This is a genomic window from Bifidobacterium sp. LH_389 (genome assembly GCF_056357235.1).
In genome coordinates this window covers 1-41,865 of the sequence record NZ_JBKEVR010000015.1, presented here as the reverse complement: position 1 = coordinate 41,865, position 41,865 = coordinate 1, and the positions used below count along the sequence as shown (strand labels likewise).

Below are 41,865 nucleotides of genomic sequence, written 5' to 3'. Positions count from 1 at the left end.
TACCCATCGTTACCATAGCGGTCTTCTGCTTCAAACTGGGAAGGCGCCAATCCCAAGCGGGAGCAGGCCTTTTCGGTCGGGACAGCGGGATTTGAACCCGCGACATCCTGCTCCCAAAGCAGGCGCGCTACCAAGCTGCGCTATGTCCCGTGCGCCTTGGTCGCAGCGGTCTGCGGCTTAAGGCACAAACAGTCAGTATAACGCATGGTGCGACCGGAACGCGCGGCTCGGTCGCACCATGCGTTCCGGTCGGAACGCGCGCGGCACAGGGCTCGGCGGAGCTCGGTACAGCTCAGTGCGTCTCGGCATCGCTTTGCCGCAGCGCTATGCCGTTCGCAGCCATCTCGGCGCGGGCGGCGATGCCGAGTTCCTCGCTCACCGGCACGGTCAGATCCTCGAACACGGTGACCGAGAACCCGAGCTTCGCCGCGTCGATCGCGGTTTCCTTGACGCAGTGCGATTCGGCGATGCCGACCACGTCCACCTGGGTGACGCCCGCCGCCTTGAGCGCGCACGCCAGCGTATGCCTGCCGTCCAGCGCGGAGGCCACCTCGCTGCGCGACTGGATGCGGTCCGAGTTGTCCTCAATGCCTTCGAACCCCGAATATGCGGCCGAGTACTGGCCCTTCTTGAAGTGGTGCGCTATGCCGAGCGCGGCGACGGCCGGATGCAGTTCGGCATTCGGCGTGCCCGCCTTGCCGTGCACGGGCCACGTGTCCACGTAGTCGGGGGAGTCGGACCAGTGCGCGCCCGGTTCGATGTGCCAGTCCTGCGTCGTTGCCATGTATGCGTATTCGCCGCGGTGCGCATCCACGTATGCGGCGATCCGTTGCGCGACCGCATTGCCGCCGGCCACGCCGAGTTCGCCGCCCTCGCAGAACGTCGGCTGCACGTCCACCACGATGAGCGCCCTGCGCTTCGCCCGCTCCTCGCTGTAGTTGACCATTTCGAGCTCGGGGCCGAAGTCCTCGGTCTGGGTGCGTCCGGTCTCATGGAAGCCGACGTGACGGTAGAATCCCTGGGCGTTCGCGTTGAACCCCGCGACCCACAGGGCGAGCCGGTCGTTGCCGATGGCCCGCTTGCCGGCCTCGACCAGCGCGCGTCCCACGCCCTGCCGGTGGCTGTCCGAGGCCACGTACAGCGAGGCGAGTTCCGCGGCTCCCGGCCGGTCGATGGGCGGGCGCGGCGTGCGCAGCAGCTCCGCGAAACCGATCACCCGGTCGCCGTCCAACGCGACCAGCGTGACCTGATTCGGATCGTCGGCGAACCTGTGCGTCAGTTCGAGGGCGAATTCGGGCGTGATCGCGTCCACGATCCCCTGCGGAATGTTGCCCTGATTGAGGTCGTGCCATGCGCGGGACTGCACCTGCGCCTTCTGCTCGAACCATTGCGGCGCTATCGGGACAATGCGAACTGTCATGAGGCTCATGATAGGAAGGGTGCGACTGCCGTGCAACGGAATCGCCACGCATAGCGTTGCAGCAGCCGGATTCGCTGCCTACTGCCGCGTCGGGAACGCGGTGGATTCACGGGCGACGAGCGTGCAGTCGACGGTGGTTTGCAGTGGCTCCGACCGGTCCTCGGGATGCTCGATGCGTCGGATCAGCGTTTCCACCGCCAGCCGTGCCTGCTCGGCGTTGCTGGTGTCGATGCTGCTCAGCGTGGGTGTGTAATGCCGGCCGGCTTCGGTGGCGTCGAACCCGATGACCGGGATGCGGGGAAGTGGCGTTGGCGCCGACGTTTCCCCGTGCAAATCCGCCTCGTGCAGGGCGTGCAGTGCGCCGAACGCCATATCGTCGGACAGGCAGTACACGCCGTCGAACCGCAGTCCGCGCTCCAACGCCTGAGTCACGGCACGGTAGCCGCCGTCGGCGCTCCAGTCGTCGTTGACGAACAGGTACGGGTCAAGAGGCAGCCCGGCCTGCTCCAACGCGCTTACGACGCCTTCGATGTGGCGGAACCGGCTGCGGATGCGTTCCTCGTCGGTCTCGGCGCGCCGGTAGGTGGTGCCGACCACCAGAATGCGCGTGCACCCGCATCCGATGAGGTGCTCGACGGCCATGCGTGCGCCGCGCTCGCAGGGGGTGAAGATCGTGTCGAACGTGGAATCGACGGAGTGGCCGTCCAGCATGACGATCGGCTTGTTGTGGCTCAGCGTACGCAGCTCCTCGGTGGACAGCATGCCGGCGCTCATGATCATGCCGTCGCAGAACTGGTTCATCATGGACGTGATGATGGCGCGTTCCACGTCCGGCTTGTTGCGGGCCAGCAGGGTCTGCTGAACCAGTGCCTGATAGCCGTGCTGCAGCGCTTCGAGCGAGATGGCGCGCGCCAGTTCCGCCTGATGCGAGATGTTCAGGTCGTGCACGGCCACGCCGATGATGCCGTTGCGTCCCAATCGCAGACCCACGGCGGACAGGTTCTTGGTGTAGTGCAGTTTTTCCACTGCGTCCATGACGCGCTTGCGCGTCGCCTCGCTGATCGTGTCCGCGCCTTTGAGCACGTATGACACGGTGGCGGCGGAGACGCCCGCCTCCCGTGCCACGTCCTGTTGGGTAACCATGCCTTCCATACTATCGGTGAATGGAACGGTTCCGGTGCGGATGCCGCGCGACACGCCTATGGGGATGTCCCGGGTGGCAAGTTCAAGAGTGCACTGATAGTATTTTAACGTGTAAATACTTATGAATCACTCAATCGAAGAAGATTGATTCACACGAATAAGGAGATGCATGGCTATGACAGGCAGCGCGCGGAACGAGATCGTCCTCATGCAGGATTGGCGCTTTGCCCTGACCGGATCCGTGGACGAACGTCCCGCGGCCGACGCATGGCGAACCGTCGATCTGCCCCACGACTGGGTGATCGGCCGACCGGTGAGTCCCGATGTTCCGTGGGGCGTGTGCATGGCGTTCCGTCAATGGGAGGGCGTGGGCTGGTATGCGAATACGGTCACACTCACCGCGGAGCAATTGCGGCCCGGCCGTCGGCACTGGCTGGACTTCGACGGAGTTCAGGAATGCGCCACCGTCTACGTGAATGGCCGACGCGTAGGCTATCAGGGCTACGGCTACACGCCGTTCCGTCTGGACGTGACCGACGCGCTGCGCGAGGGCGTCAACGAGATTCTGGTGCGGGCCGACTTCACGCAGGCGCCCACCGACCGCTGGTATTCCGGCGCGGGCATCGTGCGTACGGTCCGGTGGATCGAAACGCCGGAACGTTTTCTTGACGAGCGGCTCGTGACGGTTCGCCAGCATGTGGACGTGCAGGCCCGCCGGGTGACTCTGACGATCGACCCCGGACTGGTCGGACCGGTCGAGGCGCGGCTTGCGGACGCCGACGGACTGGAGATCGCCGCGACGGCCCGGCCCGGCGGTGACGCCGCGCTGGAGCTGACCGTGGGTGACGCCAACCTGTGGAGTGCGGAAACTCCGTATCTCTATACGCTCACGCTGTCGCTGCCCGATTCCGGTGACGCAGTGTCCATGCGCATCGGGTTGCGCGACGTGACGTTCGATGCGAACGAGGGCATGCTAGTCAACGGCGTGAGGACCGTGTTCAAGGGCGTGTGCCTGCATCAGGACATCGCCCCCGTGGGGGCCGCCGCAACGCCCGAACTGTGGCGGGCACGACTCGAGCGGCTCAAGCTTATGGGCTGCAACGGCCTGCGGCTGGCGCACCACATGTTTGCGCGCGAATTTCTGGATCTGGCCGACGCCATGGGCTTCTACGTGTACGCCGAACCGTTCGACAAGTGGCGCTCGGGACACTACCTGCGGTTCTTCGAGAACGACTGGAAGCGTGACCTCGACGCAATGTTCCTGCGCGACCGCAACCGGCCGAGCGTGGTGATGTGGGGCGTGGGCAACGAGGTGGAGGATCAGGGCAAGTGGCCCATGGTGGATACGTTGCGCCAACTGGTGGCAGAGGCGCACCGCATGGATCCGACCCGGCCCGTCGGCTGTGCGATGAACCCGCATTTCCAGTACGACGAAGCGGAATACGGCGACCGCGAGGACATGGACACCGTGTTCAACGAGGCGCCGAAGACCGGGGAGATCACCGACCCGGCAGAGCGCGTGGAACGCGTCAAGCGCATCGCGGACGTAACCGACATCGTGGTGATGAACTACGCGGAGCAATGGTACGGCCGCGTGCGCGAAGCGGTGCCCGGCAAGCCGATCTTCGGCTCCGAAACCTACCAGTGGTTCATGGGTCACGACGAACAGCTGCAGAACTTCACGCAAAGCAACCCGCAGCTCGTCCCATGGCGTGCTGATCGCCGGTGGGTGATCGGCGGGGCGATCTGGAGCGGCTATGACTATCTGGGCGAATCCATGGGCTGGCCCTCCAAGGGGTGGAGCGCCGCGCCGCTCAGGACAAACGGGGTGAGACGCTTCAGCTACGATCTGCTGCGATCGTACTGGACCGACGAGCCCATGGTGAGCTTCGCAGTGCTGGACTATTCGCTTCCGGACGAGATGGTCAAGGAGCATTGGGACATGCCGCCCTATGTGAGGCACTGGGACTTTCCGCAGTTCCGCAAGGCGCTGATCCCGTACGCCATCGCTTCCAACTGCGAGGAGGTGCGCGTGTTCGTCAACGGCAAGCGCTTCTACGTGCCGCGTCCTGCGGAGTGCCCGAATCGTCTGATCACCGGGTACCTACCGTGGACGCCCGGCGAGGTGGTCGTCGAAGGCGTCAACGGGGGAGCGGTGGCGTGCCGTGATGTGGTGCGCACCCCGGGCGCCGCCGACCGCCTGGAATGGGAGGCGGATGCGCCCGTCGAACTGCCGGCCAGACGGGGGTATTGCGTGGGGCTGACGGTGCATGTAGCCGACGCGGACGGCAACGACGTGTTCCGTGCCGAGCCGGAGGTGACGTTTGCCGTTTCCGGCCCGGCGGACATCGTTGCAGTGGATAACGGGGACCTCACCAACGACGAACCGTATATCGGTAGCCCAGTGGCTTCGCGTCAGGGCAAAGCGAGTGTATTTTTACGATTAAATGGACAGTTCGGGCGTGTTGAGATCACTGCAAAAGCCAATGAAATCAAGGAAACTAGGTGGGTTATTAATGTTGAAGAGAGAAGTTGACAGGAGGACAGTTTAAACGTAAAATCAAACCATGTTCAGCAAGCGGCCCGCAGTGATGCGGTCACGGTTGCAAACACAACATCAAGGACAACAGGAAACTTCACGGCCGGGCGCCAACGTTGCCGACGTCCGGCGAGCCGAACAAAGGAGTCAGGAATGAAGTGGACATCGATGCTGAGGAAGGCCACGGCGGCCGCCGCCGGCATGGCGATGCTGGTTGGCGTTGCCGCTTGCGGGTCGGAATCGAACGAGGGTACGGCCTCGCCGGACGCGAATGCGACCATCCGCGTGGCGTGGTGGGGATCCGACAGCCGCCTGAAGATCACGCAGGAGGTGATTTCCAAGTTCGAGGCCTCCCATCCGAACATCAAGATCGAAGCTGAATACGGCGACTACACCGCCTACTTCGACAAGCTCAACGTGCAGCTGGCCGGCGGCGAGGCGCCCGACCTGATCCAGATCGGCGAGGACTTCCGCACCTACTCCGACCAAGGCCAGTTCCTCGATCTGGCGCAGGTGTCCGATCAGCTTGACCTGAGCGGCCTCAAGGATTCCGTCAAGAAGATGGGCCAGTCGAACGGCACGCAGTATCTGGCGCCCATGACCACCGGCATGCTCGCCGTATTGGTCAACACCGATCTGCTCAAGCAGTACGGCGTGGAGATCCCCTCCAACGCCGACACCTGGTCGTGGTCCGACTTCGAGGACTGGAACAAGGAGATCATCGCCAAGTCCGGCAATACGCTCATCGGCCCCGGTTTCCTCAGCAACGGTCTGGGACTCGGCGTGTGGGCCAGCCAGCACGGTGAACCTGCGCAGTGGGACGATACGGGCGTGAAGGTCTCCGAGCCGGTGCTCACCGCATTCTTCCAGAAGTTCAAGGATTGGACGAGCAATGGCGGCGTCTCCGGATCCGTCGACGCCTGGAGCGAGGGTGCGCACGCCACCACCGACCAGAGCCCGTTCGCCACCAAGAAGGCCGCGGTGACCATAGCCATGGCCAATCAGGTCGACACGTTCGCCAAGAGCACCGGCCAGAACGTCGAACCGCTGCCCCTGCCGAGCGACGACCAGAGCATCAACTGGATGACCCAGCAGCTGTCCATCGGCTGGACCATCAACGCCAAGACCAAGTACCCCGCGCAGACCGCCGAATTCCTCAACTACATGCTCAACGATCCCGAGGCCACGGAGCTCATCGGTGCCGAACGAGGCATCCCCGCGAACGACAAGGTCCGTCAGAGCATCAAGGATAAGGTCAACGACAACAACAAGAAGGCTCTGGCCTACACGTCCAAGATGGAGCCGCGCCTGGCGGCCGAGCCCAACCCGCTCACGCCCGCCGGTGCGCGCGACGCCAACAACATGGTTCTGCGCTACGGCGAGGACGTGGCCTTCGGACGCCTCAGCCCGCAGGATGCCGCGAAGAACTTCACGGCGGAGCTCAACGCGGCCATCCAGTCGGCCTGACGGTCGGCGTTCGCACGGGAAACATGATGGTCAGAACATGAAAGGAGCGGCCATAGGACGATATTGACGGTTTTCTCCTTTTCCTCCCGGGGCGGCGCCTCGCGGTGCGATGATGATTCGCACGGCGAGGCGCTGCCCTTTCTCGTGTTCCGCGTGCCGCGGCAGCGGGATCCATGCGATGCGCCGGCAGCGTAAATCGGACACCGGAGGCGGAACCGCGGGGTATGGGCTGCGGCGTGGCGGTATAGAATCGGGGTGCGCGCGGGCCGACCGGTCGCGTCGCAAGGAAGTCGCAGGAACATCGCGAGGGAGGAGCGGGCCATGGGACGTCATCAGCGTGCGGAGACCTCCGGGCTGATCTCCTTCCTTATCTGCGCGGCCGTATGCGCCGTGGCCATGAAGCTGTACGTGGACCTCGCGCCCGCCATCTGGCAGGTCTCGCGGCGCCTGTTCACCGTCTCCGCCGGCATGATCACCGCATGCGGCGTGATCTCGTTCGCCATCGGCTACGCCCGTCATTCGCGCTCGTGGAATCTGGACCACGGCTGGTTCGCGCCCGTGCGCCGCGCGTTCGAGGTGCTGGCCCTGTCCGTGGTGTATGCGTCCACGATCTTCCTGTGCGCGTTCGCCATCCTGGGCGTCATCAGCTCCATGATGGGCTCCTTCCTTGTCTACCTGCCGTGGATCACCGCCGGATTCGCCGGCGTGGTCGGCTACCTCACCTTCGTACAGGCCGACCTCATGAACGCCAAGACCATCGCCTCGCTGCTGCCGTTCTTCGTGCTCTCCGGCGTCACCACCGCGGGCCTCACCACCGACGACCCGTACTGGTGCAACAACAACTTCTCGCAGCTCGGCGACCGCACCACCTTCGCGGCCCGCATGTTCAACTCCACGCTCATCCTCGCCGGCGTCTGCATCATCATCGTGAGCTACTTCGCCGTCTCCGAGCTCATCACCACGCACCGGCTGCGCGTGCGCTGGCAGAGCGACCACGCGGACGCCACGGCCGGGCGCGCGGTGGGGGAGATCAGCCACTTCCGGTTGCGCGCCATGCTGCTCATGGGATTCCTCACGCTCGCGGGCGTGTTCTTCATCGGCATCGGCACGTTCCGCTACACGCCCCACCCGCACGTGCACGACTTCTTCGCGCGCGGGTTGCCGGTCATCATGGGCGTGCTGCTCATCATCCTGCCGTGGCTCGCCCCGCAGCTGTCCAAGGCGACGTTCGTGATCGGCGACCTGGCCATAGGCGTGTGCGGCGTGGCCACGCTCATCTGGCTCAAGGGCGACAACACGCTCACCAACGTGGAGGCGCTCTCCGGACTCGTGTTCCTCGGATGGTTCATCGTGTTCGCGCGGCAGATCGCCGCCATCGAGGCCGACCGCGTGGCCGCGCAGCTCGTTTACGCGCAATTGTATGCCCGGGCGCTTGCCGGTGCCGGTGCGAAGGCGGGCGACGTTGCGGCGGCCGCATCCGCCATGCCTGCCGCCGTGAGTGCGACCGCCGGCATGGCCGCCACGGACGTGGTTGCGGATGTTGCTGACGTTGCCGGAAGTGGGTCGGATGCGCGCGGGGGAGACGTGACCGGTCTCGAATCCCGGTTGGCCTCGGATAGGTGATTCGTGTCCGGTGTAGCCGCCGTTTTCGAGTTTGGGGGCTACTTCTGACGCATGCGAGCGGGAAGGGTCGGTTGGAGCGTGCGGTCCGTTTGCTTGACGGAGTGCCCGACCGCATGTCTGGTTGCTCCGTTCGCCTGTTCGGTCCATCCGATTCGTACGTACCTTCGGGCGCGCCGGACGGGTATGTCGCCGGGGGCGAAGTCGGCAGGGGCCGGGCACTCGGAAGCAGTGCCGCAATATGGTATTCGTCACATTTTCCCGATGAATTCGTCAAGATCAAACGATTGACGTCGGCGAGAGGCCAAAAGGAGGCGTATAGTTGCACCTTGCGATGTTTGCGCAAACATTTTTGTTTGCGCAAACATGGGTGCAGTCGAGTACTGCCAACGCATCACGATCAGCGCATTGCAACGAGGAAAGGAACCGCAATGAGCGCCAATGAACAACATACCGGCAACGGCGTCACGGGCGACGCCGCAACGCCGGCAACCAACGAACCGCAGAACTACGGCGTGCGGGACGCCGACCAGCCCACGCTTCCGCTGCGCCTCGGCTTCGGCCTGCTCGTCGGGCCCGCCTGCTGGATGCTCGCCTACGTGGGCGTGTCCGCCACGCTGCTGCCCGCCAAGCTCCAGTTCTTCGCGCCGGACCAGAAGGTGGCGCTCATCCCGCTGTTCTCCACCATCGCCATGGTGGCCGCAACCATCTCCAACATCATCGCCGGTGCCCTCTCGGACGTCACGCGCACCCGCTTCGGCAGCCGCAGCCCGTGGATCGTGGCCGCATCCCTCGCGTGCGCGCTCATGTTCGTCTGGTTCGCATTCTCGTCCACCTGGCCCATGCTGCTGCTCACCTGGACGCTGTACAACGTGGCGCTCAACTGCGTGACCGCCCCGATGATCGCCCAGCTGTCCGACCGCATCGCCCCGCGCTGGCGCGGCACCATCTCCTCGTTCTGGGGCATCGGCATGGCCATCGGCAACTACGGTTCCGGCCTCATCGCCTCCCACTTCATCGCGGACAACGCGGCAGCCACCACCGGCGTGCTCATCTTCGCCGTCATCGCGGCCGTGGGTGGCGTCATCTCGCCCATCATCATGCACGAGCAGAGCAACAAGGACGTGGCTCGCACCAAGTTCGACCACGACGCCATCCGCCAGTACTTCATGTTCCCCACGCGCAACTGCCGCGACTACTACCTCGCCCTCGCCGGCAAGATGCTCATGGTCACCGGCCAGTACGTGATCGTGGGCTACCAGCTGTACATCTTCTCCGACTACATGAAGCTCGACTCCGACAGCCAGACCTCCGCCATCTCCACCATGTCGCTCATCCTTATGGTCACCGGCATCGTGTTCTGCGTGATCGCCGGCCCGCTGTCTGACCGGTTCCACCGCATCAAGGCACCCGTCGCCATCACCACCATCATGCTCGGCGTGGGCGCGTTCTTCCCGTTCTTCGCTGCCGAACCGTGGACCATGTTCGCGTACGCGGTGATCGCCGGCATTGGCATGGGCGCCTACAATGCCGTCGATCAGGCGCTCAACGTGGCCGTGCTGCCCGACCCGAAGACCGCAGCCAAGGATCTGGGCATCATCAACATGGCCAACACGCTCGGTCAGGTGTTCGGCCCGGCCATCGCCGGTCTGGTGATCACCACGCTCGGCTACCGTGCCATGTTCCCGGTCGAAACCGTGATCTGCGTGATCGGCGGCCTGCTCATCCTCGCCGTCAAGCGCGTGAAGTAGCGCACTCCAGCGGTCTCCTGACACGAGCGGCCCGACCGGTTCCGACGCCGGCCGGGCCGCTCATTGTTGTCCTGGTCAGGCGATCACGCCGGCCAACTCGAGCGCCGTACGCACGAACAGCACCGCCAGCACGCCCACGATGACCGGCCGTACGATGCGCGTGCCGTCCTTGAGCACCAGGCCGGCGCCCAGATAATGCCCCACCATGCCGAACAGGCCCGCCACCAGACCGACCGTCCACCACATCTGGCCGCTGAACGCGAACGTGACGATCGAGGCGACGTTCGCGGACAGGTTCCAGATCTTCATGTCCCCGGAGGCGTCGTGCAACCCCATGCCCGCGACCGCCGTGAACGCGAGCAGAGTGAACGTGCCGGAACCCGGGCCGTAGAATCCGTTGTACAGGCCGCACACAAGGGAGCATGCAGCCACGAGCAGCCAGCGGCGGCGCTGCGGCATGGGACGGTCCTTCGCCGCGAAGCTCTTGCGACGCAGCACAATGGCGGCAATGACCGGCAGCAGGGCGATCAGCACGTAACGCAGCACGCCCTCCGGCACCAGCAGGGTGATCCGTGCGCCGCCCACGCTGCCGAGAAAGCCGAACAGGGCCGCGGGCACCGCCAGTCGCGCGTTGACGAACCCGTTGCGGCACAGGCGCACCGTGGACGTGGTGGACCCCAACCCCGCGGACAGCTGATTCGTGGCGACTGCCAGATGCGGAGGCAGGCCAGCGATGAGATACGCGGGCATGGTGATGAGCCCGCCGCCGCCCGCCACGGCATCCACCATGCCGCCGAGCAGCACCAGAGGGCAGACGATGAGCAGGGTGATCCACAGCGAGGGGAATGTAGTCAAATCCATGGGCACCTAGGGTATGAAGTCCGTGTTACATGCGCCGTCCGAGTCCGCATGGCGAGGCGCCTTGTCGGTAGACGCGGTCAGACCTGCTCCCCGCGCGCCGCCCAGTGCCGTTCCTGCGCGGCATGCGGATCCTTGCGCATGAGCTTCGCCGGGTACTTGCGCTTGGTCTTCTCCAGCTTGGCGAGAATGATGTCGTCCATGTCCACGCCGAGCCGGTCCGCCATCATGATGCAATAGGTGAGCACGTCCGCCAGCTCCTCGTGCACATGCTCGTCGCTCAGGGCCGGCGACTGCGGCGTCCACTGGTAGCATTCCAGCAGTTCCGCACCCTCGATCATGATGGACTTGGCCAGATTCTCCGGCGTGTGGAATCGGTCCCAGTCCCGTTCCGCGCTGAAATCCCGCACCGCCTGAATCGTGGACTCGCTGATCATCGGTTTCCCCTCCGTGGCGCTGCCGCAGGCGTACGGGTTCGTGCGCGTACGCCGTCTGCGGCTCGTTTGCCCGCGTCTGCCTGTCTGCCGCTTGCTGTCTGGCTGCTATTTGGCTGCTATCTGCATAGTGTGCAGCACATTTTGGACTTTGCAAGGGTCTATCTGCATAGTGTGCAGCAGCCATGCCCGGTGCAGCTGCCTCACGCGACTCATTTCCGATCTCTTTTTGCCCTTAATGGCCTTGTGACCTGCTGCACAGAACGCAGATAGACGTCTGCACATGGCCGAATGTGCTGCACACTATGCAGATAGGCGTTCAGCCGTGGCCGAGCATGCGCTGCCAGGCATCCAGCCAAGCATCCAGCCGAGCATGCAGCGCGGAGAGCCGAACCGTCCTCACCGCGCATGAGCCTTGCGGAGGCGGCTTGGTCGGCTCATGCGTGTTCAGCATGGCAACCAATCGCCGCGCGCGGCGGCCGGGCACGGTACCATGCTGACTATGACTACAACGAGCAATGCCTCCGCCGAGGCGCTGTGGGATGCGCCGATCGCAGCCGGCCCTCTACACGCCACAGTGACGATTCCCGGCAGCAAATCATTGTCGAACCGTTACCTCATCCTTGCCGCTCTCGGCTCGAAGCCCGTCACGCTGGTGGGACTGTTGCGCTCGCGCGACACGGAACTCATGATGGGTGCGCTGGCCGCGCTGGGCGTGCGTTGCGAGGAGGATCCAGCCAAGCCCACCACGGTCACGGTGACGCCGCCGGCGAGTGGCCGCTTCCACGGCGGCACCGACGTGTACTGCGGTCTGGCCGGCACGGTAATGCGCTTTGTACCCGGTCTGGCATTGCTCGCCGACGGCCCCGTGCGCTTCGACGGCGACGAACAGGCCTATGCCCGTCCCATGAAGCCCGTGCTCGACGGCTTGGAGCAGCTGGGCGCAACGGTGGAATACCACGGGGACATCGGCCGTCTGCCGTTCACGGTTACACCGCCGACGAACACGGCGAAGCCTACGTTCGCCGGCAAGACTGCCGTGGTGTCCATCGACTCGTCCGGTTCCTCGCAGTTCATCTCCGGACTGCTGCTCGTCGGCGCGCGTCTGCCGCATGGCCTCGAGCTGCATCATACGGGGGAGAAGACGCCGAGCCTGCCGCACATCCGCATGACCGTGGCGGACCTCAATGCCGCCGGAGTCCGGGCGGAAGCCGACGAAGCCGCCCGCACATGGCGGGTGAAGGCCGGCGCCGTGCAGTTGCCCGACCGCGTGACGGTGGAGCCCGACCTGTCCAATGCGGCTCCGTTCCTGGGCGCCGCGCTCATTGCCGGGGGAACGGTACGCGTGCCGCACTGGCCGGCCTCCACCACCCAGCCCGGCGGCCTGCTGCCCGGATATCTGGAACGCATGGGGGCTGCGGTGAGCTTCCCGGAAGAGAATGGCATTCGCTACTGCGAGGTGCGCTCGGACGGGCGGATTCACGGCCTTGGCGACTTCGACCTGACTGCGGCGGGGGAGATCGCCCCGTCACTCGCCGCCGTGCTGGTCTTTGCGGATGCGCCCACGTCCATGGTGGGCATCGGGCATCTGCGCGGGCACGAGACCAACCGTCTGGCCGCGCTTGCGGCCGAGATCACGCGCGTGGGAGGCAGCGCCGAGGAGCTGTCGGACGGTCTGCGCATCAGCCCTGTTCCCGCCGGGCAGCTGCACGGCGCGGACATGGAAACCTACGCCGACCATCGTATGGCCACGTTCGCCGCGATGCTGGGGCTCAGAATTCTCGGTATTCGCGTGCGCAACGTCGCCACCACGCGCAAGACCCTGCCTGACTTCACTGGCATGTGGGCCACGCTGCTGGGCCGGTAGTGCCGAAGCGGAAAACAGACTGGAAGACGAGAAAAGGAGTGCGAATTATCATGAGTGCGCACACACTGTACGAAACCCGTTCATACGCCGGCGAACTGGCCGGCAACCCTCATCTGGAGGACCTGGAGCTCACGCTGCGCCTCGCGGATGCGGCCGACGAGATCACCACCGCCCGCTTCGGCGCGCTGGATCTGCACGTGGAAACCAAGCCGGACAACACCCCGGTGAGCGACGCCGACCGGGCCACCGAACGCGCCATCCGGGAGATCCTCGCCAAGGAACGACCCGACGACGCGATCTATGGCGAGGAACTCGGCCGCGAGGCATCCACCGGTCGGCGTTGGATCATCGACCCGATTGACGGCACCAAGAACTATGTGCGCGGCGTGCCGGTGTGGGCCACGCTGATCGGCCTGCAAGAAGGCGACGATCTGGTGGTCGGCGTGGTGTCCGCTCCCTGGCTGCACACCCGCTGGTTCGCCCTCAAGGACGGTGGCGCCTACATGGGCCGCGGCCCCGAGGCCGCCACGCGCATCCACGTTTCGCACGTGGCCCGTGTGGAGGACGCCTCGATGAGCCTGTCGTCGTTGAGCGGATGGAAGGAACGCGGCGACCGTGACAAGGTGATCGCGCTGACCGACCGCATGTGGCGTCTGCGCGGGTTCGGCGACTTCTGGAACTACATGCTCGTGGCGCAGGGTGCAGTGGATGCGGCCGCCGAGCCCGAACTCGATTTGTACGACATGGCCGCGCTCGTGCCGATCGTCACCGAGGCGGGCGGCACGTTCACCGATCTGGACGGCAACCCCGGCCCGTGGGGCGGTTGTGCGCTGGCCAGCAACGGTCTGCTCCACGAGCAGATCCTCAAGGCTCTGTAGATCGGCCGCCGCAGACGATCCGAAACGGGAATCCCCCCGGAACGCTTCATGCATTCCGGGGGGATTCCCGCTATATGACCCTGCGTCAGACCGCCGAATCAGGCCTCGTCAACGGGCTCGACCACGTTGCCGTAGGAGTCCTTGCCGGCCACGGCGATGGCGGCGGACTTGCGGGCGATGGCCAGCTCCTCGTTGGTCGGGTAGACGGCGATGATCACGGAGGAATCCGGGGCGGAGATGATGCGCGGCTCCTTGGAGCGGGTGGCGTTCTTCTCCTCGTCCAGCTTGACGCCGAACGGAGCGAGCTTGTCGCACACCATCTTGCGCACGATGTCGTCGTTCTCGCCCACACCAGCGGTGAAGGTGATCACGTCCACGCCGCCCATCTGAGCGGTGTAGTTGCCGATGTAGCCGACGATGCGGTGCACGTAGACGTCCAGCGCGAGCTTGGCGTCCTCGTTGCCCTCGGCGATCAGGCGGTGGACCTCGCGCATGTCGCCATAGCCGGTCATGCCGGCCAGACCGGACTTCTTGTTGAAGAGGGTGTCCAGCTCGTCCACGTTCATGTGGGCGTTGCGGATCAGGTGGAAGACCACGGCCGGGTCGATGTCGCCGGTGCGGCCGCCCATGACCAGACCCTCGAGCGGGGTGAGGCCCATGGAGGTGTCGACGGGCTTGCCGGAGACCTGCGCGGAGGCGGAGGCGCCGTTGCCGATGTGCAGCACGATCTGCTTGAGGCCCTCGGCCGGCTTGCCGATGAGCTCCGGAACCACGGAGCCGACGAACTCGTGGGAGGTGCCGTGGGCGCCGTAGCGGCGGATGTGGTACTGCTCGGCGATCTGCTTGTTCAGCGCGTAGGTGCTGGCCTCGGCCGGCAGCTGGAAGAAGAAGGAGGAGTCGAAGACGAAGATCTGCGGCACGTCGGGCAGCAGGGCGGTCATGACCTCGGCGCCCTTGGCCTCCGGGCCGTTGTGCAGCGGGGCGAGCACGGCGAGGTCCTTGACCTGACCGATGGTCTTGGCGTTCACCAGAGCCGGCTTCGGGAAGATGGAGCCGCCCTGCACCACGCGGTGGCCGACGGCGACGATGCCAGCCTCGTCCAGGTTCGGGCCGTACTCCTTGAAGAAGCCGAGGACGCGCTTGAGACCCTGCTCGTGATCGTGGATCGGCTCGGTGAGCTCGTGCTTCTCACCCTTGTACTCGTGCTTGTAGTGACCGTCGATCGGTTCGCCGATCTTCTCGACGAGGCCGGAGGCGAGGCCTTCGCCGGACTCGAGGTCCACCAGCTGGTACTTGATCGAGCTGGAACCGGAATTGATGACAAGGACGGTTTTCGCCATTTGGGCTTCCTCCATATGTTGTCTGTTGACGCCGCACAGAGCGGCTTACCAAAATCTAGATTACTCGCTGCTTGCTACAAACGTTGGGAAATGAAGCAAAACAAGGCGCCTCCCGATCGGGGGAAGCGCCTTGTTTCACAGGCTCACTGGGCTTCGATGGCGGTCAGGGCCACGGTGTTGATGATGTCCTGCACGAGGGCGCCACGGGACAGGTCGTTCACCGGCTTGTTGAGGCCCTGCAGCACCGGGCCGACGGCCACGGCGCCGGAGGAGCGCTGGACGGCCTTGTAGCCGATGTTGCCGGCGCACAGGTCCGGGAACACGAACACGTTGACGTGGCCGGCCACGTCGTTGCCCTTGGCCTTGGTGGCGGCTACGACCGGGGACCAGGCGGCGTCGAACTGGATGGAGCCGACGACGGCAAGCTCCGGATCCTGCTCCTTGACGAGCTTGGTGGCCTCCTCGACCAGATCCACGTCCGGGCCCTTGCCGGAGCCGAGGGTGGAGTAGGAGAGCATGCCGACCTTCGGGTCGATGCCGAAGGCCTTTGCCGTCTCGGCGGACTGGATGGCGATCTCGGCGAGCTGCTCGGCGTTCGGGTTGAGGTTGATCGCGCAGTCGGCGAACACGGCCACGTGGTCCTTGAAGCACATGAGGAACGCGCCGGAGACGAGCTTCTGGCCGGGCTTGGTCTTGATGACCTGCAGGGCCGGGCGCACGGTGTTGGCGGTGGAGTGGATGGAGCCGGAGACCAGACCGTCGGCCTTGCCGAGCACCACGAGCATGGTGCCGAAGTAGGACGGATCCTCCAGCTGCTTGCGGGCCTGCTCCGGGGTCATGCCCTTCTTGGCGCGCAGCTCGCACAGCTTCTCGGTCATCGGGGCGAGGACTTCCTCGTCGTCCATGGCCTGGAAGGTAGCCTTGCCGAGGTTCTCGAGGCCCAGCTCCTTGCCGCGGGCCAGGATCTCGTCCTTGTTGCCCACGATGATCAGGTCGACGATGTCACGGGCCAGCAGGTAGTCGGCCGCCTTGATGATGCGGTCCTCGTTGCCTTCCGGCAACACGATGGTCTTCTTGTTGGCCTTGGCCTTGCCCAGCAGGCCGTACTGGAAGGCGTACGGGGTGACGGGCGCAGTGAATTCGGCGTCGAGGGTGTTGAGCACTTCCTCGGCGGGCACGTTCTCCACGAACGCTTCGGCGGCGGCTTCGGCACCGCCCTCGGCGGCCACGTCCACCTTCGGCAGCACCCACACCGGCACGCCGGCGTCGGCCAGCGCTTCCTTGTCCGGGGCGAACTGATCGGCTTCGGCGCCGGTGACGAACACGCCGATCACCTTGGTGCCGGCGGCTTCCACGACGGCGGTGGAGGCCTTGACGGTGGCGGCGACCTGCTCGGGCGTGCGGTCGATGGTGCACACGGCCAGGAACACGGGGGAGGCGAGGTCGGCGGCCACGTCGGCGTTGAAGGCGAAGGCGGCCGGATCGTTCACGGAGGAGCGATCGGTGCCTACCACGACCATGGCCTCGGCGCCGGAGGCGGCGACGGCCTCATGGTACGCGGCGACGATGTCCGCACGGGCACCGGCCTTGTCTTCGCGGGCGCGCTTGGGGCACACGCCCACGGACTGCTCGCGGGTCAGGCCGGCGTTGGCGGCGTCGACGAGCACGTCGGTGAAGGTATCCTTCTTGCACACGGCCGGACGGAACACGCCGGTCTTCTTGGCGGTGGCGAGGGCGTTGACGACGCCAAGGGCGACGACGTTGCGGCCGTTGGCGGCTTCGGGGCTGATGATGGTGACACTGGTAAGACTCACGGGTCTCTCCTGTTCGTAACTATCCAATGACGTGACTGCCTTGTTCACATCCATGTCACATTCTAGTGGGAAATGTGAGAATCGGGAGACGTTTGCCCCGAATTGCCGTACGAGCGAATGTGATGTAGCACACATTACAAAGAGGTCCCCTCCGGGATGATTCCCGAAGGGGACCTCTTGGCACGGAAGCGATCAGATGATCGGCTTCAGACTAGGCGTCAGCGAGCGAAATCACTCGTTGTCGCCGCCGGTCGCGGCGGTGGCGTCGACGGAAGCGGCGTCCTCGCCCTTGACCTCCGGCCACACCCAGTCGGTGTAGTCCGGGTGATCGTAGCCGTTGTCGACCGCGAACTGGAAGGCTTCCAGACGGAAGTCGTTCAGCTTCTTGATCTCGTCGGCGTACTTGGCGGCGTCGATGATCTCAAGCGCGGAGGCGGTCAGGCAGTAGCGGTCCATGTCGTTGACGCGAACCATGTCGAACGGCGTGGTGGTGGAGCCCTGCTCCTTGTAGCCGTGGACACGGAAGTTGTCGTGGTTCGGACGGCCGTGGATCAGGCGGTAGATGGAGCCCGGGTACGCGTGGAAGGCGAACAGGACCGGCTTGTCGGCGGAGAAGAGCTTGGTGAACTCCTCGTCGGACAGCGCCTCGTCGTTCTCCTCGGCGTCCTGGATCTTCAGCAGGTCAACGACGTTGACGAACTGGACCTTGAGGCCCATCTTCTGCAGCTTGTCGTTGGCGGCAAGGGCTTCCATGGTCGGCACGTCGCCGCAGGAGGCGATGACGATGTCGGCGTCCTCGGCGTCCTTCGCGTTGGAGGCCCAATCCCAGCGGGCGGCACCCTTCTCGAGCTCGGCGGCGGCCTCGTCGATGGTCTGGTACGTCGCGGCCGGCTGCTTGCCGGAGAAGATGGCGTTGATGCAGTTCTTGGACTTGTAGCAACGCTCGGCGACGGTCAGCAGGGAGTTGGCGTCGGCCGGGAAGTAGATGTTGACCACGTGGTCGTTGTTGAAGTTCTTGTTGAGCAGAATGTCAACGAAGCCCGGGTCCTGGTGCGAGAAGCCGTTGTGGTCCTGGCGCCACACGTGGGAGGAGATCAGGACGTTCAGGCCGGCGATCGGCTTGCGCCACGGGATCTCGCGGACGGTGGCCTCGAGCCACTTGGCGTGCTGGTTGATCATGGAGTCGATCACGTGAGCGAAGGACTCGTAAGTGCTCCAGATGCCGTGGCGGCCGGTGAGCAGGTAGCCCTCGAGGAAGCCTTCCATCTGGTGCTCGGAAAGCTGCTCGACGACCTGGCCGGTGACGGCCATGTGCTCATCGGTGAGCTCGGACAGGTAGCCCGCATCCCACTGCTTGTTGGTGACCTCGTAGGCGGCGGCGAGACGGTTGGAAGCGGTCTCGTCCGGTCCGAAGATGCGGAAGTCGGTGGGGTTCTTGCGGATGATGTCGCGGGTGTAGTAGCCGAGCACGCGGGTGGCCTCGGTGGCGCCCCAGCCGTGGCCGTGATCCTTGATGTCGATCTCGTAGTCACGGATGTCCGGCAGCTCCAGCTCCTTGAGCAGACGGCCGCCGTTGGCGTTCGGGTTCTCGCCGATGCGCAGCTCGCCGGTCGGCATGAAGGCGGTGACCTCGGGGCGGACGGCGCCGTTCTCGTCGAACAGCTCCTCCGGCTTGTAGGACTCCAGCCAGTTCTTGAGGACCTCGAAGTGGGCCTCGGTGTCGCGGGCGGAGGCCAGCGGCACCTGGTGGGCGCGCCAGGAGCCCTCGGTCTTCTTGCCGTCGATGAACTTCGGGCAGGTCCAGCCCTTCGGGGTGCGGAAGATGATCATCGGGTAGAACGGACGGTGCACGTCGTCGGTCTGAGCGGAGGCCTTGATGTCGCAGATCTCGTCGAAGACGGTCTCGAACAGCTCGGCGAAGCGACGGTGGATGGACATGTGGTCCTCATCGTCGAAGCCGGCGACGAACTCGTACGGCTCGTAGCCCATGCCGTGGAAGAACTCGTGGAGCTCTTCGTCGGAGATGCGGGACAGGATGGTCGGGTTGGCGATCTTGTAGCCGTTGAGGTGCAGGATCGGCAGCACGATGCCGTCGGTGCGCGGGTTGACGAGCTTGTTGGACTGCCAGCCGGTGGCCAGCGGGCCGGTCTCGGCCTCGCCGTCGCCGACGATGCAGGGCACGAACAGGCTCGGGTTGTTCATCACGGCGCCGTAGGCGTGGGACAGGGCGTAGCCCAGCTCGCCACCCTCGTGGATGGAGCCCGGGGTCTCCGGAGCGAAGTGGGACGGGATGCCGCCCGGGTAGGAGAACTGGCGGAAGAACTTCTGCAGGCCAGCCTCATCCTTGGTGATGTTCGGGAAGTACTCGGTGTAGGTGCCGTCCAGGTAGGACTGGGAGGTGCCGGCGGGGCCGCCGTGGCCCGGGCCCATGATGAACACGGTGTTCTGGCCGTGGTCCGCGATGAGGCGGTTGATGTGGCCGATCAGGAAGTTCAGGCCGGGGGTGGTGCCCCAGTGGCCGACCAGACGATGCTTGACGTCGTCGCGGGTGAAGGGCTCCTTCATCAGCGGGTTGCTGCGAAGGTAGATCTGACCGATGGAGAGGTAGTTCGCGGCGCGCCAGTACTTATCGACGCCTTCGAGCGCTTCCTCGGAAACCGGAGCGTTGAGCTTCTTCCAAGGGGTGCCAATAACAGGATTCGTCATGTGTACTCCTGTACTCCTGCACATAATGTGCGATTGATTATTTCCGTGTGGCCATGAGTGCTCCGCAGGCTCGGTTGAATCCGCGGTTTTCCCACGTCCAGTCGAGTCTCATGGTAAGGGAAGCTTGCGACTTCTTGGACGGTATTGTTACCGGATGTTAGGTTTTGTGCGTTTCGATTGGAGAGAAAGATTGCCACCGTTTGCCTTGAATTCACTTTCAAATTCGGCTACGTAGTCTGCAAAACGTTGGTATTTGGCCGATTGTTCTGTGTTAGCGCTCACGGTTGCGGAGTCGAAGCGGTTCGATGTCGCAAAAGCGTCCCATCGGCGTGTTGTGCGCTTTTTCATCGGCCTGTCGCTTGTCTGATTGACCGGCCATAATCGACCTATTCCTCAAAAACACCGATATAACCGAACAACCGTAAGGGAGATCATGGCACAGGGACCCGTTCTCGTCGTTGATTTCGGCGCGCAGTACGCCCAACTCATCGCACGCAGGGTGCGTGAGGCGAACGTCTATTCCGAACTCGTACCGCATTCCATGCCGGTCGAGGAAATCCTCGCCAAGGACCCCAAGGCGATCATCCTGTCCGGCGGCCCTGCCTCCGTATTCGAGCCCGGCGCCCCGCGCGTCGACCCGAAGCTGTTCGACGCCGGCGTCCCCGTGCTCGGCATCTGCTACGGCTTCCAAGCCATGGCCTATGCGCTCGGCGCGGACGTGGACAAGGCCGCCCTCGGCGAATACGGCAAGACCGAAACCGTCATCGACCGCGCGGACGGCCTGCTCGCCGGTTCCCCGGCCGAACAGAGCACGTGGATGAGCCACGGCGTGGCCGTCAAGACCGCGCCCGCCGGCTTCGAAATTCTCGCCCACACCGAAGGCGCCCCCGTCGCCGCCATGCAGGACACGTCCCGCAGACTCTACGGCGTGCAGTGGCACCCCGAAGTCAAGCACACCCCGCTCGGCCAGAAGCTCATCGAAACCTTCCTCCACGACTGCGCCGGGCTACCCGACGACTGGAACGCCTCCGGCATCATCGAAGATCAGGTCGCCAAGATCCGCGAGAAGGTCGGCGACGCCGAAGTGATCTGCGGCCTGTCCGGCGGCGTGGACTCCGCCGTCGCCGCCGCCCTCGTGCACCGCGCCATCGGCGACCAGCTCACCTGCGTATTCGTCGACCACGGCCTGCTCAGGAAGGGCGAGGTCGAACAGGTCAAGCACGACTTCGTCAAGGCCACCGGCATCCGCCTCATCACCGTCGACGCGGCCGACGACTTCCTCGACGCTCTCAAGGGCGTCTCCGAACCCGAACGCAAGCGCAAGATCATCGGCGAAAAGTTCATCCGCACCTTCGAAAAGGCCCAGCGTCAGGTCCTCGAGGAAGCCGGCGCCCGCGGCAAGGAAGTCAAGTTCCTCGTGCAGGGCACCCTCTACCCGGATGTCGTCGAATCCGGTGGCGGCGACGGCGCGGCCAACATCAAGAGCCACCACAACGTCGGCGGCCTGCCCAAGGACATCAAGTTCCAGCTCATCGAGCCGCTGCGCACCCTCTTCAAGGATGAGGTCCGCGCCATCGGCACCGAACTCGGCCTTCCCGACGAGATCGTCTGGCGCCAGCCGTTCCCCGGCCCCGGCCTCGGTATCCGCATCGTCGGTGAAATCACCCGCGAACGCCTCGACGTCCTTCGTGAAGCCGACGCCATCGCCCGCGAGGAACTCTCCAAAGCCGGCCTCGACCGCGATATTTGGCAGTGCCCCGTCGTCCTCCTCGCCGACGTCCACTCCGTCGGCGTCCAAGGCGACGAACGCACCTACGGTTCCCCCATCGTCCTTCGCCCCGTCTCCTCCGAAGACGCCATGACCGCCGACTGGTCCCGCGTCCCCTACGACGTCCTCGCCACCATCTCGACGCGCATCACCAATGAGTGCCGCCAGATCAACCGCGTGGTGCTGGATTGCACTTCCAAGCCCCCGGCAACCATCGAATGGGAGTGAATTGAACCGACGGAGCGCCTTCTGCGTTGCGACGGGTTCGACGTACTGTTGTACGCCTTCGCCCGCCGCGCCTTGAAGTCGCACGCGTCGGTTCAATTCACGTGAAATTCGCCTGATGGCGCGTTGGCGGCGTTGCTCCTCGGTCGACGTGCCTTCCGTGAAAATGGATGCGATTCGGGACACGGGAGGGCCTTCCTGCGTCTCAAATCGCATCCATTTTGCGAAGTGGTGGCGATCCGGGACAGAATGGACCTGATTCGTGTCTCGAATCGCCACCAAATGTGCGAGGGATCGGTGCACAGGGGGCCGGGGACGGGCGGCTACGCGGTCTTGAGTCGGTAGCGTTGCGTCGGGTCGTCGTGGAACCGTACCGTGGCCACGCGGCCTTCCTTCAGCAGTTCGCGCAGACCGGACGTGGCGGCCAGCGGCGTCAACTGCAGCTCGCGGATGATCTCCTTGACGCTCATGGCCGAATGCCGCTCCAGCAACGTCATGATCGACTTCGACACATCGCTCGGCGAACTCTTGGCGGCCGTGCGGTGCCGGGTGATCGTCATGGTGAACGTGTTGATGTCGTTGCGCGTGGTCGCCGGCTCTATGCCGTACTCACGCAGGCTTGCCGCAATGCGCTGGTAGCCGTCGCCGCCCTCCGGATTCACGAACCCGCCGCCCGGGTACGGGGTGGATTCGAGCAGGGTGAACAGGAACTGGTTGCGGGTCGAATTGAGCGGAGCGCCGCGCACGGCCTTCGGATTCGCCAGCACGTCATGCGTGACCGTACCGTACAGGCCGCCGGGGTTCACGATCTCGATGCGGTTGGTGAACACGCTCACATGCACCTGCGTACCGCGTGCGTCGGGGGAGTAATCCCGGTGGGTGAGCGCGTTCGCGATCGCCTCGCGCAGCGCCGACGGCGGGTAGTCCGGATGCTTCGCCCCGGTCCATCGCATGAGCGCATTCACCGCGTCGTCGATCATCACCGGAATGGAACCGACCACCGTCTGCGAGGACACCAGCCGTTCGTCGCCGCGGAACACCTCGTCGCGGCCGGTGCCGGGAAACACCGCGATGGCCACGTTGAGCCGCGGATAGTACTTCTGCGGGTAGCGGCCCAACGCCATGAGACCGGCCAGTGTGGGACGCAGCACGCCGCCCACGCCGTCCATCTCGGCATGCGAATCGTCGTGACGCAGCACCTGCAGGTCGAGCAGCGCGTCCGTATCGGTCCGGTCCGCGAACACGTGCGGATGCTGGCCTCGCACCCGTTCCAGCAGTCCGGCAACGAGCTGCGGGTCCAGATCGTCCGGCGTGGCGTCGGGCACGATGTCCAGGTCGTACGTGGGCTGCAGATGCTCCTCGGTCAGGCGATCCACCTCGTAGGAGGTCATATGCCGGTCGCCGTCGCCGGTGCGGATGTACGAACCGCCGTAGGGGCCACGCTCGGTGATGAAGCAGGGCTTGTCGCGCGGAAGCATCTCGTCCACGCGGGCGAACACCAGATTCGCGCCCTCGAACGGGCACGTCACGATCACCGGCCGCACCACCGGCGTCATCTTTTCGCACGCCTGGCTCAGCGCCTCCTGCATGGCGCGCGCGTCGAACTCCGGTACCGGCGTGAAGCCGTTCTTCTCGGAAAGCCCCAGAATGATCCATCCGCCCGAGCCGTTGGAGAACGCAGATAGCGTATCCGTGATGGTGGAGGAGATGCGACGCTTGCATTCCTTGACCTCGCACTGCTGCGTGTCGTTGCCGATCATCCGCATGAGCTCGATGAGCTCGGTCATCTTCGCGGTGTAATCATCGACCATGGCGCCTCCTTAACGACCATCATGCCCTGAAACAACGTTGCGAAGACGTTGCGAGGCATGCAGTTCATCAAGAATTCATGATCGGAGGCGTCCGCGTCACAGGATGCGGTAGGAATTGTCCCGCTGCGTGACGAAGAACCCCAGGCGCCTGAGCTTGCGAGTCAACGAATACAGCACATTGTTCATGATGTCGTGGTAGCCGAAGAACCCCGTGCCGCAGACCGCCTTGCCCAGTTCGTCGAAGGAGAGGAACCGGCCGTCCGCTTCGATGAGTGTTTTCAGCGTGGAGAATTCCCGCGGCGAAAGCGGCAGAGGCTTGCGATTCTCGCCGTAGTAGGCGTGGCCGTCCGCAAGGTTCAGCGTCAGATCACCGTGGATGAGCAGACGGGAGGCATCGACGTTCGACCCCAGCGACGCCACATGGGCGAGCAGTTCCGCATTGGAGAACGGCATGCGCAACGTGGCATCCGGTTTGAGGCCGTCCTCGTCGGAGGGACTCGACTTGCCGTCGGACGAGGATTGGGTGAGCAGCAGAGAGCGGGCCTGCGGGTACTGTGCCATGAGCGTGTCGAACCGTTCGGAGGTCCATCCGCGTGTTGCATCGTCCACGATGACGAGCTCCGGCTCGGTCTCTAATGCCTGCCGTCTCGCCGGTTCCGCGTGTTCGGGATCGGCATCGAGCGCACGCCCGTCCCCGGTCATGAGTGCACAGCCGTATCCGCTCGATTCCAGCGTGCGGCGCACGGCTTGCGACAGCGGGAGATCGTCGGATACGAAGAGCACTTCCATCATGCCCTCCACGCTAGTGCGCCCAGCAGACGCAGCTGCGGATGCCGGCCATGTTGCGCCGAATCAGCGGCACCATGCAGCCGCGCGGGATGGTGCGACCTACGGCAACGGGGTCGCAGCCCGATGTTCGTCGGATTGCGACCCCGTTGGCATGCCGTATGCTCAGTCGGCGTCCGTCACTCGGCGTGCTCGTCGTTCTCTGTCGCATCGGACTGGGAGGCGGCGGCGAGGAAATGCTCTTCGCCGGGCAGCACGGCGTTGAGGATTACGGCCACCACGAACGAGACGGCAATGCAGTTGGACGCGAAGATCGACTGGAACAGTGCGGGGAAGTTCGCGAAGATCGTGCCGACCTCGGTGAAGCCGATGCCGATCGTTAGGCTCAGCGCAGCAATGGTGATGTTGCGCTGCGTGTAGCCGGCCTCGGAGATCATCTGGAAGCCGGAGAGGATGATGTTGCCGAACATCATGATGGTGCAGCCGCCGAGCACCGCCTGCGGCAATGAGTTGAACACCTCGGAGACGGCCGGCACGAAGCTGGCGAGCACGAGGATGAGCCCGCCGGAGAGGATGACCTTGCGGTTGACCACCTTCGTCATGGCCACGAGACCGATGTTCTGCGCGAAGGACGTGAGCGGCAGGCAGCCGAACAGGCCGGACACCGAGGAGATCAGGCCGTCGCCCGCGATGGCGCCCGCAGTTTCCTTCTCGGTGGGCTGGCGGTTGAGACCCACCTTGGTCAGGGCCGCCGTGTCGCCGAGCACCTCCACGGAGGAGACCACGTACAACAGCGCGAAGGAAATGATGGCACCCCAGTCAAACTCGGGAGCGAAGGGCATCAGACGGGGCACGGAGACGATGTTGATGCCCGTGAATCCGGAGAAGTCCACCTTGCCCATGGCGATCGCGACCACGTAGCCCACCACCAGGCCGAACAGTACGGACAGCTGCTTGGCGGTGCCCTTCATGAGCAGCTGGAACGCCAGGCATGCGACCAGCGAGATGAGGCCGAGCGTGAGGTTCTGCCAGCTGCCGAAATCCGCCGCGCCCTGACCGCCGCCGAAGCTGTTGGCACCCACCGAAAGCAGCGAGAATCCGATGGAGGTGACCACGATGGCCGAGACGATCGGCGGCACGAACCGGCGCCACCACTGCGCGGTCAGGCCCAGCAGCACCTCCAGCAGACCGCCGACGAGCACCGCGCCCACCACGGCGCCGTAGCCCTTGTCGGACACGATGGCGATGGCCGCGGCCACGTACGTGAACGAGATGCCCGTGACCATGGGCAGCCGCGAGCCGATGCGCCACACGCCGTACAGCTGCAGGCACGTGCCCAGACCCGCCACAAGCAGGCCGGATTGGATGACCGTGGCGGATTCGGCCGGGCTCATCTTCGCCGCGGCCGCCACCAGGAAGATGGGCGCAAGGTTGGCCACGAACATGGCCATGACGTGCTGCAGTCCGAAGGGGATGCCCTTCCAGAAGGATACGGGTGCGTCGAGGCTGCTCAGCGCTTCGAAGGATACGGATGCGGATTTGGCCTTGCCGGTCTTCTTCTCGCTCATGATGGGTTGGATTCCTCTCTTCTCTTTCTCTCTGAATCGGTGCTGTGGCTGGCGCCCGTTCAGTGGCGGAACGTGATCTGGCCGGTCTCGGGATCCATCGCGTCCACGATCGCCAGCGAATCGACGTCGTAGCCCTCCTCGCGCAGCAGACGGCCGCCGTCCTGGAAGCCCTTTTCCACGGCGATGCCGATGCCTTCGATTACCGCGCCTGCCGAATGGCACAGCGAGATGAGCCCCTGCATGGCCTTGCCGTTGGCGAGGAAGTCGTCGATGAGCAGCACGTGGTCGCCGGCGTTGAGGTACTTCTTGGAGACGATGACCGGGAATTCCTTGCGCTTGGTGAACGAGTAGACCGTGGTGGAGTACTGGTCGCCGTCGAGGTTGATGGACTGCGCCTTCTTGGCGAACACGACGGGCACGTCGCCGAAGTGGCGGGCCGCGAGGCAGGCGATGCCGATGCCGGACGCCTCGATGGTGAGGATCTTGTCGATCCGCTTGCCGGCGAAATGCTCCGCCCACGCGGCTCCCATGCGGTCGAACAGCGATACGTCGCACTGGTGGTTGAGGAAGGCGTCCACCTTGAGCACGTTGCCGGGCTTGACGGTCCCGTCCTTGGCGATGCGCTCCTCAAGTTCCTGCATAGACATATGACACAGCCCCCTTGCGTAAAGGTCGATGGTTGGCTTATGGATGATCGACCAACTTACCACCGGCGGCGGAAGAGGAACGCCGACCGTCAACCTCGGCCGCTATGATGTGACGGCGCCTTCGACGGCGATCACGGACAACACTGACAGGCAGGGGGCGGACGACCATGGCTCAGGATCGGGACATCATCGCGCGCGGCGCGCAGGAACTCGTGGGGGACCTGAACCCGCAGCAGTCCGAGGCCGTGCAGTACCGCGGACAGGCGCTGCTCATCGGCGCGGGCGCAGGCTCCGGCAAGACCCGCGTGCTCACCCGCCGCATCGCATGGATCCTCAGCCAGTTCGGCGCGTGGCCCAGTCAGGTGCTGGCCATCACGTTCACCAACAAGGCGGCGGCGGAGATGCGCGAGCGACTGGCCGCGCTGATCGGCCCGGTGGCCGAACGCATGTGGGTCTCCACGTTCCACTCGGCGTGCGTGCGGATCCTCAGGCGCGACGGCAAGGCGATCGGCCTCAACTCCGGATTCTCCATCTACGACACGGCCGACTGCGAACGGCTCGTCAAGCTCATCGGCGCCGATCTGAACGTGGACCTCAAGCGCTATACCCCGCGCACCATCCTCGGACGCATCTCCGACTTCAAGAACAACCTCACGGACTGGCGCACGCAGCTCGCCGCCTACGCGGCCGACTACAAGCCGGGCCAGCGCGGCTACCAGCTCGGGCGCCTCGGCAACGTGGAGGAGCTCTACGCCGTCATGTACGCCGAATACCAGCACCGGCTCGCGCTCGCCAACGCCGTGGACTTCGACGACCTCATCATGCGCACGGTGGAGCTGCTGCGTACGCAGCCCGCCGTAGCCGACTACTACCGGCACAAGTTCCGCTTCATTCTGGTGGACGAGTACCAGGACACCAACCACGCCCAGTACGTGCTCGTGCGCGAGCTGGCGGGCGTGGACATGGATCCGCAGGACGCCGCGCGCCTCGGCATCCCCGGGCCTGCGTGGGTGACCGTGGTGGGCGACTCCGACCAGTCGATCTACGCGTTCCGCGGCGCGGACATCCGCAACATCCAGGACTTCGAGAAGGACTTCCCGAACGCCAGCACCATCATGCTCGAGCAGAACTACCGCTCCACGCAGACCATCCTCGACGCGGCGAACGCCGTGATCTCCCACAACGAGGGCCGCAAGCCCAAGAAGTTGTGGACCGCGCTCGGCAAGGGGGAGCCGATCGTGGGGTACGCGGCGGACAACGCGCAGCAGGAGGCGCAGTGGATCGCCACGGAGATCGCGCGCCTGCACGGCGAGGAGGGCATCGCCTACGCGGACATGGCGATCATGTACCGCGCCAACGCGCAGTCGCGCTCGCTCGAGGAGGCACTCATCAACGCCGGTCTGCCCTACCAGCTCGTGGGCGGCACCAAGTTCTACGAGCGGCGCGAGGTGAAGGACGCCATGGCGTACCTGCAGGCCATCGTGAACCCGGCGGACAGCGTGAACATGCGGCGCATCCTCAACGTGCCCAAGCGTGGGCTCGGCGCGCGTGCCGAGGCGCTCGTGGCCGGGTATGCGGACGAGAACGGCACGGGATTCTGGGACGGGATCGCGAATCTGGAGAAGATCTACGACATGCCCACGCGTACCGCGACCAAGCTGAAGGAGTTCCGCGAACTGATGACCGGACTGTCGCAGTTCGCCGCGGACCATCAAAGCAAGCCCAGCGAGGTGGTGGCCGAGGTGCTGTCCCGCTCCGGACTGCTTGAGGAGCTGCAGCGCAGCGAGGACCCGCAGGACGCCTCGCGCGTGGAGAACCTTTCGCAGCTGCAGTCCGTGGCCGCCGAGTTCGAGCAGAACACGCCGGACGCCACGCTCGCCGGCTTCCTCGAGACCACGGCGCTCGTGGCCGATTCCGACCAGCTGCCCGGCGAGGGGGAGGACTCGGGCAAGGTCACGCTCATGACGTTGCATACCGCCAAGGGTCTGGAATACCCCGTGGTGTTCCTCACGGGCATGGAGCAGGGCACGTTCCCGCATTCGCGTTCCCTCGAGGACACTACGGAGCTGGCGGAGGAGCGCCGTCTGGCGTATGTGGGCATCACGCGTGCCAAGCGCAGGCTGTACGTGACCCGTGCGGCCGTGCGCGCCCAGTGGGGGCAGGCCGCGGAGATGATGCCCAGCCAGTTCCTCGACGAGATTCCGGACGAGCTCATCGACTGGAAGCGCCGGGAGACCAGCGCGGAGCGGCTGCGCGGCGGGGCGGACGACGACGATTTCGGCGGATTCGAGGCCGGGGACGACGATTTCGGCGGGTTCTCGTTCGGCGGTTCGTCCACCTACGGCGGCGGATCCTCGTACGGACGCTCGTATGGCGGTTCGGGCTCCTACGGGTCCCGTTCGCGTTCGGGCGGTTCGTCCTCGCGTGGCGGATTGTCGCGTGGCGGATCGTCCTACGGCAGTGGTGCGTACGGGCGTACGTACGGATCGGGGTCGTCGTACGGGGGCGGTTCCGGCTCTTCGTATGGATCGGGATCGCGTGGCTCCAATGCGTACGGTCGTACACGTGGCGGCAGGGTGACCACCAGGCGCGTGGCCCCGAAGAGCTCCGGAACGGCGGCTGGCTCGTCCTCGGCGGCACGGCCGGCCTCCTCCCTCGCCAAGGACAACCAGCTCAACATCGCCGACTTCGCCGTGGGCGACAAGGTGCTGCACGACCAGTACGGCCTCGGCGTGGTGCAGGACACGCAGGACAAGGGACGCAACTCGGTCATCACCGTCGACTTCGGCTCGCAGGGCGTCAAGCGGCTCATGCTGCGTCTTGCCCCTATCGAGAAGCTGTGAGCTTCTCGATAGGGGCCCTCGCCGCCGTGGTGGCGGCTCGCCTCGCCTACGGAGGGTCCACTGGACCCTCCGCTTGACGGTTCGGCTATCGAGAAGCTGTGAGCTTGTCAAGTAGGGCCCTCGCCGCCGTGGTGGCGGCTCGCCTCGCCTACGGAGGGTCCACTGGACCCTCCGCTTGACGGTTCGGCTATCGAGAAGCTGTGAGAGGGTCCGTGAGTATGGGTGTGGCGTTTGGTCCACGGGGCGTGTATATAATGTTTTCTTGGTGTCTGCCGACCGGCAGCACTTATCTGGAGTCTTAGCCCATCAACGGGTCGGAGGCGATGTTCCGCTTGCGGAACGGAGCCGCTCGTGCGTGCGCACGGTGAAGCGTTGGGGAGGCCGACTCAGCGTCGGGCGCAGGCTCGACGTTCCGTTCAGATAACGACAGAATACAGAAAAGGTTCAAAGAACATGACCAATGTTCAGCGTTCCCGCCGTCAGGTGCGCCTTTCCCGCGCCCTCGGCATCGCTCTGACCCCGAAGGCCCAGCGCATCTTCGAGAAGCGCCCGTACGCCCCCGGCGAGCACGGCCGCGACCGTCGTCGCACCGAATCCGATTACGCGGTCCGTCTGCGCGAGAAGCAGCGTCTGCGCGCCCAGTACGGCCTCTCCGAGAAGCAGATGCGTGCCGCCTACGAGTTCGGTACCCACACGCCCGGCCAGACCGGCAACGCCATGCTGATCAACCTCGAGACCCGTCTCGACAACCTGGTCCTGCGTGCCGGCTTCGCCCGCACCACCGCTCAGGCCCGTCAGTTCGTGGTGCACCGTCACATCCTCGTCGACGGCAACATCGTGGATCGTCCGTCCTACCGCGTCAAGCCCGGCCAGACCATTCAGGTGAAGGCCAAGAGCCAGACCATGGTGCCGTTCCAGATCGCCGCCGAAGGCGTGCATCGCGATGTACTGCCCGCGGTTCCCGGCTACCTCGACGTGAACCTGGCCTCCCTGAAGGCCACCCTCACCCGCAAGCCGGAGGTCGAGCAGATCCCGGTGCAGGTCAACATCCAGTACGTCGTCGAGTTCTACGCTCGCTGATCTGGATCCCCATTTAGGACATACCGAAGTCGCCCCCGCAGCCATCAGGTTGCGGGGGCGACTTCGTTGACCTTCGGCGCCGAGGGAGCTCGCGCGTCAGTCGCCGATGATCGAAGAGACCGCGCCGGAGACGATCGCCATGATGAGCGAGCCGAGCACCGACCACCAGAAGCCGTCGATGGTGACGCCCACGCCGAACACGCTCACCGCCAGCCACGAGGCGAGGCGCATGAACAGCCAGTTGAGCACCAGCGCGAAGATGCCGAACGTGAGGATGGTCAGCGGCAGGGACATGAGCTTGACCACGGGTTTGATGGAGGCGTCCAGCAGGGCCATGAACAGCGAGAACGCCAGCACGCCCCAGATCGCCGGCTCTCCGACCGGCTGCATTCCTGGCAGCAGCCATACCATCACGCCGGCGGCGACGGCCAGCGTGAGCCAACGGGAAATGAAACCACTCATGCCACCATTATCGCAGGTTCGGCGCAAGGTTTGAGAAAATCGGCACGCGACGCCATAATCGAACCATGATCCTTCATCTGCACCTCGTCCGCCACGGGCAGACGTACTTCAACCGCTACAACCGCCTGCAGGGCTGGTCCAACTCGCCGCTGACCGAATCCGGCATCGCCGACGCCGCCAAGGCGGGGGAGAAGCTCAAGGGGCTGGACTTCGCCGCCGCATACTGCTCGGACACCACGCGCGCGCAGCAGACCGCCGAGCGCATCCTCGACATCAACGAGCGGTCCGGACACGCCCGGCCGGCCCTCGTGGCGGACATGCACTTCCGCGAGCAGTTCTACGGCTACTACGAAGGCCTGGACATGGCGATGGCATGGTACGCGGCGGGCGCACCCCACGGCGTGAAGACGTACAACCAGATCGTGGAGCGCTTCGGGTTGGCCGCGAGCCGCGATTTCCTCAAGGAGGCGGATCCGTTCCACGACGCCGAATCCGACGCCGAATACTGGACCCGTGTGGAGGGCGCGTTCGCCCTGATCGCCGCCAATCCGAACCTGAAGGACGGCGACGACGTGCTCCAGATCTCCCATGGCAATACGCTGCTGAGCCTTGCGCACCGGTTCGGGGGACCGGATCTGGACCTGAGCGAACGGCCGGCCAACGGGTCGGTCACCGTGCTCGACTTCGACACCGCCAAGCCGTTCGGGCACGCGGTCACCGTCGTCTCCTACAACCGTTAGCGCCTTCCCCGCGTCACAGGCTGGCCACAGGAACCCAGCCGCCACGGTCTGGGCCATTGTCTAGGCTTGTGCGGGTATTGTGCGTGCCGGGGCGGCCGAATGTCGCGGCATGCCACGCAACGAAAAGAGGTACAGGATGGATGTGGGACAGATCGCCGGTCTGATCGCGGCCATCGCGTTCGCCGTGCTCGCGGGTTTTCTCATTTACCCGCTGATCCGTCTGGGCAAACTGTTCGATCAGATCGCCGAAACGGTCAAGGACACGGGGAACCACGCCCTGCCCGCGCTTGACGAATCCGTCACCACGGTCAAGCAGGTCAACCGCTCGCTCGAGGACGTCAACAAGATCTCCGCCGCCGCGTCCACCACCGCCACCAACGTCGGCGCGCTGACGGACCTGTACGGTTCGTTCCTCGGCAAACCGGTCATCAAGGCGCAGGCGGTCATCTACGCCGTCAAGACCACGGTCCGTTCCTTTCTTGACAAGCGCGCCGGCGCCGACGGAACCGAACACGGCAGGCACGCCGAGACCCCGGCCAAGGAGGACTGATGCTCAAGCGACTCTTCTGGATCGGCGTGGGCGTGACCGCAGGCTTGGTGCTGGCCGCCAAGGCGCAGGCCTATGTCAAGGCGCACACCCCCGACGCCGCACGGCAGTTCGTGCTCGGCCCCGATCAGGACAACGTCACCGTCCGCACGCTTGCGGCCCTGTGGGAGGACTTCAACCGTGCCCGCGAGGCCCGCGAAGCCGAACTGACCGGACGGTACCTGACCGAGCGGTAGGCCCGTCCAAGGGCGCGCATGGACGCCCGAAACCCGCGATGTTCCATGCCTCAGGTTTTCCACCAAAACAATCAAGGAGTCTTCAAGTTGCGCACGTCTGAAATCGCCAAGCGCTATCTGGACTATTTCGCGAAGCAGGACCATCTCGTGGTGCCGTCCGCCTCGCTGATCTCGCCCAACCCCACCACCCTGTTCACCATCGCCGGCATGGTGCCGTTCATCCCGTACCTCATGGGCGAACAGACCCCGCCGAAGCACCGCATGGCATCCAACCAGAAGTGCGTGCGTACGCTGGACATCGACGAGGTGGGCAAGACCACCCGCCACGGCACCTTCTTCCAGATGCTCGGCAACTTCTCCTTCGGCGATTACTTCAAGGAGGAGGCCATCCACTACGCGTGGGAGCTGCTCACCACCCCGCAAAGCGAGGGCGGCTATGGCTTCGACCCGGAGAAGCTGTGGATGACCACCTTCACCGACGACGAGGAAGCCCGTTCGATGTGGAAGAACGAGGGCGTGGACCCCGAGCACATCCAGATCATGGGCATGGAGGACAACTTCTGGACCACCGGCGGCCCCGGCCCCGGCGGCCCCTGCTCCGAGATCTACGTGGACCGCGGCCCCGAGTATGGCGTCGAGGGCGGTCCGATCGCGGACGAGAACCGCTACATCGAGATCTGGGACCTTGTGTTCGAGAACTACGAGGTGGACAACGTCAAGTCGAAGACCGACCTGCACATCGTGGGCGAGCTCGAGCACAAGAACATCGATACCGGCGCCGGTCTGGAACGCCTCGCGTACCTGATGCAAGGCAAGCAGAACATCTACGAGACCGACGAGGTCTTCCCGGTCATCGAGGCGGCCGAACGCCTCTCCGGCCTTAGGTACGGCAGCGACGAGGCGGCCGACGTGAAGTTCCGCGTCGTGGCCGACCATGTGCGTTCCGCCCTCATGATCATGTCCGACGGCGTGCGTCCGAGCAACGTCGGCCGCGGCTACGTGCTGCGCCGCCTGCTGCGCCGCACCGTGCAGGCCATGCGCGTGCTCGGCGTGACCGATCCGGTCATCCCCGAGCTGCTGCCGGTCTCCAAGGAGGCCATGGCCGCCAGCTATCCGGAGCTCAACGACACGTTCCATGACGTGTCCGAGGCCGCCTACGGCGAGGAGGACGCGTTCCGCCGCACGCTGGAGAACGGCATCCAGATTCTCGACGTGGCCGTCAAGAAGGCCAAGGAGACCAAGGATCCGGTCGTTTCCGGCACCGACGCCTTCACCCTGCACGACACCTACGGCTTCCCGATCGAGCTGACCCTCGAGATGGCCGCCGACCAGGGCGTCAAGGTGGACGAGGCGAAGTTCCGCGAGCTCATGAACGAGCAGAAGTCCCGCGCCCGCGCCGACGCGCTCAAGAAGCGCCACAACGTGGACCTCAACGTGTACGACGACTTCAAGAAGACGCTCGCCAAGCCGATCGATTTCCTGGGCTACACCGACATGTCCGCCCGCGCCCGCGTGATCGGCATCATGCAGGAAGGCAAGGGTTCCGTGCCGGCCGCGACCGGTCCGGCGTCCGTGGAGGTCATCCTGGACCGCACCCCGTTCTACGCGGAAGCGGGCGGCCAGCTCGCCGATCAGGGCGAGATCCTCTCCGACGACGGTGCGGTGCTCGAGGTGGACGATGTGCAGAAGCCCATCAAGGACCTCATCGTCCACCAGTGCCGCCTGACCGAAGGCACCCTGGTGGTGGGCGCGGAAGTCAACGCGAACATCGATCTGGACCGCCGTGGCGCCATCGCCCGCTCGCACACCGCCACGCACATGGTGCACAAGGCGCTGCGCGAGGAGCTCGGTCCGCAGGCTACCCAGCGCGGCTCCGAGGACGCTCCGAACCGTCTGCGCTTCGACTTCCAGTGGTCCAGCGCCCCCAGCAAGGACGCCATGAACGCCGTCGAGGCGCGCGTCAACGACCGTCTGCGCGACAACCTCGCCGTCACCACCCGCGAAATGAAGTTCGACGACGCCATCGCCCTCGGTGCCATGCATCTGTTCGGCGAGAAGTACGGCGACATCGTGCGCGTGGTCTCCATCGGCGAGGATGGCTGGAGCCGCGAGCTGTGCGGCGGCACCCATGTGGATCACGTGGGCAAGATCGGTGCCATCAACATCATGTCCGAGGCCTCCATCGGCTCCGGCGTGCGCCGTGTGGACGCCGTGGTCGGTCAGGGCGCCTACGAGTTCAACGCCCGCGAGCACGCGCTCGTCTCCCAGCTGTCCGACAAGCTCAACGCCCGCCCGGACGAGCTGGCCGAACGCATCTCCACCCTGCTGGCCAAGCTCAAGGAATCCGACCGCAAGCTCGCCGCCATGTACGAAGGTCAGCTTGCCGCATCCATCCCGCAGCTCGTGGCCGACGCCAAGGCGTCCGCCGCCCCGGTGAAGGTGGCTGCGAAGAACGTGGGCAACTTCGGCTCCTTCGACGCGCTACGCAAGGCCGTCACCGACGTGCGCGCCCAGCTCGGCGATGAGTCCCCGGTGGTCGTTGCCCTCGCCGGCGTGAACGAGGACGGCAAGCCCATGGTGGTGGCCGCCACCAACGCCGCCGCGCGCAAGAACGGCATCAAGGCGGGCGATCTGGTCCGCGGCGCCTCCAAGATCCTCGGCGGTGGCGGCGGCGGCAAGCCGGACTTCGCGCAGGGCGGCGGTCAGGACGCCGCGAAGATCGATCAGGCCCTGACGGCGCTGGTCAACGAGGCGCAGAGGGGCTGATCGCCGCGTGAAAGCGGTATGGCTCGGCGTAGACCTTGGTGATGCCCGGGTCGGACTCGCACTGTCCGACCCGGAGCTCACCTTGGCTCACCCCGCAGGCAACATCGAAGCCTGGGGGGATTCCTTTCACACCATCGACGATGTGATCGACGTCATCGAGGACGAGCACGTGACGCACGTCGTAGTGGGACTTCCGTTGCAGCTCGACGGCACGGAAGGCAAAAGCGCGAAGAAGGCACGCCGATGGGCGGCCAATCTGACCAAGCGGATGGAATCGGCTGCACAGGACGATATCGAACGGCGATTTGTCGACATACAGGTTCCCACGGTATCGTTGCAGGATGAACGATTGACGACCGTGAGCGCGCATCACCAACTCGCGGATGCAGGCATGTCGTCCCGGCGCCACAGGCCTCGCGTCGACCAGCAGTCCGCGGTGAACATCCTGCAGTCGGCGCTCGATCGGCGCATGAATGGCGTTATGCCGCTCTAGACGTCAAACGATGCAATCGCTGGTGGAATGACCGCTGAATGAACCCGAATGAAGGAGTGGACGGTGTCTGACGATTTGCGCGATTTCTTCGACGAGAACACGCAATGGGTGGATCAGGACGGCAATCCCGTGCCGGATGCCGCTGCTTCCGCATCCTTGCCCGGTGCTTCGCCCGCGGACGGTACATCGGGCGGCACCTCGGCCGAACCGTCCGCGCGCAGGCTGCCGCCGCCCCCCGCCCCTCCCAAGTCACGCAGGGACATGCGGCGCAAACGGCAGATTGCCAAGCGGCGTGGCGCGATGAAGGCGGCCATCGTCGCCCTGGCCGTGGTGCTCGTACTGGTGTGCGCGGGAACGGTGTTCTCTCTCGTGCGCGCCAACATCGGCCGGTTCGGTTCCTCCGTCACTCGCAGCGTTCTCGAGGACTACATGGGTCCCGGCGAAGGAAGCGTGGAATTCACCGTGGAACAGGGCGAATCGTCCTCCCAGATCGCGGCCAAGCTCGAGGAAGCCGGCGTGGTGAAATCCGCCGGCGCATTCACCCAAGCGGTGGCGAACGCCGGCACGCCCGCACTGTACCCCGGCACGTTCTCTCTGCAGCTCAAGATGCGGGCTGCGGACGTGGTCGCCATCCTGTCCGACAACTCCAAGGCCGGAGGCTTCCTGGAGGTCAAGGCCGGCGAACGCGCCTCCGACGTCATCGCCAATGCAGCGAAGCTGTCCGGCATCGACGCGGGCGAATTCCAAAAGATCGTGGACGCCAAGGGCACGGGCATCCTGCCCGCGGAGGCCGGCGGCAGCTTCGAGGGCTGGTTCGAGCCGGGCGCCTACAACGTCAAGGGGCAGACCGACGCGTCGGCCGTGCTCAAGGCCATGGTGGACAAGCGCATCGCCAAGCTCGACTCGCTCAAGGTGCCGACCGGCCAGGACCGCGAACGTATTCTCATCATTGCGTCCATCGCGGAATCCGAGGTCAACAGGGCCGAATACTACGGCAAGGTCTCGCGAGTGATCCTCAATCGACTGGACAAGGGCATGACCCTGGGCATGGACACCACCGTGGCCTACGGGCTCGGCATCCAGGCCAGCCAGCTCACCAACGCGCAGCTCAACGACGCCTCGAACCGCTACAACACGCGCGTGAACAGGGGACTGACGCCCACGCCGATCAGCAATCCGGGGGACAACGCCATCCAGGCGGCCATGAACCCCGAGCAGGGCGATTGGCTGTTCTTCGTGACCACGAACCTCTCCACCGGGGAGACCAAGTTCACCACCGGTTCCGAATCGGACCAGCACGCGCAGTTCGAGCAGTACGTGCAGGAGTACAAGACCAATAATCCCGGCGCCAACTGACAGGCGGACGGGGCGGATTCCTACAGACCCTACAGATAGGACAGCGCGACCGCGATGACGGCCGCCAGTACGATCACCGGTACGAAGGGCACGTCACGGTGCCCGAACCGTCGCCCCAGACCGATCGCCGCCAGTCCCAATGCGCCCATGGCCAGCCACCAGTACAGTACGGCGAGCCATCCGGCCGCACCGACGGCCAGCCCCACCATGAGCGTGGCGGTCACATCGCCGAATCCCAACGCGCCGGGCACCACGAGACTGAGCAGCAGCTGCAGCAGGGCGGCACCGAGGGAGATCACCACGGCGATCATCACGGTGAACAGCTGGTTGGCCAATACCGCCCAGACCATCAGCGCGAGGAGTTGCGCCGCATAGCCGGCGGCGATCCACGCACGGGGTACGCGCCGCGACCGCACGTCGCTCACGCACACCGCAACTCCACATAGCAGACTCGGCAGCAGCACCAGACAGGACATACGGGTATCATATGCCGAAGTTGTACGACCGATGGAGAGGAGTTCGCATGTTGCGCTGGCAGACGGCAGGAGAGTCCCACGGCGAGGCGCTGGTGGCCATGATCGAGGGGTTGCCTGCAGGCGTGGGCATCACCACGCAGGAGATCGTGGACGCGTTGGCTCGCCGGCGTCTGGGATACGGCCGTGGGGCGCGCATGAAGTTCGAGCAGGACAAGGTGCGCCTGCTCACCGGCGTGCGCCACGGCAGGACGCTCGGCTCCCCGGTCGCCATCGAGATCGCCAACACCGAATGGCCCAAGTGGACCGAGGTCATGTCCGCCGATCCGCTCGACCACGAACTGCCCGCCGAGGGCCGCAACGCCCCGCTGAGCCGCCCGCGCCCCGGTCACGCCGATCTCACCGGCATGCGCAAGTACGGCTTCACCGACGCCCGTCCCGTCCTCGAGCGCTCCAGCGCCCGCGAAACGGCATCCCGCGTGGCACTGGGCGCCGTGGCGAAGAACTTCCTCGAGCAGGCGCTCGGCGTGCGTACGGTGGCCCACGTGGTGTCCATCGGCGGCGTGGGTGTGGATGAGGACGCCCTGCTGCCCACGCCGGACGATCTGGCCGCGCTCGACGCCTCCCCGGTGCGCACGCTGGACAAGGCCGCCGAGGCGCGCATGATGGAGCGCATCGACGAAGCCAAGGCCGCGGGCGATACGCTCGGCGGTGTGATCGAGGTCATCGCCTACAACGTGCCTGCGGGACTGGGCACCTACGTGGAATCCGACCGTAGGCTTGACGCCGCCTTGGCCTCCGCGTTCATGGGCATCCAGGCCATCAAGGGCGTGGAGATCGGCGACGGCTTCCAGGAGGCCATGCGCCCCGGCAGCCGGGCGCAGGACGAAATCGTGGTGAACGCGGACGGCCGCATCAGCCGTCTGTCCAACCGCGCCGGCGGCCTCGAGGGATCCATGTCCAACGGCCAGCCGATCCGCGTGCGCGCCGCCATGAAGCCCATCTCCTCGCTGCCGCGCGCCCTGAAGACCGTGGACGTGCTCACCGGTGAGGCCTCGACCGCCATCAACCAGCGTTCCGACGCCACCGCCGTGCCCGCCGCCGCCGTGGTTGGCGAGGCCATGATGCGTCTGGTGCTCGCCCAGTTCGCGCTTGAGAAGTTCGGTGGCGACTCATTGGAGGAGACCCGCCGCAACGCCGAGGCGTACGTGGCCTCGTGGCCCGAGCACCTGCGTTGAACGGAGGGTTGGACAGCGTGACGCAGCGAGGAAACGTGAATGCGGGCGTGCGACCGAAGGTCGTGATCATCGGCATGCCGGGCGCCGGCAAGACGCGCATCGGCAGGGAGACGGCGGGCATGCTCGACCTGCCGTTCGCCGATTCGGACATCGAGATCGAACACGAAGTGGGCATGCGCATCCCCGAGTATTTCGAGGAATACGGCGAACGGGCGTTCCGCGAGGTGGAATGCCGGGTGATCGGCGAGCTCATCGACTCGTTCACCGGCATTCTGGCCCTTGGCGGGGGAGCCCCCATGTTCGAGGCGACGCATGATCTGCTGGAACGCTACATTGCGGACGGCGGCGAGGTGATCTACCTCGAGGCGGATCCGGGCGAGGCCATGGAACGCGCCCGCCGCGCCGGGGGAAGACCCATGCTCGCCGGCGATTCCGACAAGCGATGGATGAGCCTGTTCAAACAGCGCGACCCGGTGTTCGCCGCACTGGCGACGAGTCGCGTGACGACGCGCGGATTCACCCCCGCGGGGGCGGCGAGAAAGCTGGTGGACATGATCAACGAACGCAAGGTGCACGTGGACGGCAAGGGCATCGAACCCTACGACGTGACGATCGGCGAGGGCGCGATGAACCACCTCGCCGACGTGCTGGGCGGCAAGCCGGTACGCGTGGCGCTCATCCACACCGCTCCGGTCCAGCGCCATTCCGACCGTGCGCGCACGCTGCTGCGGCAGGCCGGCTATCAGGTGAGCGACATCGTCATCCCCGACGCCGAGCGCGGCAAAACCATCGATGTGGCCAACGGCATCTGGCAGCGGCTCGGAGAGGAGGGCTTCACCCGTTCCGACGCGATCGTGGGCCTGGGCGGGGGAGCGGCGACCGATCTCGCCGGGTTCGTGGCCGCCACATGGATGCGCGGCATCCGCTACGTCAACTGCCCGACCTCCCTGCTGGCCATGGTCGACGCCTCCACCGGCGGCAAGACCGGCATCAACACGCCGCAGGGCAAGAACCTCGTCGGCTCGTTCTACACGCCCGCCGGTGTGCTCGCGGACCTCAGGACCCTGGGATCGCTGCCCAACGACATCTTCACCGAGGGGCTGGGCGAGGTGGCGAAGTCCGGGTTCATCCGCGACCAGGCCATCCTGAGCATCCTCGAGGTGCATGCGGATGAACTGCGCGGCTTCGACGGGGCTTCGTTCGGTTCCGGGGCCGGAGCCGATTCCGCCGCCGGTGCCGGGTCTTCGTCCGGGTCCGGCGATCTGGAGGACATCGTGGCCCAGCTCATCGAACGCACGGTGAGCGTCAAGGCCTACCACGTCTCCGCGGATCTCAAGGAGGCCGGACTGCGTGAGTTCCTCAACTACGGGCACACGCTGGGGCACGCGATCGAGAAGCTCGAACACTTCCGCTGGCGCCATGGCAACGCGGTGGCCGTCGGCATGGTGTACGCCGCCGAGCTCGCGCACCTCGTGGGGTACATCGACGAGGATCTGGTGGCCTATCACCGTTCGCTGCTCGCCTCGCTGGGACTGCCCACCTCCTGGAACGGCGGTTCCTTCGAGGACGTGCTCGCGCTCATGCACCGCGACAAGAAGGCGCGCGGCAACACCCTGCGTTTCGTGGTGCTCAAGGGCATTGGCCAGCCGGTGCATCTGGACGATCCGCCCGCGGACGCCGTCGAGGAGGCATTCCGGCGCATCAGCCGATGATCTGCTCAACTGCTCCGCACTGTCCGCTATCCCTCAAACGCAAGGAGATACCCATCATGGTCACCGTCATCGTTGTCAACGGACCGAACCTCGGACGCCTCGGCGTACGCCAGCCCGACGTCTACGGGCGTCAGGATCTGGAGACCCTGCGCCGTCTGTGCGCCGAGTGGGGCGCCGAGCTCGGACTCGACGTGGATGTGCGTCAGACCGACGACGAAGCGGAGATGGTGCGGTGGATGCATCGTGCCGCCGACGAGAAGACCCCCGTCGTCATGAACCCGGCCGCGTTCACCCATTACTCGTACGCTCTGGCCGACGCCGCGCACATGGTCGGCGACGCCGGTCTGCCCCTCATCGAGGTGCACATCTCCAACCCGTCCGCGCGCGACGAGTTCCGCAAGCGCTCGGTCATCAGCCCCGTCGCCACCGGCACCATCACGGGCATGGGCTTCTACGGCTACCGGCTCGCCCTCGAGGCCGTCGCCCATCTGGTCGACGAGCAGGACTGACTGTAATACTGACTGAATAGGGGCGGAGGGAGCGGTACCGTCCACCGACCCCTCACGCAATGTCATGCGGCAGCGGTGCCGGAGACCTCGGCACCCGTATGGTGTCGGTGTTCCTCGCGTCGGCGGCGCGCAGGGAGGCGGGGTTGTCTCTCCTTTTCCCGGATGAGGTGGCGCCCCGTGAACGGGTGATGTTCTGCGAATCGTCGGTGTCCGGTTGTCCGGTAACACGGTAGGCCGGTAGGCCTGTTGCCCGGTAGGTCGGAGGTCTCAGTATTCCGTATCCCGGTAGTCCGTTGTCCCGTTATCCAGTTGTCCGGCAGCCCGCAGTCCGGTAGTCCGATGACCCGTTTGTCCCATAACCCGGTAGCCGAGTAGTCCGATAGTCCGGTAGTCCGGTAGTCCGGTAGCCGAGTAGTCCGTCAGCCTACTATTCCGGCATCCCGCGATGCGTTTTGTAATCTTGTTACAAATATGGTCTCGAGGCGCCGCTTCAAGACCATATTTGTAACAAGATTACAAAAAACGTTGCTGACGGGCGGTTAGCGGCCAGAATTGTAATTTCGTTACAAATATGCTCTCTGAGCGCCGCTACGAGACCATATTCCCGGGTTCTAAATAGAAGCGCAACACCCGCTCTAAGGTTGGAAGTGTTCAAGTCCACAACCGAAGAGAAAGTGTCGCGCTCATGACGAAAGTGTATTCCCACCTGTCGGCCGAGGAAAGAAACCGCATCGACGAGCTAAGGAACCGCGAGGGACTCGGCGTGCG

31 protein-coding genes, 1 tRNA gene and 1 pseudogene are annotated in these 41,865 nt (G+C 65.2%); 18 read left to right on the top strand and 15 right to left on the bottom strand.

Annotation, left to right across the window (positions count from 1 at the left end):
* Nucleotides 1–76: 76 nt before the first annotated feature.
* The 4 genes and pseudogenes from AC1AZA_RS10245 to AC1AZA_RS10230 all read right to left on the bottom strand — a co-directional run bounded on the left by AC1AZA_RS10245 (nt 77) and on the right by AC1AZA_RS10230 (nt 2,563).
* Nucleotides 77–150, bottom strand: a tRNA-Pro gene (locus tag AC1AZA_RS10245).
* 142 nt (nt 151–292) lie between these two features.
* On the bottom strand, nt 293–946 hold the full coding sequence (locus AC1AZA_RS10240) for an isochorismatase family protein (protein ID WP_476514557.1): 654 nt from the start codon (nt 944–946) through the stop codon (nt 293–295).
* Nucleotides 929–1,429 (bottom strand): annotated as a pseudogene (locus AC1AZA_RS10235) (N-acetyltransferase family protein); the annotation flags it as partial. The pseudogene AC1AZA_RS10235 and the gene AC1AZA_RS10240, both read right to left, overlap by 18 nt.
* Nucleotides 1,430–1,498: 69 nt before the next feature.
* Nucleotides 1,499–2,563, bottom strand: a complete 1,065-nt coding sequence (locus AC1AZA_RS10230) for a LacI family DNA-binding transcriptional regulator (RefSeq protein WP_476514555.1) — start codon at nt 2,561–2,563, stop codon at nt 1,499–1,501.
* A gap of 169 nt (nt 2,564–2,732) precedes the next feature.
* On the opposite strand from AC1AZA_RS10230, the gene AC1AZA_RS10225 reads away from it, so the two are divergent.
* The 4 genes from AC1AZA_RS10225 (at nt 2,733) to AC1AZA_RS10210 (ending at nt 9,940) form a co-directional block, all read left to right on the top strand.
* A complete protein-coding gene (locus AC1AZA_RS10225) occupies nt 2,733–5,099 on the top strand; it encodes a glycoside hydrolase family 2 TIM barrel-domain containing protein (protein WP_476514554.1) in 2,367 nt (788 codons plus the stop codon).
* 156 nt (nt 5,100–5,255) lie between these two features.
* Nucleotides 5,256–6,569 (top strand): ABC transporter substrate-binding protein, encoded by a 1,314-nt coding sequence (locus tag AC1AZA_RS10220; protein ID WP_476514553.1) that lies wholly within the window; start codon nt 5,256–5,258, stop codon nt 6,567–6,569.
* A gap of 321 nt (nt 6,570–6,890) precedes the next feature.
* Complete coding sequence (locus AC1AZA_RS10215; protein WP_476514552.1) at nt 6,891–8,192, top strand: ABC transporter permease; 1,302 nt, start codon at nt 6,891–6,893, stop codon at nt 8,190–8,192.
* A gap of 428 nt (nt 8,193–8,620) precedes the next feature.
* Nucleotides 8,621–9,940: an MFS transporter gene (locus AC1AZA_RS10210; protein ID WP_476514551.1), complete on the top strand. Its 1,320-nt coding sequence runs from the start codon at nt 8,621–8,623 to the stop codon at nt 9,938–9,940.
* A 75-nt stretch (nt 9,941–10,015) separates the two neighbouring features.
* Here the strand turns inward: AC1AZA_RS10210 and AC1AZA_RS10205 are convergent, their stop codons facing one another.
* Complete coding sequence (locus AC1AZA_RS10205) at nt 10,016–10,801, bottom strand: TSUP family transporter (protein WP_476514550.1); 786 nt, start codon at nt 10,799–10,801, stop codon at nt 10,016–10,018.
* A 77-nt stretch (nt 10,802–10,878) separates the two neighbouring features.
* Nucleotides 10,879–11,235, bottom strand: coding sequence for a nucleotide pyrophosphohydrolase (locus AC1AZA_RS10200; protein WP_476514549.1), 357 nt, complete (start codon nt 11,233–11,235; stop codon nt 10,879–10,881).
* 499 nt (nt 11,236–11,734) lie between these two features.
* On the opposite strand from AC1AZA_RS10200, the gene aroA reads away from it, so the two are divergent.
* A complete protein-coding gene (aroA, locus tag AC1AZA_RS10195) occupies nt 11,735–13,099 on the top strand; it encodes a 3-phosphoshikimate 1-carboxyvinyltransferase (protein ID WP_476514548.1) in 1,365 nt (454 codons plus the stop codon).
* A gap of 50 nt (nt 13,100–13,149) precedes the next feature.
* Entirely contained in the window at nt 13,150–13,977 is an 828-nt protein-coding gene (hisN, locus tag AC1AZA_RS10190) for a histidinol-phosphatase (protein WP_476514547.1), read from the top strand.
* 98 nt (nt 13,978–14,075) lie between these two features.
* Here the strand turns inward: hisN and AC1AZA_RS10185 are convergent, their stop codons facing one another.
* From AC1AZA_RS10185 to AC1AZA_RS10175, 3 genes are all read right to left on the bottom strand, one after another.
* On the bottom strand, nt 14,076–15,317 hold the full coding sequence (locus AC1AZA_RS10185; protein ID WP_476514546.1) for an acetate/propionate family kinase: 1,242 nt from the start codon (nt 15,315–15,317) through the stop codon (nt 14,076–14,078).
* Between the two features lie 143 nt (nt 15,318–15,460).
* Nucleotides 15,461–17,131: a phosphate acetyltransferase gene (gene pta / locus AC1AZA_RS10180; RefSeq protein ID WP_476514545.1), complete on the bottom strand. Its 1,671-nt coding sequence runs from the start codon at nt 17,129–17,131 to the stop codon at nt 15,461–15,463.
* 231 nt (nt 17,132–17,362) lie between these two features.
* Nucleotides 17,363–19,837, bottom strand: coding sequence for a phosphoketolase (locus AC1AZA_RS10175; protein WP_476514544.1), 2,475 nt, complete (start codon nt 19,835–19,837; stop codon nt 17,363–17,365).
* A 433-nt stretch (nt 19,838–20,270) separates the two neighbouring features.
* Between AC1AZA_RS10175 and guaA the strand changes: the two genes are divergently transcribed.
* Nucleotides 20,271–21,833, top strand: coding sequence for a glutamine-hydrolyzing GMP synthase (guaA, locus tag AC1AZA_RS10170; RefSeq protein ID WP_476514543.1), 1,563 nt, complete (start codon nt 20,271–20,273; stop codon nt 21,831–21,833).
* A 320-nt stretch (nt 21,834–22,153) separates the two neighbouring features.
* On the opposite strand, the gene AC1AZA_RS10165 is transcribed toward guaA, so the two are convergent.
* The 4 genes from AC1AZA_RS10165 to AC1AZA_RS10150 form a co-directional block, all read right to left on the bottom strand.
* On the bottom strand, nt 22,154–23,641 hold the full coding sequence (locus tag AC1AZA_RS10165; protein WP_476514542.1) for an ATP-binding protein: 1,488 nt from the start codon (nt 23,639–23,641) through the stop codon (nt 22,154–22,156).
* A 96-nt stretch (nt 23,642–23,737) separates the two neighbouring features.
* The gene (locus AC1AZA_RS10160) at nt 23,738–24,433 is read right to left on the bottom strand and encodes a winged helix-turn-helix domain-containing protein (RefSeq protein ID WP_476514541.1); all 696 of its coding nucleotides are present in this window, start codon (nt 24,431–24,433) and stop codon (nt 23,738–23,740) included.
* Between the two features lie 173 nt (nt 24,434–24,606).
* Nucleotides 24,607–25,995 (bottom strand): nucleobase:cation symporter-2 family protein, encoded by a 1,389-nt coding sequence (locus tag AC1AZA_RS10155; RefSeq protein ID WP_476514540.1) that lies wholly within the window; start codon nt 25,993–25,995, stop codon nt 24,607–24,609.
* Between the two features lie 59 nt (nt 25,996–26,054).
* Nucleotides 26,055–26,636, bottom strand: coding sequence for a xanthine phosphoribosyltransferase (locus AC1AZA_RS10150; protein ID WP_476514556.1), 582 nt, complete (start codon nt 26,634–26,636; stop codon nt 26,055–26,057).
* A 173-nt stretch (nt 26,637–26,809) separates the two neighbouring features.
* On the opposite strand from AC1AZA_RS10150, the gene AC1AZA_RS10145 reads away from it, so the two are divergent.
* Together AC1AZA_RS10145 and rpsD are read left to right on the top strand one after the other, a co-directional pair.
* Complete coding sequence (locus AC1AZA_RS10145; protein ID WP_476514539.1) at nt 26,810–29,485, top strand: UvrD-helicase domain-containing protein; 2,676 nt, start codon at nt 26,810–26,812, stop codon at nt 29,483–29,485.
* A 453-nt stretch (nt 29,486–29,938) separates the two neighbouring features.
* Nucleotides 29,939–30,565 (top strand): 30S ribosomal protein S4, encoded by a 627-nt coding sequence (rpsD, locus tag AC1AZA_RS10140; RefSeq protein ID WP_476514538.1) that lies wholly within the window; start codon nt 29,939–29,941, stop codon nt 30,563–30,565.
* 96 nt (nt 30,566–30,661) lie between these two features.
* On the opposite strand, the gene AC1AZA_RS10135 is transcribed toward rpsD, so the two are convergent.
* Nucleotides 30,662–31,027, bottom strand: coding sequence for a phage holin family protein (locus AC1AZA_RS10135; RefSeq protein ID WP_476514537.1), 366 nt, complete (start codon nt 31,025–31,027; stop codon nt 30,662–30,664).
* A gap of 65 nt (nt 31,028–31,092) precedes the next feature.
* Here AC1AZA_RS10135 and AC1AZA_RS10130 point away from each other — a divergent pair, with 65 nt between their 5' ends.
* The 6 genes from AC1AZA_RS10130 to mltG all read left to right on the top strand — a co-directional run bounded on the left by AC1AZA_RS10130 (nt 31,093) and on the right by mltG (nt 37,165).
* Entirely contained in the window at nt 31,093–31,767 is a 675-nt protein-coding gene (locus AC1AZA_RS10130) for a histidine phosphatase family protein (RefSeq protein ID WP_476514536.1), read from the top strand.
* A 136-nt stretch (nt 31,768–31,903) separates the two neighbouring features.
* The gene (locus AC1AZA_RS10125; RefSeq protein WP_476514535.1) at nt 31,904–32,317 is read left to right on the top strand and encodes a DUF948 domain-containing protein; all 414 of its coding nucleotides are present in this window, start codon (nt 31,904–31,906) and stop codon (nt 32,315–32,317) included.
* Entirely contained in the window at nt 32,317–32,550 is a 234-nt protein-coding gene (locus AC1AZA_RS10120) for a hypothetical protein (RefSeq protein WP_476514534.1), read from the top strand. The genes AC1AZA_RS10125 and AC1AZA_RS10120 overlap by 1 nt, the downstream gene beginning before the upstream one ends.
* Nucleotides 32,551–32,637: 87 nt before the next feature.
* Nucleotides 32,638–35,316: an alanine--tRNA ligase gene (gene alaS / locus AC1AZA_RS10115; RefSeq protein WP_476514533.1), complete on the top strand. Its 2,679-nt coding sequence runs from the start codon at nt 32,638–32,640 to the stop codon at nt 35,314–35,316.
* Nucleotides 35,317–35,323: 7 nt separating this feature from the next.
* On the top strand, nt 35,324–35,809 hold the full coding sequence (gene ruvX / locus AC1AZA_RS10110; protein WP_476514532.1) for a Holliday junction resolvase RuvX: 486 nt from the start codon (nt 35,324–35,326) through the stop codon (nt 35,807–35,809).
* A 63-nt stretch (nt 35,810–35,872) separates the two neighbouring features.
* The gene (mltG, locus tag AC1AZA_RS10105; RefSeq protein WP_476514531.1) at nt 35,873–37,165 is read left to right on the top strand and encodes an endolytic transglycosylase MltG; all 1,293 of its coding nucleotides are present in this window, start codon (nt 35,873–35,875) and stop codon (nt 37,163–37,165) included.
* 29 nt (nt 37,166–37,194) lie between these two features.
* Here mltG and AC1AZA_RS10100 read toward each other — a convergent pair whose 3' ends face one another.
* Nucleotides 37,195–37,641, bottom strand: coding sequence for a peptidase A24 (locus tag AC1AZA_RS10100; RefSeq protein ID WP_476514530.1), 447 nt, complete (start codon nt 37,639–37,641; stop codon nt 37,195–37,197).
* A gap of 47 nt (nt 37,642–37,688) precedes the next feature.
* Between AC1AZA_RS10100 and aroC the strand changes: the two genes are divergently transcribed.
* The 3 genes from aroC to AC1AZA_RS10085 are packed head-to-tail and all read left to right on the top strand — an operon-like array spanning nt 37,689 to nt 41,097.
* Complete coding sequence (aroC, locus tag AC1AZA_RS10095; protein ID WP_476514529.1) at nt 37,689–38,876, top strand: chorismate synthase; 1,188 nt, start codon at nt 37,689–37,691, stop codon at nt 38,874–38,876.
* 17 nt (nt 38,877–38,893) lie between these two features.
* Nucleotides 38,894–40,588, top strand: coding sequence for a bifunctional shikimate kinase/3-dehydroquinate synthase (locus AC1AZA_RS10090; protein WP_476514528.1), 1,695 nt, complete (start codon nt 38,894–38,896; stop codon nt 40,586–40,588).
* Nucleotides 40,589–40,644: 56 nt separating this feature from the next.
* Nucleotides 40,645–41,097, top strand: coding sequence for a type II 3-dehydroquinate dehydratase (locus AC1AZA_RS10085; RefSeq protein WP_476514527.1), 453 nt, complete (start codon nt 40,645–40,647; stop codon nt 41,095–41,097).
* The last annotated feature ends 768 nt before the right edge of the window (nt 41,098–41,865 follow it).

What these genes read in the sequence shown, in the direction of transcription:
- AC1AZA_RS10240 (WP_476514557.1), bottom strand. Translation starts at nt 946, where the DNA reads ATGGTCAACTACAGCGAGGAGCGGGCGAAGCGCAGGGCGCTCATCGTG.
- AC1AZA_RS10230 (WP_476514555.1), bottom strand. Translation starts at nt 2,563, where the DNA reads ATGGTTACCCAACAGGACGTGGCACGGGAGGCGGGCGTCTCCGCCGCC.
- AC1AZA_RS10225 (WP_476514554.1), top strand. Translation starts at nt 2,733, where the DNA reads ATGGCTATGACAGGCAGCGCGCGGAACGAGATCGTCCTCATGCAGGAT.
- AC1AZA_RS10220 (WP_476514553.1), top strand. Translation starts at nt 5,256, where the DNA reads ATGAAGTGGACATCGATGCTGAGGAAGGCCACGGCGGCCGCCGCCGGC.
- AC1AZA_RS10215 (WP_476514552.1), top strand. Translation starts at nt 6,891, where the DNA reads ATGGGACGTCATCAGCGTGCGGAGACCTCCGGGCTGATCTCCTTCCTT.
- AC1AZA_RS10210 (WP_476514551.1), top strand. Translation starts at nt 8,621, where the DNA reads ATGAGCGCCAATGAACAACATACCGGCAACGGCGTCACGGGCGACGCC.
- AC1AZA_RS10205 (WP_476514550.1), bottom strand. Translation starts at nt 10,801, where the DNA reads ATGGATTTGACTACATTCCCCTCGCTGTGGATCACCCTGCTCATCGTC.
- AC1AZA_RS10200 (WP_476514549.1), bottom strand. Translation starts at nt 11,235, where the DNA reads ATGATCAGCGAGTCCACGATTCAGGCGGTGCGGGATTTCAGCGCGGAA.
- aroA (WP_476514548.1), top strand. Translation starts at nt 11,735, where the DNA reads ATGACTACAACGAGCAATGCCTCCGCCGAGGCGCTGTGGGATGCGCCG.
- hisN (WP_476514547.1), top strand. Translation starts at nt 13,150, where the DNA reads ATGAGTGCGCACACACTGTACGAAACCCGTTCATACGCCGGCGAACTG.
- AC1AZA_RS10185 (WP_476514546.1), bottom strand. Translation starts at nt 15,317, where the DNA reads ATGGCGAAAACCGTCCTTGTCATCAATTCCGGTTCCAGCTCGATCAAG.
- AC1AZA_RS10175 (WP_476514544.1), bottom strand. Translation starts at nt 19,837, where the DNA reads ATGACGAATCCTGTTATTGGCACCCCTTGGAAGAAGCTCAACGCTCCG.
- guaA (WP_476514543.1), top strand. Translation starts at nt 20,271, where the DNA reads ATGGCACAGGGACCCGTTCTCGTCGTTGATTTCGGCGCGCAGTACGCC.
- AC1AZA_RS10165 (WP_476514542.1), bottom strand. Translation starts at nt 23,641, where the DNA reads ATGGTCGATGATTACACCGCGAAGATGACCGAGCTCATCGAGCTCATG.
- AC1AZA_RS10160 (WP_476514541.1), bottom strand. Translation starts at nt 24,433, where the DNA reads ATGATGGAAGTGCTCTTCGTATCCGACGATCTCCCGCTGTCGCAAGCC.
- AC1AZA_RS10155 (WP_476514540.1), bottom strand. Translation starts at nt 25,995, where the DNA reads ATGAGCGAGAAGAAGACCGGCAAGGCCAAATCCGCATCCGTATCCTTC.
- AC1AZA_RS10150 (WP_476514556.1), bottom strand. Translation starts at nt 26,636, where the DNA reads ATGCAGGAACTTGAGGAGCGCATCGCCAAGGACGGGACCGTCAAGCCC.
- AC1AZA_RS10145 (WP_476514539.1), top strand. Translation starts at nt 26,810, where the DNA reads ATGGCTCAGGATCGGGACATCATCGCGCGCGGCGCGCAGGAACTCGTG.
- rpsD (WP_476514538.1), top strand. Translation starts at nt 29,939, where the DNA reads ATGACCAATGTTCAGCGTTCCCGCCGTCAGGTGCGCCTTTCCCGCGCC.
- AC1AZA_RS10135 (WP_476514537.1), bottom strand. Translation starts at nt 31,027, where the DNA reads ATGAGTGGTTTCATTTCCCGTTGGCTCACGCTGGCCGTCGCCGCCGGC.
- AC1AZA_RS10130 (WP_476514536.1), top strand. Translation starts at nt 31,093, where the DNA reads ATGATCCTTCATCTGCACCTCGTCCGCCACGGGCAGACGTACTTCAAC.
- AC1AZA_RS10125 (WP_476514535.1), top strand. Translation starts at nt 31,904, where the DNA reads ATGGATGTGGGACAGATCGCCGGTCTGATCGCGGCCATCGCGTTCGCC.
- AC1AZA_RS10120 (WP_476514534.1), top strand. Translation starts at nt 32,317, where the DNA reads ATGCTCAAGCGACTCTTCTGGATCGGCGTGGGCGTGACCGCAGGCTTG.
- AC1AZA_RS10100 (WP_476514530.1), bottom strand. Translation starts at nt 37,641, where the DNA reads ATGTCCTGTCTGGTGCTGCTGCCGAGTCTGCTATGTGGAGTTGCGGTG.
- aroC (WP_476514529.1), top strand. Translation starts at nt 37,689, where the DNA reads ATGTTGCGCTGGCAGACGGCAGGAGAGTCCCACGGCGAGGCGCTGGTG.
- AC1AZA_RS10085 (WP_476514527.1), top strand. Translation starts at nt 40,645, where the DNA reads ATGGTCACCGTCATCGTTGTCAACGGACCGAACCTCGGACGCCTCGGC.